At 73.7% G+C, this 56,273-nt stretch carries 52 protein-coding genes (2 of these 52 cut by a window edge); 30 read left to right on the top strand and 22 right to left on the bottom strand.

Annotated elements, in window-relative coordinates; translation table 11 throughout:
- Positions 1–1,154, top strand: partial view of a glutamine--fructose-6-phosphate transaminase (isomerizing) gene (gene glmS / locus ACPZVR_RS18300; RefSeq protein ID WP_436701115.1) — the 3' portion only. The gene continues 712 nt to the left of window position 1, outside the view; the window shows 1,154 of its 1,866 coding nt (coding positions 713–1,866); the start codon falls outside the window, past its left edge; it ends in the stop codon at positions 1,152–1,154.
- A gap of 45 nt (positions 1,155–1,199) precedes the next feature.
- Here the strand turns inward: glmS and ACPZVR_RS18295 are convergent, their stop codons facing one another.
- On the bottom strand, positions 1,200–2,717 hold the full coding sequence (locus ACPZVR_RS18295; RefSeq protein ID WP_436701114.1) for an endonuclease/exonuclease/phosphatase family protein: 1,518 nt from the start codon (positions 2,715–2,717) through the stop codon (positions 1,200–1,202).
- A 182-nt stretch (positions 2,718–2,899) separates the two neighbouring features.
- Between ACPZVR_RS18295 and ACPZVR_RS18290 the strand changes: the two genes are divergently transcribed.
- Complete coding sequence (locus ACPZVR_RS18290) at positions 2,900–4,633, top strand: DEAD/DEAH box helicase (protein WP_436701113.1); 1,734 nt, start codon at positions 2,900–2,902, stop codon at positions 4,631–4,633.
- Positions 4,634–4,649: 16 nt separating this feature from the next.
- Positions 4,650–5,252, top strand: a complete 603-nt coding sequence (locus ACPZVR_RS18285; RefSeq protein ID WP_436701112.1) for an aggregation-promoting factor C-terminal-like domain-containing protein — start codon at positions 4,650–4,652, stop codon at positions 5,250–5,252.
- Between the two features lie 179 nt (positions 5,253–5,431).
- On the opposite strand, the gene ACPZVR_RS18280 is transcribed toward ACPZVR_RS18285, so the two are convergent.
- On the bottom strand, positions 5,432–6,364 hold the full coding sequence (locus ACPZVR_RS18280; RefSeq protein ID WP_436701111.1) for an NAD(P)/FAD-dependent oxidoreductase: 933 nt from the start codon (positions 6,362–6,364) through the stop codon (positions 5,432–5,434).
- A gap of 28 nt (positions 6,365–6,392) precedes the next feature.
- On the opposite strand from ACPZVR_RS18280, the gene ACPZVR_RS18275 reads away from it, so the two are divergent.
- The 6 genes from ACPZVR_RS18275 to ACPZVR_RS18250 all read left to right on the top strand — a co-directional run bounded on the left by ACPZVR_RS18275 (position 6,393) and on the right by ACPZVR_RS18250 (position 12,876).
- A complete protein-coding gene (locus tag ACPZVR_RS18275; RefSeq protein ID WP_436701110.1) occupies positions 6,393–6,833 on the top strand; it encodes a MerR family transcriptional regulator in 441 nt (146 codons plus the stop codon).
- 37 nt (positions 6,834–6,870) lie between these two features.
- Positions 6,871–8,802, top strand: a complete 1,932-nt coding sequence (locus ACPZVR_RS18270; protein ID WP_436701109.1) for a penicillin-binding transpeptidase domain-containing protein — start codon at positions 6,871–6,873, stop codon at positions 8,800–8,802.
- A gap of 412 nt (positions 8,803–9,214) precedes the next feature.
- Complete coding sequence (locus ACPZVR_RS18265) at positions 9,215–10,684, top strand: NAD-dependent succinate-semialdehyde dehydrogenase (RefSeq protein WP_436701108.1); 1,470 nt, start codon at positions 9,215–9,217, stop codon at positions 10,682–10,684.
- Between the two features lie 45 nt (positions 10,685–10,729).
- On the top strand, positions 10,730–10,960 hold the full coding sequence (locus ACPZVR_RS18260) for a hypothetical protein (protein ID WP_436701107.1): 231 nt from the start codon (positions 10,730–10,732) through the stop codon (positions 10,958–10,960).
- Positions 10,957–11,397, top strand: coding sequence for a TA system VapC family ribonuclease toxin (locus ACPZVR_RS18255; protein WP_436701106.1), 441 nt, complete (start codon positions 10,957–10,959; stop codon positions 11,395–11,397). The genes ACPZVR_RS18260 and ACPZVR_RS18255 overlap by 4 nt, the downstream gene beginning before the upstream one ends.
- 132 nt (positions 11,398–11,529) lie before the next feature.
- Positions 11,530–12,876, top strand: coding sequence for an MFS transporter (locus ACPZVR_RS18250; RefSeq protein ID WP_436701105.1), 1,347 nt, complete (start codon positions 11,530–11,532; stop codon positions 12,874–12,876).
- Between the two features lie 40 nt (positions 12,877–12,916).
- On the opposite strand, the gene ACPZVR_RS18245 is transcribed toward ACPZVR_RS18250, so the two are convergent.
- Positions 12,917–14,167 carry a low temperature requirement protein A gene (locus ACPZVR_RS18245; RefSeq protein WP_436701104.1) on the bottom strand — a complete coding sequence of 417 codons (1,251 nt, stop codon included), beginning with the start codon at positions 14,165–14,167 and terminating at the stop codon, positions 12,917–12,919.
- A 150-nt stretch (positions 14,168–14,317) separates the two neighbouring features.
- On the opposite strand from ACPZVR_RS18245, the gene ACPZVR_RS18240 reads away from it, so the two are divergent.
- The gene (locus ACPZVR_RS18240) at positions 14,318–15,016 is read left to right on the top strand and encodes a hypothetical protein (protein ID WP_436701103.1); all 699 of its coding nucleotides are present in this window, start codon (positions 14,318–14,320) and stop codon (positions 15,014–15,016) included.
- Positions 15,017–15,033: 17 nt separating this feature from the next.
- On the opposite strand, the gene ACPZVR_RS18235 is transcribed toward ACPZVR_RS18240, so the two are convergent.
- The 4 genes from ACPZVR_RS18235 to ACPZVR_RS18220 all read right to left on the bottom strand — a co-directional run bounded on the left by ACPZVR_RS18235 (position 15,034) and on the right by ACPZVR_RS18220 (position 18,939).
- Positions 15,034–15,603, bottom strand: coding sequence for a TIGR03086 family metal-binding protein (locus tag ACPZVR_RS18235; RefSeq protein WP_436701102.1), 570 nt, complete (start codon positions 15,601–15,603; stop codon positions 15,034–15,036).
- Between the two features lie 8 nt (positions 15,604–15,611).
- Entirely contained in the window at positions 15,612–16,610 is a 999-nt protein-coding gene (locus ACPZVR_RS18230) for a sigma-70 family RNA polymerase sigma factor (protein WP_436701101.1), read from the bottom strand.
- A 161-nt stretch (positions 16,611–16,771) separates the two neighbouring features.
- Positions 16,772–18,349: a glycerol-3-phosphate dehydrogenase/oxidase gene (locus tag ACPZVR_RS18225; RefSeq protein WP_436701100.1), complete on the bottom strand. Its 1,578-nt coding sequence runs from the start codon at positions 18,347–18,349 to the stop codon at positions 16,772–16,774.
- Complete coding sequence (locus ACPZVR_RS18220) at positions 18,346–18,939, bottom strand: TetR/AcrR family transcriptional regulator (protein WP_436701099.1); 594 nt, start codon at positions 18,937–18,939, stop codon at positions 18,346–18,348. Before ACPZVR_RS18220 ends, ACPZVR_RS18225 begins: the two co-directional genes overlap by 4 nt.
- A gap of 17 nt (positions 18,940–18,956) precedes the next feature.
- Between ACPZVR_RS18220 and ACPZVR_RS18215 the strand changes: the two genes are divergently transcribed.
- The 4 genes from ACPZVR_RS18215 (at position 18,957) to ACPZVR_RS18200 (ending at position 22,817) form a co-directional block, all read left to right on the top strand.
- A complete protein-coding gene (locus ACPZVR_RS18215) occupies positions 18,957–20,567 on the top strand; it encodes an FAD-binding oxidoreductase (RefSeq protein ID WP_436701098.1) in 1,611 nt (536 codons plus the stop codon).
- On the top strand, positions 20,564–21,496 hold the full coding sequence (locus ACPZVR_RS18210; protein ID WP_436701097.1) for a diacylglycerol/lipid kinase family protein: 933 nt from the start codon (positions 20,564–20,566) through the stop codon (positions 21,494–21,496). Before ACPZVR_RS18215 ends, ACPZVR_RS18210 begins: the two co-directional genes overlap by 4 nt.
- A 113-nt stretch (positions 21,497–21,609) precedes the next feature.
- Complete coding sequence (locus tag ACPZVR_RS18205; RefSeq protein WP_436701096.1) at positions 21,610–22,335, top strand: GTP cyclohydrolase II; 726 nt, start codon at positions 21,610–21,612, stop codon at positions 22,333–22,335.
- A complete protein-coding gene (locus ACPZVR_RS18200; protein WP_436701095.1) occupies positions 22,332–22,817 on the top strand; it encodes a MarR family winged helix-turn-helix transcriptional regulator in 486 nt (161 codons plus the stop codon). The genes ACPZVR_RS18205 and ACPZVR_RS18200 overlap by 4 nt, the downstream gene beginning before the upstream one ends.
- Here ACPZVR_RS18200 and ACPZVR_RS18195 read toward each other — a convergent pair whose 3' ends face one another.
- Positions 22,818–23,507, bottom strand: a complete 690-nt coding sequence (locus tag ACPZVR_RS18195; RefSeq protein WP_436701094.1) for a pirin family protein — start codon at positions 23,505–23,507, stop codon at positions 22,818–22,820. It lies immediately after the preceding gene.
- 37 nt (positions 23,508–23,544) lie between these two features.
- On the opposite strand from ACPZVR_RS18195, the gene ACPZVR_RS18190 reads away from it, so the two are divergent.
- Positions 23,545–24,909, top strand: a complete 1,365-nt coding sequence (locus ACPZVR_RS18190; RefSeq protein ID WP_436701093.1) for a GH1 family beta-glucosidase — start codon at positions 23,545–23,547, stop codon at positions 24,907–24,909.
- A gap of 4 nt (positions 24,910–24,913) precedes the next feature.
- On the opposite strand, the gene ACPZVR_RS18185 is transcribed toward ACPZVR_RS18190, so the two are convergent.
- Genes ACPZVR_RS18185 through ACPZVR_RS18170 form a run of 4 tightly spaced genes read right to left on the bottom strand, consistent with a single transcriptional unit; the run spans position 24,914 to position 28,471 of the window.
- Positions 24,914–26,071, bottom strand: coding sequence for an ABC transporter permease (locus ACPZVR_RS18185; RefSeq protein WP_436701092.1), 1,158 nt, complete (start codon positions 26,069–26,071; stop codon positions 24,914–24,916).
- Positions 26,068–26,727, bottom strand: a complete 660-nt coding sequence (locus ACPZVR_RS18180) for an ABC transporter ATP-binding protein (RefSeq protein WP_436701091.1) — start codon at positions 26,725–26,727, stop codon at positions 26,068–26,070. Before ACPZVR_RS18180 ends, ACPZVR_RS18185 begins: the two co-directional genes overlap by 4 nt.
- The gene (locus ACPZVR_RS18175; protein WP_436701090.1) at positions 26,724–27,782 is read right to left on the bottom strand and encodes a peptidoglycan-binding protein; all 1,059 of its coding nucleotides are present in this window, start codon (positions 27,780–27,782) and stop codon (positions 26,724–26,726) included. The genes ACPZVR_RS18180 and ACPZVR_RS18175 overlap by 4 nt, the downstream gene beginning before the upstream one ends.
- Before the next feature lie 14 nt (positions 27,783–27,796).
- The gene (locus ACPZVR_RS18170) at positions 27,797–28,471 is read right to left on the bottom strand and encodes a hypothetical protein (RefSeq protein WP_436701089.1); all 675 of its coding nucleotides are present in this window, start codon (positions 28,469–28,471) and stop codon (positions 27,797–27,799) included.
- A 78-nt stretch (positions 28,472–28,549) separates the two neighbouring features.
- Between ACPZVR_RS18170 and ACPZVR_RS18165 the strand changes: the two genes are divergently transcribed.
- Both ACPZVR_RS18165 and ACPZVR_RS18160 read left to right on the top strand, forming a co-directional pair.
- Complete coding sequence (locus ACPZVR_RS18165; RefSeq protein WP_436701088.1) at positions 28,550–29,227, top strand: response regulator transcription factor; 678 nt, start codon at positions 28,550–28,552, stop codon at positions 29,225–29,227.
- A gap of 7 nt (positions 29,228–29,234) precedes the next feature.
- Positions 29,235–30,902, top strand: coding sequence for a sensor histidine kinase (locus ACPZVR_RS18160; RefSeq protein WP_436701087.1), 1,668 nt, complete (start codon positions 29,235–29,237; stop codon positions 30,900–30,902).
- Between the two features lie 42 nt (positions 30,903–30,944).
- Here ACPZVR_RS18160 and ACPZVR_RS18155 read toward each other — a convergent pair whose 3' ends face one another.
- Complete coding sequence (locus ACPZVR_RS18155; protein ID WP_436701086.1) at positions 30,945–32,489, bottom strand: hypothetical protein; 1,545 nt, start codon at positions 32,487–32,489, stop codon at positions 30,945–30,947.
- A 56-nt stretch (positions 32,490–32,545) separates the two neighbouring features.
- Here ACPZVR_RS18155 and ACPZVR_RS18150 point away from each other — a divergent pair, with 56 nt between their 5' ends.
- Together ACPZVR_RS18150 and ACPZVR_RS18145 are read left to right on the top strand one after the other, a co-directional pair.
- On the top strand, positions 32,546–33,511 hold the full coding sequence (locus ACPZVR_RS18150) for an NADPH:quinone oxidoreductase family protein (RefSeq protein ID WP_436701085.1): 966 nt from the start codon (positions 32,546–32,548) through the stop codon (positions 33,509–33,511).
- A 12-nt stretch (positions 33,512–33,523) separates the two neighbouring features.
- Entirely contained in the window at positions 33,524–34,717 is a 1,194-nt protein-coding gene (locus ACPZVR_RS18145) for a hypothetical protein (RefSeq protein ID WP_436701084.1), read from the top strand.
- Positions 34,718–34,810: 93 nt separating this feature from the next.
- Here ACPZVR_RS18145 and ACPZVR_RS18140 read toward each other — a convergent pair whose 3' ends face one another.
- From ACPZVR_RS18140 to ACPZVR_RS18120, 5 genes are all read right to left on the bottom strand, one after another.
- Positions 34,811–35,677, bottom strand: coding sequence for an alpha/beta hydrolase family protein (locus ACPZVR_RS18140; RefSeq protein WP_436701083.1), 867 nt, complete (start codon positions 35,675–35,677; stop codon positions 34,811–34,813).
- A 121-nt stretch (positions 35,678–35,798) separates the two neighbouring features.
- Complete coding sequence (locus tag ACPZVR_RS18135) at positions 35,799–36,251, bottom strand: methyltransferase family protein (RefSeq protein WP_436701082.1); 453 nt, start codon at positions 36,249–36,251, stop codon at positions 35,799–35,801.
- Positions 36,252–36,321: 70 nt separating this feature from the next.
- Complete coding sequence (locus ACPZVR_RS18130) at positions 36,322–36,837, bottom strand: CAP domain-containing protein (protein WP_436701081.1); 516 nt, start codon at positions 36,835–36,837, stop codon at positions 36,322–36,324.
- 33 nt (positions 36,838–36,870) lie between these two features.
- A complete protein-coding gene (locus ACPZVR_RS18125) occupies positions 36,871–37,419 on the bottom strand; it encodes a CAP domain-containing protein (RefSeq protein ID WP_436701080.1) in 549 nt (182 codons plus the stop codon).
- A gap of 98 nt (positions 37,420–37,517) precedes the next feature.
- Positions 37,518–38,033: a CAP domain-containing protein gene (locus ACPZVR_RS18120; protein WP_436701079.1), complete on the bottom strand. Its 516-nt coding sequence runs from the start codon at positions 38,031–38,033 to the stop codon at positions 37,518–37,520.
- Positions 38,034–38,213: 180 nt separating this feature from the next.
- On the opposite strand from ACPZVR_RS18120, the gene ACPZVR_RS18115 reads away from it, so the two are divergent.
- Together ACPZVR_RS18115 and ACPZVR_RS18110 are read left to right on the top strand one after the other, a co-directional pair.
- On the top strand, positions 38,214–40,205 hold the full coding sequence (locus ACPZVR_RS18115; protein ID WP_436701078.1) for a M13 family metallopeptidase: 1,992 nt from the start codon (positions 38,214–38,216) through the stop codon (positions 40,203–40,205).
- Entirely contained in the window at positions 40,202–40,516 is a 315-nt protein-coding gene (locus ACPZVR_RS18110; RefSeq protein WP_436701077.1) for a DUF2470 domain-containing protein, read from the top strand. Before ACPZVR_RS18115 ends, ACPZVR_RS18110 begins: the two co-directional genes overlap by 4 nt.
- A 304-nt stretch (positions 40,517–40,820) precedes the next feature.
- Here ACPZVR_RS18110 and vapC read toward each other — a convergent pair whose 3' ends face one another.
- Both vapC and ACPZVR_RS18100 read right to left on the bottom strand, forming a co-directional pair.
- Positions 40,821–41,222, bottom strand: a complete 402-nt coding sequence (gene vapC / locus ACPZVR_RS18105) for a type II toxin-antitoxin system VapC family toxin (RefSeq protein ID WP_436701076.1) — start codon at positions 41,220–41,222, stop codon at positions 40,821–40,823.
- Positions 41,216–41,428 carry a type II toxin-antitoxin system VapB family antitoxin gene (locus ACPZVR_RS18100; protein WP_436701075.1) on the bottom strand — a complete coding sequence of 71 codons (213 nt, stop codon included), beginning with the start codon at positions 41,426–41,428 and terminating at the stop codon, positions 41,216–41,218. The genes vapC and ACPZVR_RS18100 overlap by 7 nt, the downstream gene beginning before the upstream one ends.
- A gap of 160 nt (positions 41,429–41,588) precedes the next feature.
- Between ACPZVR_RS18100 and ACPZVR_RS18095 the strand changes: the two genes are divergently transcribed.
- The 6 genes from ACPZVR_RS18095 to ACPZVR_RS18070 all read left to right on the top strand — a co-directional run bounded on the left by ACPZVR_RS18095 (position 41,589) and on the right by ACPZVR_RS18070 (position 51,636).
- The gene (locus ACPZVR_RS18095) at positions 41,589–43,832 is read left to right on the top strand and encodes a RecQ family ATP-dependent DNA helicase (RefSeq protein ID WP_436701074.1); all 2,244 of its coding nucleotides are present in this window, start codon (positions 41,589–41,591) and stop codon (positions 43,830–43,832) included.
- A 67-nt stretch (positions 43,833–43,899) separates the two neighbouring features.
- The gene (locus ACPZVR_RS18090) at positions 43,900–44,364 is read left to right on the top strand and encodes a hypothetical protein (protein ID WP_436701073.1); all 465 of its coding nucleotides are present in this window, start codon (positions 43,900–43,902) and stop codon (positions 44,362–44,364) included.
- A 334-nt stretch (positions 44,365–44,698) separates the two neighbouring features.
- A complete protein-coding gene (locus ACPZVR_RS18085; protein WP_436701072.1) occupies positions 44,699–46,780 on the top strand; it encodes a hypothetical protein in 2,082 nt (693 codons plus the stop codon).
- Between the two features lie 127 nt (positions 46,781–46,907).
- Positions 46,908–48,119: a hypothetical protein gene (locus ACPZVR_RS18080; RefSeq protein WP_436701071.1), complete on the top strand. Its 1,212-nt coding sequence runs from the start codon at positions 46,908–46,910 to the stop codon at positions 48,117–48,119.
- A 35-nt stretch (positions 48,120–48,154) separates the two neighbouring features.
- A complete protein-coding gene (locus ACPZVR_RS18075) occupies positions 48,155–50,947 on the top strand; it encodes a DEAD/DEAH box helicase (protein ID WP_436701070.1) in 2,793 nt (930 codons plus the stop codon).
- Complete coding sequence (locus ACPZVR_RS18070; protein WP_436701069.1) at positions 50,947–51,636, top strand: SWIM zinc finger family protein; 690 nt, start codon at positions 50,947–50,949, stop codon at positions 51,634–51,636. The genes ACPZVR_RS18075 and ACPZVR_RS18070 overlap by 1 nt, the downstream gene beginning before the upstream one ends.
- A 46-nt stretch (positions 51,637–51,682) precedes the next feature.
- On the opposite strand, the gene ACPZVR_RS18065 is transcribed toward ACPZVR_RS18070, so the two are convergent.
- On the bottom strand, positions 51,683–52,276 hold the full coding sequence (locus ACPZVR_RS18065; protein ID WP_436701068.1) for a TetR/AcrR family transcriptional regulator: 594 nt from the start codon (positions 52,274–52,276) through the stop codon (positions 51,683–51,685).
- 68 nt (positions 52,277–52,344) lie between these two features.
- Between ACPZVR_RS18065 and ACPZVR_RS18060 the strand changes: the two genes are divergently transcribed.
- Positions 52,345–52,923, top strand: coding sequence for a 2TM domain-containing protein (locus ACPZVR_RS18060; protein ID WP_436701067.1), 579 nt, complete (start codon positions 52,345–52,347; stop codon positions 52,921–52,923).
- Here ACPZVR_RS18060 and ACPZVR_RS18055 read toward each other — a convergent pair.
- Entirely contained in the window at positions 52,881–53,612 is a 732-nt protein-coding gene (locus ACPZVR_RS18055) for a PaaX family transcriptional regulator C-terminal domain-containing protein (RefSeq protein WP_436701066.1), read from the bottom strand. The two genes, ACPZVR_RS18060 and ACPZVR_RS18055, sit on opposite strands and share 43 nt — an antisense overlap.
- Positions 53,613–53,667: 55 nt before the next feature.
- Here ACPZVR_RS18055 and ACPZVR_RS18050 point away from each other — a divergent pair, with 55 nt between their 5' ends.
- Positions 53,668–54,693, top strand: coding sequence for a crotonase/enoyl-CoA hydratase family protein (locus ACPZVR_RS18050; protein ID WP_436701065.1), 1,026 nt, complete (start codon positions 53,668–53,670; stop codon positions 54,691–54,693).
- A 5-nt stretch (positions 54,694–54,698) separates the two neighbouring features.
- Positions 54,699–56,273 carry the 5' portion of an acyl-CoA dehydrogenase family protein gene (locus ACPZVR_RS18045; protein WP_436701064.1) on the top strand. It continues 54 nt past the right edge of the window, so 1,575 of the gene's 1,629 nt are visible here — the first part of the coding sequence; the start codon lies at positions 54,699–54,701; its stop codon lies off the right edge, out of view.

Here is a 56,273-nt window from a genome sequence, read left to right as displayed (position 1 = left end):
ACCGCCGTGCCAAGGAGGTGGACATCGACCCGGCGGCGTACGACGCCGGCGAGCACGACTCCTTCATGCACAAGGAGCTCCTCGAGCAGCCCATCCGCGCGGAGGCCGTGCTCCGCGGCCGCCTCGACGACCGGTTCGGCACCGGGCACCTCGGCGGCCTGAACCTCGACGCCCGCGAGCTGCGCGCGATCCGCCGGGTCAAGATCCTGGGCTGCGGCTCGGCGTACTACGTCGGACAGATGGGGGCCTCCCTCCTCGAGGAGCTGGCGAGGGTCCCGGCCGACGCGGAGCCGGCGAGCGAGTTCCGCTACCGCAACCCGATCGTCGAGCCCGACACGCTGTACGTCGCGGTGAGCCAGTCGGGGGAGACCATCGACACCCTGCTGGCCGTCCAGGAGGTCCAGCGCAAGGGGGGCCGGGTGATCGGCCTGGTCAACGTCGTCGGCTCGGCCATCGCGCGCCAGGTGGACGGCGGGATCTACCTGCACGCCGGACCCGAGGTCGCCGTCGCGTCGACCAAGGCGCTGACGAACATGTTCCTCGCCTTCGCGATGCTCGCCGTCCAGCTCGGCCGGGTCCGCGACCTCTCCATCGCCGACGGCCGTCGGCTCATCGCCGGCCTCACCCGGATCCCCGAGCAGATCGACCAGGTGCTGGCGACCGAGGCCGAGCTCGCGGTCGTGGCGAAGCGGCTCGCGGAGGCGGAGAACCTGTTCTTCGTCGGCCGCGTGCGCGGCTTCCCCGTCGCGCGCGAGGGCGCGCAGAAGTTCAAGGAGATCAGCTACCGGCACGCGGAGGCCTACCAGACGAGCGAGCTCAAGCACGGCCCGCTCGCGCTCATCTCGCCGGAGGTGCCGACCGTCGCCGTCGTGCCGGACGACGAGCTCGTCGAGCGCAATGTCGCCGCCCTCCACGAGATCGCCGCGCGCGGCGGCCCGCTCGTCGTCGTCACCCATGCCGGCGTCGACCTCGGCGACCTGGACGGACCCGGCGGCAGGGTGGTCGGCCGGATCGACGTGCCGCGCAACGAGCGTGAGCTCGACCCGATCCTCCTCACGATCCCGCTGCAGCTGCTCGCCTACCACGCCGCCCTGGAGCTGGGCCACGACATCGACAAGCCGCGCAACCTCGCCAAGTCCGTCACCGTGGAGTGACGGCGCCGGCCCGGCGACCGGCCGGGTCGGCGGTCGGGTCGTCGGTCAGGGGATCTCGACCGTCACCCGCACGGGCGCGTGGTCGGAGAGCTGGAGGCCGCCGGCGAAGGGCTGCTCCATCTGCCAGCTGGTCACCCGTGCGTACGGCGGGACGAAGACCCGGTCGACGTGCCCGCCCCAGCGCAGGGAGATCGGCGGCGGCAGCGTCCAGTTGTTCCACGAGTTGACGTACGGCAGCGACTGGTAGGCCTCGGCCGCGTCGAAGGCGTCGTCGTAGCCGATCGAGTTGAGGAAGACGCGGGGGCCGTCGAGCGGCCGGTTGCGGTCCGAGTTGTAGTCGCCGGCCAGCAGCACCGGCAGTCCCGCGGCGTTCGGATCGGCGTTCAACGCTCCCCAGAACGCGGCCATCTGAGCCTGGCGATCCTGGTCGGAGGCGGGCGCCGCCGGGTTGGACAGGTGGATGCTGGCGAGGATCAGCGGGCGGGTCGTGACGGTGTCGATCACTCGGACCCAGCAGCCGCCGTGGCTGTATCCCGAGAAGCGCAGCCCGCGTGCGGTGTCGGCGACGACGTCGAACTTCTGGGACTTGACGATGAGCGACTGGTTGCGGGCGTTGGGCTGGTCGGGGAGGCCGACGCCGACCTGGCAGGCGCGCTCGTAGCCGGCCGCCGTGTCCAGCTCGTCGACCGCCGGGCTCGACTCCTGCAGCGCGACCGCGTCGGGCTGCACCCGCTCGATCAGCTGGCGGGCCGCGACCTTGCGGTCGTCCCACGGACGGTTCATGCACGCGGGGACGCTCGAGCTGCTGCACATGTTCCAGGTCATCATGTTCACGTGGATCCCGCCGCCGGTGAACCGGCTGGCGGGCTCGGTGAACTTGCAGCCCGCGACGCCCCACGCGCCGGTGCCCCGCGGCCCGCTCGCCCGGACCTGGAAGCAGTAGGTCTGGCTCGGGGCGAAGCCGCCGACGACGGTGGCCGCCGTGCCGGTGCCCGTCGCGGGCACGGTGACGACCTTCTTCTTCTTGTGCTTCTGGATGTCCTTCTCGCCCGGCACGTAGGCCAGCTCGTACGACGTCGCGCCCGGCACCTCGTTCCACCGGAACGTCAGTGCGACGGTGCCGCCCTGGGGCTGCTGCCGCTCGACCCACACCGGCTGGACCGGAGCCAGCTGCGGCGACGTACGGCAGACCTGCTTGGACCACTTGCCCTTGCGCTTGCCGTTGTAGGCGCGCACCTTCACGCAGTAGTCCACGCCCTGGGCGAGGCCGGTGATGACGTGCGACGTCTTCCCGGTCCGTGCCTTGCGTGCCTTGCCGCCGGGGGTCTTCCACTTCACCTTGTACGACGTCGCACGGGCGGCGCGCTTCCACTTCACCTTGAACGAGGCGGTCGTGCCGTCGACCCGCGGCTTCTTCAGCTTGACGCCCTTCACCTTCGCCGGCTTCGGCGCGGCGCTGGCGGGCTCGGCGACTCCGGCCACGAGGCCCGAGGTGCACAGGAGGACGGCGATCGCCGCGAGCAGCAGGTGCCGCACGCGGCGGTGGGTGGTGTCGGGCCTCATGAAGATCTTTCTCGTCGCGGAGCATGACCGTATGCCGAAGGTGAAAGCGGATGTGCCGGTTCGGGCATTACAGGCAGTCCTTACCAGACTGCGCGCCGTCGAACCCTCCACGTCGGCCGGGTGACCCAGCGCACCGCGACGAGGATCACGCCTCGCACGCTTGACGGCACTACCCTTGACGGGTGAGTGACCAGGTAGACGCCGAGGCCCAGCCGACCACCTTCGCCGACCTCGGTCTCGGTGACCGCATCCTCAAGGCCCTCCGGGACATCGGCTACGAGTCGCCCTCCGCGATCCAGGCCGAGACCATCCCGCACCTGCTGGAGGGCCGCGACGTCATGGGCCTCGCGCAGACCGGCACCGGCAAGACCGCCGCCTTCGCGCTGCCGATCCTCGACCGGCTCGACCTGGCGCAGAAGACGCCGCAGGCCCTGGTCCTGGCGCCCACCCGCGAGCTCGCGCTGCAGGTCTGCGAGGCGTTCGAGAAGTACGCCGCCAACCTGCGCGGTGTGCACGTGCTCCCCGTCTACGGCGGCCAGGGGTACGGCGTCCAGCTCTCGGCCCTGCGCCGCGGCGTGCACATCGTCGTCGGCACGCCCGGCCGGATCATGGACCACCTCGACAAGGGGACCCTCGACCTCACCGAGCTGCGCTTCCTCGTCCTCGACGAGGCCGACGAGATGCTCAACATGGGCTTCGCCGAGGACGTCGAGACGATCCTCGCCGACACCCCGGACGACAAGCAGGTCGCGCTGTTCTCGGCGACCATGCCCAAGCAGATCCGCACGCTGTCGCAGACCTACCTCAAGGACCCGGTCGAGATCGCCATCGAGCGCAAGACCCGGACCGCCGAGAACATCAAGCAGCGCTACCTGATGGTCAGCTACCCCCAGAAGGTCGACGCGCTGACGCGGATCCTCGAGGTGGAGAACTTCGAGGGCGCGATCGTCTTCGTACGCACCAAGAACGAGACCGAGACCCTCGCCGAGAAGCTGCGTGCCCGCGGCTACAGCGCCGCCGCGATCAACGGCGACATCGTGCAGGCCCAGCGCGAGCGCACCGTCAACCAGCTCAAGGACGGCAAGCTCGACATCCTCGTCGCCACCGACGTCGCCGCCCGCGGCATCGACGTGCCCCGGATCAGCCACGTGTTCAACTACGACATCCCGACCGACACCGAGGCCTACGTGCACCGGATCGGGCGCACCGGCCGGGCCGGGCGCAGCGGCGACGCCATCTCGTTCATCACCCCCCGCGAGCGCTACCTGCTCAAGCACATCGAGAAGGCGACCCGCTCCAGGCTGGAGCAGATGCAGCTGCCCAGCGTCGACGCGATCAACGAGTCGCGCCTGAGCCGCTTCGACGACCAGATCACCGCGGCGCTGGAGTCGCCGCGGATCTCCTTCTTCCGCGACGTCGTCAGCCACTACATCCGCGAGCACGACGTGCCGGAGGTCGACGTCGCCGCGGCGCTGGCGATCGCGATGCAGGGCGACACCCCGCTGCTGCTGGAGCCCGAGCCGGAGCCGGAGCGCCGTCCGCGCCGGGAGCGGCACGACGAGCGGCCGGACCGTGGCGACCGCAGGCGCGACCCGCGCGACCGCGACGGGGCCCGGGGCGGACGCGACCGCGCCCCGCGCTCGGGCGGCGCCTTCCAGGCCTACAAGATCCAGGTCGGCAAGCGGCACCGGGTCGAGCCGCGTCAGATCGTCGGCGCGCTCGCCAACGAGGGCGGCCTCGACCGCCGCGACTTCGGCAAGATCACCATCCGACCGGACTACTCGATCGTCGAGCTGCCCGCGCGGCTGACCGACGACCAGTGGGAGCGACTGAAGAGCACCCGGATCAGCGGCAAGCTGATCGAGCTGGCGAAGGACTACGGTCCGCCGAACCGCTCCCGCCGGCCGCGCGACTGACCTACCCTCGGACCGCATGGGGAGCTCACGGCGTGCGGCCGGGCCCGGTGTGGTCGCGCTGACCGCGGCGGTCGCCGTGCTGGCGGGCGCCTGCGGAGGTACGACGGCCCCGGCCGCCGAGCCCGGCCCCGCGCCGACGACCTCCCCGAGCGCGTCGAGCGCACCGGCGAGCGCGCCCACCGAGCCGGCGCCCGAGCTCTCGCGCTCCGGAGCCCGGGCCGACGTACCGAGTGCGGAGATCATGGCCCAGCTGGCCCGCCGGGCCGAGCGGATCGCGAAGCGGACGCCCCTCGCGCCGCTGCCCTCCGAGATCGACCCCGGCTCCAACCGGGCGCTCGGCTACCAGGAGATGATCGAGTTCGGCTTCCCCGCCGACCAGTGGCCCTACCTCGACGCGCTCTGGCAGCGCGAGTCCGGCTGGAACCACCTCGCCGAGAATCCCAGCTCCGGCGCCTACGGCATCCCGCAGTCGCTGCCCGCCACGAAGATGGCGGTGGTGGGCAGCGACTGGCGGACCAACCCGCAGACCCAGATCCGCTGGGGACTGGCCTACATCGCCGCGCGGTACGGCAACGCCCAGAAGGCCTGGGAGCACTCCGAACGCGTGGGTTGGTACTGAGCTATTTGGGCCGAGCGTGTCGCCTGTCGGGGCGCACCGCCCGGGCGCTCGCTGCGCTCGGCCCGCGGGCACGCCCCGACGCGCTGCGCGCGGGCGCCACGCTGCCGGCCACGCGGTCGAGTCCGAGACACCGCAGGCCGCCTGGCGGCAACGGGGCACGAGGACCGCTCGGCGGTCGCTCAGGCGATCCGGGCCAGCGCGGCGTCCTGCACGCAGGCGGCGGCGGCCATCATCCCGGCGGACGCGGCGACGAGCACCGAGGCCATGGGCATCGGCAGGCCGGGTCCCTGGGCCAGGTCGCCGGCGGCATAGACGCCCGGCAGGCTGGTCCGGCCGAAGGCGTCGACCACGACCGCGCCGACCTCCGACACCTCCAGGCCGAGCTGGTCGGCGAACGGTGCCGCCTGCTGCCAGTCGGTCTTCACGATCAGCCCGCCGAGCGCGAGCTCGGTCTCGCCGGCCAGGGTGACGACCAGTCCGTCCCCCTCCTTGCGTACGCCGGTCACGACCTCCGTCAGCACGGTCGCGCCGGTCCGGGCGAGGGCCGCCCCGGTCGCCTCGTCGAGGTCCGCGCCGTGGGTGAGCACGACCCGGTCCCGCGCGATCGGCAGCAGCATCGAGGCCATGGCGCCGACGTGAGGCGCGGCGCCGAGGATGCCGACCCGGGTGCCGGCGTACTCGTGGCCGTGGCAGAAGGGGCAGTGCGCGACGAGGTCGCCGAAGTTGTCGGCGACGCCGGGCACGTCGGGCAGCGTGTCCCGGACGCCGGTCGCGAGCAGGACCCGGCGCGCGTGGACGGCGGGCTCGCCGTCGATCTCGAGGACGAAGGCGCCGAGCTCGCCGGAGATCCGGGTGACGCCCGCGCCGGCCGTGTCGAGGAACCGCACGTCGTCGTACGCCTCGGCGTCCTTGCGGGCGGCCAGGCGCAGCTCGGCCGGCGGAGCGCCGTCGTGGCCGAGGAAGTTGTGCATGTGTCCGGTCGGGTCGTTGCGGTAGCGGTCGGTGCTGATGACGATCGTCGACTGGTGCATGCGACCGAGGGTCTGCGCGGCCTGGAGACCCGCGGATCCGGCGCCGATCACGGCGACGTCGTGGAGGTGTGAGTTGTCCATGTGCCCCAGGATGTGACTTCATGTTCACATGAAGTCAAGTCGCAACGACATCCGCTGGTCGGTCGGTGACCTCGCCGCCCGGTTCGAGCTCGAGACCCACGTGCTGCGGCACTGGGAGGACAAGGGCCTGCTGCGGCCGGAGCGGGACTCCGCCGGGCGGCGGGTCTACGGCGAGGACGACGCGTACCGCGTCGCGGTGATCCTCGCCAGCAAGGCCTCCGGCATGAGCCTGGAGCAGATCAGGACCCTCGTCGACGCCTCGGTCGACGGCCGCCGCGACGCGCTGCGGGCCCACCTCGAGGAGCTCGACCGGCGACAGGCCGAGCTGGAGCGCTCCCGGCACCTGACCCAGCACGCCCTCGAGTGCCGTGCTCACGACATCACCACCTGTCCCGGGTTCCAGGCGCACGTGGCCGACATCGTGGACGGGACGACGCGCGGCATCCGCTTCCTCGCCGGACACGGCTGACCTGATCGTGCCGGGGGCGGCTGGTAGAACCTAGGTCATGCGGCGGACCTCGGCAGCCCTCATCTCCCTGCTCCTGCTCGGCGGAGCGCTGAGCGCGTGCTCCGGGAGCGATGCGACGGCCGAGGCCGACGCCGCCGCGCGGAAGCTGGAGAAGGCGCTGGTCGCCGCGGCGGCGCCGGCGGAGGAGGGCGATCCGAACCCGTTCGCCGGTCTCGCCTTCAGCAGCGGGTCGCCCGACGAGGTGCTCGAGTCCTACCGTGCCCTGGTGGGCGGGATGGCCGGCATCACGCCCGCGGTCACGATCGGCGAGGTGTCGGAGAGCAAGGACCGCTACACCGCCCCGGTCGCCTGGTCCTGGCCCGTCGTCGACGGCGCGGACCCGTGGTCCTACGAGACCACGGCCGAGTTCCGCCCTGCGAGCACCCTCGACGAGGGCCCCACCCAGGTGGTCTTCGGCCCCGAGGTCGTCGCGCCCGACCTGGCCGACGGCGAGACGCTCGACGCCGTCACGCAGGCCACCGATCGCGGCGACATCACCGGGGCCGACGGGCAGGTCCTGGTCACCGAGCGGCAGGTGGTCCGGGTCGGGATCGACCGCTCGCGGGTCGACCCGGCGGCGGCGCAGTCCTCCGCCCGCGCCCTGGCCCAGCTGGTCGGGATCGACGTCAAGCCCTACGTGAAGGCGGTGGAGGGGGCGGGACCCCGCGCCTTCGTCGAGGCGATCACCTACCGCGCGGGCCAGGAGCCGGCCGGCTTCGCGGACGCCCTCGCGACCATCCCGGGCGCGCACACCGTGGACGGGGAACTGGCGCTCGCGCCCAGCCGCGACTTCGCCGCGCCGATCCTCGGCCGGGTCGGCCCGGTGACCGCCGAGATGGTGGAGAAGGAGCCGGAGAAGTACCGCAGCGGCGACATCGCCGGACTCTCCGGCCTGCAGGCGCGCTACGACGACCAGCTCCGCGGCAGCGTGGGCCGGGTCGTGTACGCCGTTCCCGCCGAGGAGGGCGCCGAGCGCCGCGAGCTCTACCGCCACGACGCCGAGCCCGGCCGCGCGCTGGCGATCACGCTCGACCCGGACCTGCAGACGCTCGCCGAGGCGACGCTGCCCGCGACCGGTCCCGCCGCCTCGCTGGTCGCCCTGCGTCCGAGCGACGGGGCGATCCTCGCCGCCGCCAACAACCCGGGCACCGGCGGCCAGAACCACGCCACATTCGGCCAGTTCGCGCCCGGGTCGACGTTCAAGATCGTCACCTCGCTGGCCCTGCTGCGGGCCGGACTGACCCCCGACAGCCCCGTCGAGTGCACCCCGACTACCACCGTCGACGGCAAGCAGTTCAAGAACTACTCCGACTACCCGGCGAGCTCCCTCGGCACCGTCGCGCTGCGCGAGGCGATCGCCCAGTCCTGCAACACCGCCCTCATCGGCGAGCGTGACGCGCTCGCCCCGGGGGATCTCGCCGCGGCCGCCGCCACGCTGGGGCTCGGCATCGACCACGATCTCGGCTTCCCGGCGTACTTCGGCGAGGTCCCCGCTCCCGCCAGCGACACCGAGGCCGCCGCGTCGCTGATCGGTCAGGGCAAGGTGCTTGCCTCGCCCATGGCGATGGCCACGGTCATCGCGTCCGTCCAGGCGGGCCACACCGTCGTCCCCCGCCTCGTCGACCAGGTCGACGTCGCGGTCCCCGCGGAGGCGACCCCGCTCGCCCCGGGCGAGGCCGACCAGCTGCGGGCGATGCTGCGCCAGGTCGTGACGGAGGGCAGCGGGCGCGGCCTGGCCGACCTCCCCGGCCCCCCGGTGCTCGCCAAGACCGGCACCGCCGAGTACGCCGACGGCGACGCCGTCCGCACCCATGCCTGGATGGTCGCGGCCCAGGGCGACCTCGCCGTGGCGGTGTTCGTGCAGACCGGCGAGTCCGGATCCCAGACCGCCGGCCCGATCCTCGAGGGCTTCCTCCGCGGCGCCCTGTAGCCCCGTGCTGCGGTCGATCCGGGCCCGGCGGAACCGCGTGGGTGCCCCGCAGACCGGCAACGTCAGGTGGGTTGCACCTGAGCCGGCCGCCCGCAGGTCGGCAGCGTGTCGCTCCGCGCGCAGCGCGTCGAGGGTGCCCGCGGTCCGAGCGCAGCGAGGATCGTGCGGTGCCCTCGACTGGGCGACACGCTCGGCCCATCCAAAACGGAGAGAGCCCCTCATTGCATGGGGTCAACGAGGGGCTCAGTCGTATCGGTGCTCCCTCCGAAGTACGACTGGTGCCACTCTAGCGTGCGGATGGTGAGGGACAAGACCCGAACCCCAGAATTCCTCCCCGAGTCGTCCGGCGCCGGGACCTCGGTCCCGGTCGCGCGGCCTCCCGGAGCGGGCCGCGGAGTGCCACAGTGGGCTCATGACCTTCCGTGACCGTCTCGCCCACCTGCTCCCGGAGTCGCGCCGCCAGCTGTACGTCGGGGGTGCGTGGCGTCCCGGAGCGGAGGGTGGGCGCATCGAGGTGCTCGACCCGGCCGACGGGTCGGTCCTCACCGACGTCGCGGACGGCACGCTCGACGACGCCCGGGCGGCGCTGGACGCGGCCGTGGCAGCGCAGGGCGCGTGGGCGGCGACGGCACCGCGCGAGCGGGGGGAGATCCTGCGCCGTGCGTTCGGGCTGGTGATCGAGCACGCCGACGACCTCGCGCTGGTGATGAGCCTGGAGATGGGCAAGCCGATCGCCGAGGCGAAGGGCGAGGTGACCTACGGGGCGGAGTTCCTGCGCTGGTTCTCGGAAGAGGCGGTGCGGATCCACGGCCGGTGGATGCAGAACCCGGCCGGCGGGAGTCGGCTGCTGACGGTCCGCAAGCCGGTCGGTCCGTGCCTGTTCATCACACCGTGGAACTTCCCGCTGGCGATGGGCACCCGCAAGATCGGCCCGGCGGTGGCGGCGGGCTGCACGATGGTGATCAAGCCGGCGTCGCAGACCCCGCTGACCATGCTGCTGCTGGCGGCCCTGCTCGCCGAGGCGGGCCTGCCGGCCGGCGTACTCAATGTGGTGACGACGTCCGACTCCGGCGGCCTCAGCCGGACCCTTCAGGCCGACCCGCGGCTGCGGAAGGTGAGCTTCACCGGCTCGACCGCCGTCGGCCGGTCGCTCGTCGAGCAGTCCGCCGGGCAGCTCCAGCGGGTGTCGATGGAGCTCGGCGGCAATGCGCCCTTCCTGGTCTTCGCCGACGCCGACCTGGACGCGGCCGTCGAGGGCGCGATGATCGCCAAGATGCGCAACATGGGCGAGGCCTGCACCTCCGCCAACCGGTTCCTCGTGGAGGCTCCGGTCGCCGACGACTTCGGCGCCCGGCTCGCCGAGCGGATGGGCGGGCTCAAGGTCGGCCGCGGGCAGGACGTGGGCGTCCAGGTCGGCCCGCTGATCGACGCGAAGGCGGTCGACTCCGTCGCCGCGCTCGTCGACGACGCGGTCGATCGCGGGGCCCGTCTGCTCACCGGCGGCCGGGTGCCCGGGGGCGACGGGTTCTTCTACCCGCCGACCGTGCTCGCCGGCGTGCCCGCCGACGCCGAGGCGGTACGCAACGAGATCTTCGGCCCGGTCGCGCCGATCACCACCTTCACCACGGAGGAGGAGGCGATCCGGCTGGCCAACTCGACCGAGTACGGTCTCGCCGCCTACGCGTACACCCGCGACCTCGCCCGCACCATCCGGCTCGCCGAGCGTCTCGAGACCGGCATGCTGGGCATCAACACCGGTCTGGTCTCCAACCCGGCCGCTCCCTTCGGCGGGGTCAAGGCGAGCGGGTTCGGCCGGGAAGGCGGGTTCGAGGGCATCGAGGAGTACCTCGACACGACGTACGTCGCCCTGCCGGCCGGCTGAGCTGTCCCGTGGGTCGACGGCGGCTGATGCCGTAGCTTCAGATGCATGCGCACCACCCTCGATGTCGACGATGACGTCCTCCAGGCCGTCAAGGAGCGGGCGCGCCGCGAGAAGCGCTCGGCCGGGGCGGTGCTCTCCGATCTCGCCCGGGCGGCGCTCACCGCGACGGAGGGGGACCCGCCGCGTGCTGACTGCGGATTCCGGCCGCTCCCGTCCCGTGGCACCGTCGTGACCAATGCCCTGATCGACGATCTGCGCGACGAGCTGGGCGTGTGACCGCTCAGGCCAGAGCTCTCCTGGACGTGAAGGTCCTGTTGGCTCTCTTCGACACCGATCATGCCGACCACCGTCGGGCCTGGGATTGGCTGCGGGACAACGTCGAGCACGGCTGGGCGTCGTGTCCGCTGACCGAGAACGGCTTCGTGCGCATCATCAGCCAGCCGCGCTACCCGCACCCGATCCCGCCCGGACAGGCCATCGCCCTGCTGGGCGAGGCGGCCGCAACCGACCTGCACGAGTTCTGGCCGGACGACGTCTCGGTCCTCGATCCGACGCGGATGACGCGCGACCGCGTGCACGGGCCACGCCAGCTCACCGACCTCTACCTCCTCTCGCTCGCCGTCGCCCACGAGGGCCGTCTGGTGACGTTCGACGACGCGGTACCGCTCTCGGCGGTGCCTGGGGCGACGGCGGATCATCTCGTCGTGCCGTGACCGGCAGTTGACCTGAAGTCCGGTCGAGGTTGTCTGCTGGGCGGGACCCGCCGGCCCGGCGGTGACCGGGGACGCCGACCGATGAATTCGGTGGCCGCTGTCGGTCCTCCCGTGCAGACTCCAAGGACCGCCATGACCGATCAGCTGACGCCCTACGTTCCCCTCCCGGAGGAGCCCAGCCCCGGGCTCCGCTCGCCGCGGCGCATCCCGCGCGCCCTCACGCCGTTCCGCCACGCGTCCTACCGCCGCCTCGGCTCGGCGTTGGTGCTGACGAGCTTCGGCGGCGGGGTGTGGATCGTGGCCCTGGTCTGGGAGGTGATCCGGATCGGCGGCGGCGCCAGCGCCCTGTCCGCCGTGACGACCGCGGGCGCGGTGGGCGTGGTGCTCCCGGCGCTGCTCGGCGGCGTGGTCGCCGACCGCGTTCCGCAGAAGCTGATCCTCGTCGTGACCACGTCGGTCGAGCTGGCCGGGATGACCCTGGTCGCGGTGCTGTCCTTCGCCGACCTGACCCGGTTGTGGCACCTGGCCGCGGTCGCGTTCGTCGCCGGCATGGCGATGGCGTTCTACTACCCCGCCTACTCCGCCTGGCTGCCGGCGCTCGTCCCCGAGGAGGACCTGCTGGCCGTCAACGGCTTCGAGGGGATGGTCCGGCCGACCATCGGCCAGGCGGCCGGTCCGGCCGTGGCCGGCGCGGTCGTCGGGGCCTCGACCTCCTCGGCCGCGATCGCGGTCGCCGCCGCGGCCTACCTCGGCGGCCTGCTGGTCCTGCTCCTGGTGCCGCTGACCGCCGTACGCCGCGACCTTCCGGCCGCGCCCGAGGGCCCGGGCGGCGGGCCGCTGCGCGCGGTCGCCACCGCGCTGGCCGACATGCGCGAGGGCTTCGTCTACATGGTGCGCACGCCGTGGCTGCTCGCGACGCTGCTCTTCGCCTCGATCATGGTGTTCGTCATGATGGGGCCGCTCGAGGTCCTGGTGCCCTTCCTCATCAAGGACGAGCTGGGGGGAGGTCCGGGCGACCACGCCGCCGTGATGGTCTGCTTCGGCATCGGCGGCGCCGTGGGCTCCCTGGTGACCGGTTCGCTGCCGATGCCGCGGCGCTATCTCACCTGGATGAACCTCATGTGGGGCGTCGGGTGTCTGCCTTTCCTGGTCGTCGGCTTCGCCACCGCGGTCTGGCAGGTCGCCGCGGCGGCCTTCCTGATCGGCGTGCTGTTCTCGGCCCCGATGGTGATCTGGGGGACGCTCCTGCAGCGCCGGGTCCCGCCCGAGCTGCTCGGTCGGGTCGCGTCGCTCGACTTCTTCGTCTCCATCAGCCTGATGCCGGTGTCGATGGCGGTCGCGGGCCCGGTCGCCGACCTGATCGGGCTCAAGGCGACCTTCGCCATCGCGGCCGTGGTGCCGGGCGTCGCCGCCGCCGTCGCCATCGTCGGGGCGCGGCTGCCCGCCGACGAGCTCGCCCACCCGCTGCGCGACGACTGACCGGCGCCGTCAGCGCGGCCGTACGCGCGCTCGGCGGCGGTCAGTCGCCGAGCGCGGCGAGGACCCGGCTGTGGTGCCGGTAGCCCACCGTCTCGTAGCCGACGACCGTCACCCACGGCGCCGCCGAGAGCACCAGCAGGCACCAGACCAGGCCCGCGCCGGCCGCTGCCATCAGCACCGACGCGGCGACGACCGCCGCCGTGGCGACCAGCAGCACGATGTGGAAGCTGTCGAAGGTGCGGGTCAGCACGCCGTACCCGGTCGCGAGCAGCACCGTGAAGAGCGCGACCGGCACCGCCACCGTGAGCACCGTGGCCACCAGGCCCAGGTGGGCGGCGTGCTCGAGGTAGTAGGCGCCGACGTGCAGGCCGGCGCCGATCGCGACGATGCTGCCGAACAGCGCCATGTGCCCGTAGCCGAAGGAGAAGGAGCGCTCGGGTCGCGCGTGCAGGATGTCGCCGGTCGGCACGACGAAGTAGGACCACCACACGCCGAAGGTCAGCGCCGTGCCGGAGAGCGCGAAGAGGCCGATGTCCCAGGTCAGGCCGCCCTCGGCGAGGGCGCTGATCGACGCCATCGTGCCGATCATCCCCTCGCCGAGGGCGATGATGACCATCAGGCCGTACCGCTCGGCCACGTGGTGCGGATGCCACGGGGTCCCGCCCCGGCGCCGCTCGGCGTACGCCGGGCCGCCGATCTCGATGAGGAACGGCACCGCCATCGCCGCGAAGGTCGTGCCCACCGGCAGGTCGACGAGGGCGAGGACGCACCACAGCACCTGGGCGGCCAGGATGGAGACGATATAGGTCTGGCACGCCGGGCGCCGGGCCGCGTCGTGCCGTCCCGCCCGCCACCACTGGAAGACCATCGCGACCCGCATCACGACGTAGCCCCACACCATCAGGTCGTTGTCGAGGGTGTCGCCGTGGTCGTAGACCGACGTGAACATCGGCTTCAGGCCGAGCGCGAACACCAGCACGCCGACCATCTGCAGCATGGTGGTCAGCCGGTAGATCCAGTCGTCGGTGTCGTAGGCGGACGCGAACCAGGTGAAGTTGATCCACGCCCAGGAGATGCCGAAGGTCGCGAAGCAGAAGGCCAGGATGCCGGCGCCGACATGATCCTCGGCGAGCGCGTGCGCGAGCTCGCTGGCCGCCGTGCCGAAGGCGACGACGAAGGTCAGGTCGAAGAGCAGCTCCAGCGGCGTCGCCACCCGGTGGTCCTCGTGCGGGTCGCGGCCGAGCATGCGGCGGGTGCGGTGCCGGACTGCCGGGCCGGTGCTCTCTGACATGAGCGGCAGTCTAAGGAAGACCTCGGCCGCCGCCCGGCTCCCTCGTCGACGTGCGGACGGGTCCGGGTTATCGATGCTCGTCCGCGGGTAAGGGGGCTGTCGGGCGTACGCTGCGGTCCCGCGGCGACATCGACGAGACGGGAGCCTCCCATGCGCAAGCGACTGACGGCACTCACGGCCATCGCGACCACCGTGCTCGGATGGGGGACGCTCGCTCCGGGCGCGTCGGCCGCGTCCGGCGGGGAGACGGTCACGTCATGGGCCGGCGGGCGGACCGTGGTCTGCGCGACCGCCCACGGCGACGGCACGTCGACCGTGTACGCCCACTGGGACGGGCGCAGGTACCCCAGCGCCGGCGGCGAGTTCCGGGAGTCCGGCGCCGGCGGTCTCGCTCACGTCTCCGACGACTTCTCCATCTCGGGATGGACCTACTCGCACAGCGCCAAGGGCACGGTCGGACCGACCATCTCGCTCCAGCGGCCGAGCAACGGCTGGGTCTATGTGCTGAGCGGGTCGCAGGTCGGGATCACGGTCGAGGCGATCGTGCCGGTCCGGACCCTGGCTGGCTGCGGCGGCGGCCGCGCCGCCGCGTCGGCGCCGCGGATCACCGAGACGGGAGCGTCGCGGGCGGCGAAGTGCGTGTCGAAGAAGGAGTTCCGTCGCATCGACAAGGGCATGCGACCGGGCGCGGTCAAGCGGACGGTCGGCTTCGGCGGCACGACGGTCACCGAGGCCGAGTTCAGTGCCGTGCGTCGCTATGCGCGCTGCCGTGGCGGCTCCGTCGTCGTCAACTTCAAGCAGGCCGGGGCCGGCAAGCCGCTGAAGGTCGACAGCCGCTTCAAGGGCTGACCGCGTCGGGAGCCGCGTCAGGGTCTCCGGCCCAGCAGGGCGAGGACATGGACGCCCGCCGGCGCCTCGATGTCGACCGGCAGGGGCGGCGCGAAGCGCTCGTCGCCGGCGAGCGCGATCCGCAGCGCGGAGGGGAGCAGCGCGGTGGCCAGCGGCTCGGGCAGCGGCTCGGCGTGGTCGGTCGCCTGGCGCACGTCCCAGCCGTGGACGGCGATCTCGAGCGCGGCGATCCGCGCGATCGCGTCGACGGGCAGCGGGTGACCGCCCACGTCGACGTACGGCTGGTCGGCGTTGAGCCAGGCGCCGAGGAGCCCGCAGGCCTTGACCTGGAGGGACCGCACCCGAGCCTCCAGCGGGGTGGGCGCGGCGCTGCTCAGCCCGACGGTGCCGTCGGCGGCCTCGGAGAACGCGTCGAGGGCGTCCTCCATGTGGGCCAGCAGGTCGGCGAGGCTCCAGCCGGCACAGGGGGTCGGTCGGTCGACGTCGGCGCAGGTGATGGTGCCGAGGGCGCCGCTGGTGTAGTCGAGGGCACGCTGCAGCAGGTCGAGACCCGCGACCATCCCGTCCGGCGCGGTGGCGGCGGACATCGCCGGCCTCAGGCGGGGACGTAGTCGGCGGGCAGCCGTTCGGGCAGCCCGAACCGGGCGAACAGCCGGGCGTCGAAGAACGCCGTGACGTGCTCGACCCGCAGCTCGGCCCCCGATCCGGTCAGCTGGAGCACCTGCAGGTGGAAGGGCTCGAAGTGTCCGTCGGGCTGGCGCATGTAGAGGCCGAAGGCCGGCTGGCCGTTGGCGACCGTCTCGAGCATCGGCATGTCGTTGCAGCCGCCGGGGCACTTGGTGCCGACGAGCTCGCCGATGGCCGCGGCGCCCTGGTAGTGGTTGAGGAAGGGCGGCATGTCCCAGGTCGCGTCGTACTTGAGGAGCTGGACGATCTGGTCGATGTCCTTGCGCCAGAACGCCTGCAGGTAGGCGTCGAGCAGGGTGCGCTGGGCCTGGTCGAGGTCGGGTTCGACGGTGTCGGGCGACAGGCCGCGCTCGGCGAGCTGGGCGTGCGCGCGCTGCAGGGCGGAGTTAACCGCCGCGGTCGTCGTGTCCAGCGCCTGCGCGGTCTCGGCGGCCGACCAGCGCAGGACGTCGCGCAGGATGAGGACCGCGCGCTGCCGGGCCGGCAGGTGCTGCAGCGCCGCGATGAACGCGAGCCGGATCGTGTCGCGCTCGGCGACCTCGACGGCCGCGTCGGGGATCGGCTCGAGCCACGGCACCTCGTGATCCTCGAGCAGCTCGTCGGACGGTGCGGAGTCCGCCGTCCCGAGCCCCGTCGGCAGCGGCCGCCGCGGCTTCGCCTCGAGGTTGGTGAGGCACACGTTGGTGGCGATCTTGTAGAGCCAGGTGCGCACCGAGCTGCGGCCCTGGAAGCTCGCCGAGGCCTTCCACGCCCGCAGGAAGGTCTCCTGGACCAGGTCCTCGGCCTCGTGCACCGAGCCGCTCATCCGGTAGCAGTGCGCCATCAGCTCGCGCTGGTAGCGCCCGGTGAGGATGTCGAAGTCGGCGAGCTCGTCACTCGCCTGTGCTGTCGTGTCGGTCTCGGTCACCGTGGTTCCCATCGCTGCCCCCGTGGTCTCGCCAGTCTGCCTGATGGGGTGACCGGGGTCGATGGGAAAACTCATCGCCGGTGGTGCAGGGACAACCGGTCGACCGGTTGTTCCTGCACCTGGCGGGCACTTCTGTCACCTGTCGGGCGTCGCAACGCCCGTCACGTGACAGTGTCGCCGGTCGACCGGCGATTCCCGCACTGCGTCAGCACGCGCTGCGCCACCGGTACGGCGCGCATCCGGTCGGCGGGCACGAGCCCGATCCGGGTGCGCCGGTCGAGCAGGTCGGCGACGTCGGCCGCGCCTTCGTGGGTGACGCCGAAGAACAGCTCGGCCGCCACGGTCGGGATGCCGTCGGCGATCGGGGCGAGCAGCTCGTCCTCGGTCCAGCCGCTCGCGTCGCGCGCGGCTGCGAGCGCGAGGCCGGCGTCGGCGCCGTAGCGGCGGACCAGCCGCGCAGCACCCGGGTGCGCCGCCTTCACGGCCCGGTCGGCGAGCTCGTCGCGGGACGCGGCGCCGGCCAGGGCGAGGGTGGCGGTGACGCAGGGCCCGGCGGCGAGGCGGGCGCGCGCGACGGCCGCGTCGACGGCGTCCTCGGCCATCCGGCGGTAGGTCGTGAGCTTGCCGCCGACGATGGTGACGACCCCGGCGGCCGAGGTGAGCACGGCGTGCTTGCGGGAGAGGTCCGCGGTGGAGTCGTCGCCGCTGTCGAGCAGCGGCCGCAGTCCGGCGAAGGCGCCGGCCACGTCGTCGCGGCGCAGGGGCCGCGCGAACGAGGCGGCGACGACGTCGAGCAGGAACCCGATCTCGACCTCGGTCGGCTCGGCCACGTCGGGCACCGGGCCGTCGACCGGCTCGTCGGTGAGGCCCACGTAGAACTGGCCGTCGGGCTGGGGGAGGACGAGCACGAACCGGTTGGTCTCGCCGGGGATGGGTGCGAAGACCGCGACGTCGAGGCCGGGCAGGGTCTCGGGCCGCAGCACCAGGTGGGTGCCGCGGGAGGGACGGAGCCGGACGTCGTCGACGAGGTCCCCGGCCCAGACCCCGGTCGCGTTGATCACCGCGCGGGTGGTGACGCGGGTCGTCTCTCCGGTCCGCTCGTCGCGCAGGCGCACCGCGTCGCCGGTCGCCGAGAGGACGCGCGCGTGGGTGCGGACGTGTGCGCCGTAGCCGGCCGCCGTGCGGGCGATGCTGGTGACCAGCCGGGCGTCGTCCTCGAGCTGACCGTCCCAGCCGAGGTAGGCGCCGCGCAGGCCGTCGGTGCGCAACGGCGGCGCGATCCGGCGGGTCTCGGCCGCGCTGAGCCGCCGGGGGCGGGGCAGGGTGTCCGCGCTCGTCCCGGCCGCCCGGCGCAGCAGGTCGCCGCCGACGAGGCCGGCACCGGCGAGGGTGCCCATCGGCCGGCTGACGCCGGCGGACAGCGGGACGATCGACGGCAGTGGCCGCACGAGATGGGGCGCGGTGGTCTCCATCAGGATGCCCCGCTCGACCGCGCTCTCGTGAGCGATCCCGACCTGGCCGGAGGCGAGGTAGCGCAGGCCGCCGTGCACGAGCTTGGAGGAGAAGCGCGACGTGCCGAAGGCCAGATCGTGGGCGTCGACGGCCAGCACGGAGAGTCCGCGGGAAACGGCGTCGAGGGCGGCGCCCGCCCCGGTGACGCCGAGACCGATCACGACGACGTCGACGTCCTCGGGGATGCCCGCGAGGCCGGGGGTGATCCGGGTGGGGGACGCGGTCATGGCGTGAGGCTCCGGGAGACGAGGGCGTGCAGCTCGTCGTCGAGTGCGGACTGGTCCACCGCGTCGTCGACCATGGTGTGGGCGGACAGCACGAAGCCGTGGGCGGCGAGGACCAGGCCGCGCGCGACGGCCTGGGGGTCGCCGTCGGCGATCACTCCGGCCCGCTGGCCGGCGGTGATCGCGGAGGCGAGCACCTGGAGGATCAGCTCCTGCGACCGGCCGCGGCGGGAGAGCAGGTAGGGGAGGATCAGCTCCGGATCGAGCTCGACGATCCGGGTGAAGAGCTCGTTCTCGCGCAGGGCGTGGACGGTCGCGACCATCGCGTCCGCGATGGCGTCGGGCGTCGGCGAGGCCGCCAGGTCGACCCGGTCGGCGACCAGCGTGCCCCACTCCCGCGTCATCAGGTCGCCCAGGAGCGCGGGCATGTCGGACCACGCACGGTAGATCGTCATCCGCGAGACCCCCGCCCGGCGAGCCACCTCGGTCAGGGTGGTCCGGCGCCAGCCGACGTCGAGGATGCACTCGCGCGCTGCGTCGAGGTACCCGTCCCGAGGGTTGTCGGATGGACTGTTGTGACGATGTGACGTCATGTGTAACACTGTAACACATGACGATCGAGCGCCCCTCCGCCCTCCAGCCCGAGATGCCGCCCACGCGCTGGGGCGACCCGGACCGCGCGTCCGAGCTGCCGGACGGCGTCCGCGATCTCGTCGGCCTGGTGTTCCCGATCCATGACACGCCCGCCCGGGGCGACGTCACCGTCCCCGCGCCGCGGCTGGCCGACGACCACGTGGCCGGCCTGCGCGCGATCGTCGGCGACGAGCACGTCGTCCTCGACGACGCACTGCGTCGCGGGCGGACGCGCGGCAAGTCGACCCCCGACCTGCTCCGCCAGCGCTCGGGGGACCTGGGTGACGCGCCCGACGTCGTCGTCCGGCCGGCGGGCCACGACGAGGTGGCGGCCGTGCTCGCCTACGCGGCCGAGCGACGCATCGGCGTCGTCCCCTTCGGGGGCGGCACCGCGGTGACCGGCGGTCTGGTCGCCGACCCGGCCGGTCTCGCCGGCGTGCTCTCCCTCGACCTGGGTCGGATGCGCGGCCTGCTCGCGCTCGACCCGGTCTCGTCGACCGCGACGCTGGAGCCCGGTCTCCGCGGGCCCGAGGCCGAGGCGCTGCTCGCCGCGCACGGCCTGATGCTCGGCCACTTCCCGCAGTCGTTCGAGTACGCCTCCATCGGCGGCTTCGCCGCGACCCGGTCGAGCGGTCAGTCGAGCGCGGGCTACGGGCGCTTCGACGCGATGGTCGTCGGCCTGCGGGTCGCGACCCCGGCCGGCGAGGTCCGCCTCGGCAGCGCGCCCGCCAACGCGTCCGGTCCCGACCTGCGCGAGCTCTTCCTGGGCTCGGAGGGCGCCCTCGGCGTCATCACCGAGGTCACCGTGCGCGTCCGCCCCCTGCCCGAGGTCAAGGAGTACGAGGGCTGGCGCTGGCCGAGCTTCGTCGACGGAGCCGACGCGATGCGCGTGCTCGCCCAGTCCGACCTGCTGCCGACGGTGATCCGGCTGTCCGACGAGAACGAGACCGCGATCAACCTCGCCGACCCGGCGAGCGTCGGAGCGACGGGCGACGAGAGCACCGCTGCGTCCGGGGGCTGCCTGATGGTCGTCGGCTACGAGGGCACCCCGGCGGCGGTGGCCGCCAAGCGAGCCGCCGTCACCGAGGCGCTGACCGCGCTCGGCGGCACCGCACTCGGCTCCGGGCCCGGCGAGGCCTGGGCGCACGGCCGCTTCAACGCGCCCTACCTGCGCGACAGCCTCCTGGACGTCGGCGTCCTCGTCGAGACCCTGGAGACGGCGACCTTCTGGAGCAACCGGGAGAACCTCTACGCCCGGGTCAAGGCCGCCCTCGAGGAGAGCCTCGGCGCGGGCACGATGGTGCTCTGCCACATCTCGCACGTCTACCCGACCGGTTGCTCGCTCTACTTCACCGTCGCCGCTCCCGGTGGCGAGGACCCGCTCGCCACCTGGCTCCCGGCCAAGGCCGCGGCCTGTGAGGCGATCGTCGCCGCCGGCGCCGCGATCACCCACCACCACGCGGTCGGCACCGACCACAAGCCCTATCTGCCGGCCGAGATCGGCGAGACCGGGGTGGCGGTGCTCCGCGCGGTGAAGCGGGCCGTCGACCCGGCCGGGATCCTCAACCCCGGGGTGCTGATCCCGTGAGCGCGGGGCCCCGGTCCTTCGCCTTCCTGGTCAACCCCGCCTCCGGCGGCGGCGCGGCGCCGAAGGTCGTCGTCCCGCTGGCCCGGGCACTGCGTGAGGCCGGCGCGACGGTCGAGGTCACCTACACGACCTCGGTGACGGAGACCCCGGCCCTCGTCGCCGCCGCTGTCGAGCGGGACGCGGTCGTCGTCTCCGTCGGTGGCGACGGGATGCTCTCGTCGGTCGCGGGCTCCGTCGCCGAGCGCGGGGGAGTGCTCGCCGTCGTCCCGGCCGGGCGGGGCAACGACTTCGCGCGGATGCTCGAGGTGCCCACCGAGACCGCGGCGCAGGCGCGCCTGCTGACGGAGGGCGCCCCTCGGCCGATCGACCTGCTCCGCGCCACGCGACCGGGACCGGCCGGCCCGGCGTCGTACGTCGTGGCGGGGTCGGTGTACGCCGGGGTCGATGCGCGGGCCGCCGCGATCGTCGACCGGTCGCACTGGCTGCCGTCGCGGCTGCAGTACCCCGTGGCCGCCGTGCGCGCCCTCGCGACCTACCGCCCCGTCGAGTGCACGCTCGACGTCGACGGCGTGCGCACGACCCACCAGGCGGCGACGGTCGTGATCGCGAACTCCCGCTACTACGGCAAGGGCATGGCGATCGCGCCCGGCGCGGCCGTCGACGACGGCCTGCTCGACGTGATCGTGATCGAGGCCGCGTCCCGGAGCGGGCTGATCCGCTCCCTCCCCCAGGTGTACGACGGCAGCCACGTCGCCCTCGACGAGGTGACCGTGCTGACCGGCCGTCGGGTCGGCCTCTCCGGACGCCACCGGGGCGGTGCGGCGGTGCCGGTGGGAGCCGACGGCGAGGCGCTCGGCACGCTCCCGGCGGACGCGGGGGACCCGCTCACCGTCGAGCTGCTGCCCGGTGCCGTGCGGATGCTGGTCTGAGCCTGCATTCGCCGACGCCGCCGCGCCACCGGTCGGCCCGCCGACCAGGAATAACCCGGCCGGAGCGCGCCTTGGGTCTCCATCATTTCAAGTTTGAAATAACGGAGCGACCCATGACGACCTGCCCTACCCGCGCCCGGCGGACGCACTCCGTCGGCGAGCCCGCCGAGGTGCCGGAGATCCCGCGCGTCGCCGACCTGCCGGCGGCCGTGCGGACCCGCGTGGTCGTGCCGCTGCGCTTCGCCGACGGCTACGAGACGTCCGCCGACGTCCTCACCTTCGACGGCCTGGTGGACGGCCGCGAGCACCTGCTGCTCGGTCTCGGCCCGTGGCGCGAGCGCCTCGCGGACGGGCCGCCCGACGGTGCCGCGCCGCTGGTGCGCCCGCACAGCGAGTGCCTGACCGGTGACGTCTTCGGCTCGCAGCGCTGCGACTGCGGTCCGCAGCTGCGCGAGGCCGTCGAGCGGATCGCCGCCGAGGGCGGCTTCCTGCTCTACCTGCGTCAGGAGGGACGGGGCATCGGCCTCTACGCCAAGCTCGACGCCTACGCCCTCCAGGACGCCGGCCTCGACACCTACGAGGCCAACGTGGCACTCGGGCGCGGCGAGGACGAGCGCGACTACCGGGCCGCCGCGCAGATGCTGCGCGCCGTGGGCGCCGAACGGATCCGGCTGCTCAGCAACAACCCCGACAAGGCGCGCCAGCTCGAGGCCTACGGCGTGACCGTCGCGGAGCGGGTCCCGACCGGGGTGCACCTGTCGCCCGCCAACGAGCGCTACCTGACGGTGAAGCGCGACCACACCGCCCACACCCTCGACCTGTCCGGTCGGCCCGCATGACCGGCACGACCGCCACCGCCGAACCGCGCTGGCTCGACGAGCAGGAGATGGCGGCCTGGCTGCCCCTGATCCGGGTCGTCCAGGAGCTGCCGCAGGCGATCGACCGGCGGCTGCGGGAGGAGGCCGGCATCACCCACACGTACTACGCGATGCTCGCCAACCTCGCCGCCGCCCCGGACCGGATGCTGACCATGGGCGAGCTGGCCCGGCTCACCGCGACCAGCCCGTCGCGGCTCACCCATGCGGTCGCCGTGCTCGAGCAGCGCGGCTGGGTCACCAAGGAGCACTGCCCGAGCGACCGGCGCAGCCAGTACGCCGTCCTCACCGACGCCGGTCAGGAACTGCTGGAGCGGATCGCCCCGGGCCACGTCGCCCAGGTGCGGGAGCTGGTCTTCGACCGGCTCACCCCGGACCAGGTGCGCAGCCTGGCCGACATCGCGACGGCGCTCGTCGCGCCCGGAGGCCCGCTCGGCGACGCCTGATCAGGCGAACGACCAGACCAGGATCTCGGTCGGCACCGCCGCGGTCACGTCGTACGACGTCCCGTCGGTCACGCACAGTGCGTCGCCCGCGGCCAGCGGCTCGGCCAGCGAGGAGCGGAGCAGCGCGCCGGTCGCCAGGAAGGCGTGCACGCGCGCGGCGGCCGGCAGGGTCAGCGACTCACCGGCCCCGAGCCGGGCCACCCCGAGCGTCGCCCCCGCCACCCGCACCGACAGCGGACCGCCGTCGCCGACCAGGCGGACCAGCCCCGCGCCGGGCGCGGCCTCGGAGGTGGCGCGCGCGTAGCGGGGAGGGGTGTCGGGGTCGTCGGGAGTGAGCCACACCTGGACGAACCTGGCCGGCCCGTCGGCGCCGGCCAGCTCGGAGTGACGCACGCCCGCGCCCGCCGACAGCACGCCGCAGTCGCCGGCATGGAGCGTCTCCTCGGCACCCGTGCCGTCGCGATGCACGACGGAGCCGGAGACCACCCAGGTGACGATCTCGAGGCCCGCATGCGGGTGCTCCTCGAAGCCGGTGCCGCGCCCGAGCACGTGGTCGTCGTGACACACCATCGGCCCGAAGGAGAGGCGCTCGGGGTCGAGGTGCGGGCCGAAGGAGAACCCGTGGTGGCTCAGCCGCCCGGGCTCTCGCTCGACGAACCGGGCGGTTCCCCTGCGGATCTCGACGCTCACGTGTCAGATTGTGCCGGTGTCATGGGAGGCTGGTCCGATGGGGGACAGGGTGGGGGATCTGGCGCGCCGACTTCCGGCCGACTTCCGGTTCGGCACCAGCACGGCGTCGTACCAGATCGAGGGCGCCGTGACCGAGGACGGCCGTGGCCCGTCGGTGTGGGACACCTTCTGCGCGGAGCCGGGGCGCATCGTCGACGGCTCCAGCGGCGCGGTCGCCTGCGACCACTACCACCGCTGGCCCGAGGACGTCGCGCTGATGCGCACACTGGGCGCATCCGGCTATCGCTTCTCGATCGCCTGGCCGCGGATCCAGCCCGCGGGCTCGGGTGCGGTCAACCAGGCGGGCCTCGACTTCTACGACCGACTCGTCGACGGCCTGCTCGAGGCCGGCATCAAGCCGATGGCGACGCTCTACCACTGGGACCTGCCCCAGGCCCTCGAGGACGACGGGGGCTGGCTCAACCGCGCGACGGTCGACCGGTTCGCCGACTACGCCGCGATCGTCGGCGAGCGTCTCGCCGACCGGGTCACCGACTGGGTGCCGGTCAACGAGCCCAACGTCGTCACCCTGATGGGGTACGCCGTGGCGATGCATGCGCCGGGCAAGGCGCTGATGTTCGAGGCGCTGCCCGTGGGGCACCACCTGCTCGTCGCCCACGGCCGGGCGGCGATCGCGCTGCGTGCGGCCGGCGCGACGAGCGTCGGCTGCGCCAACAACCACGCGCCGATCTGGCCGGCCAGCGACGACCCGGCCGACGTGGGTGCCGCGAAGCTCTTCGACATGCTGTGGAACGCCCACTACCTGGAGGGCATGCTCCTCGGGCGCTACGCCGACGACCTGATGATGCTGCTGGAGCCGCACGTGCGCGACGGCGACTTCGCGACCATGCGCCAGCCGCTCGACTTCTACGGCGTCAACTACTACAACCCGATGCGGATCGCGGCCGCCCATGAGACCGCCGAGCTCCCGTTCGAGTTCCGCGAGGTGCTCGGCTATCCGGTGACCGATTTCGGCTGGCCGGTCGTGCCGGACGCCCTGCGCGAGTGGCTGATCACGTTCCGGGCCCGGTTCCGCGCGGCCGTCCCGCCGATCGTGATCACCGAGTCCGGCTGCTCCTACGGTGCCGGGCCCGACGAGCACGGCGTCGTCGACGACCACCAGCGCGTCGACTACCACGCGCTGCACCTGACGGCGGTCGCCGAGGCGATCGAGCGCGGTGTCGACGTCCGCGGCTACTACGCCTGGTCGCTCATCGACAACTTCGAGTGGTCCGAGGGCTACACCCAGCGCTTCGGCCTCGTGCACGTCGACTACGAGACCCAGCGGCGCACGCCGAAGCGGTCGTTCAACTGGTACGCCGCGCTGGTCGCCGAGCACGCCCGACGGTCCGCCGAGGCCTGACCGGTCACGTCGCCAGGGCCTCGGTCGGAGGCAGCCGCGCGGCGCGCACGGCGGGATAGAGGCCGGCGAGGGCGCCGACGAGCACCGACCCGGCCAGTCCGCCGGCGAGCGCGGGCAGCGGCACGACGAGGGGCCATCCGCGCGTCGCCGCGAAGCCGACCGTGCCGACCACGCCTCCGACGACGCCGGTCGTGCCGCCGAGCACGGACAGCAGCACCGCCTCGGTGAGGAACTGGCGTCGTACGTCCTTGCGGCGGGCCCCCAGCGCGCGGCGCAGCCCGATCTCGCGGCGACGCTCCAGGACGCCGACGATCATCGTGTTCGCGACGCCGATGCCGCCGACCGCGAGCGCGACGCCGGCCAGGCCGAGGAACAGCGCGGAGAACGTGCCCTGGGCGGCTCGTTTGGCGGCGAGGGCGTCGCTCGGCCGGCTCACGCCCACCAGTCCGGGCAGGTCGGGACTGAGGGTGGCCGGCAACACGTCGCGCACCGCCTCGACCCGGCTCTCGGCCGCGCGCAGGTAGACGACGCTCGGGTGCCCGTCGAAGCCGAGCTCGCGCGCGGCGTCCCAGCCGACCAGCACGGACTGCTCGAGCTCCGGGGTCAGCGGCATCGGCGCGAGGATGCCGACGACGGTGAGCCGGGCGTCGCCGACCGTGATCTGCGGCGGCCGTGCGGGATCGAGACGGGTGATGCCCAGCCAGTGCGCCGCCTGGACGCCGAGGACGGCGGTCGGCAGCCGGGGGGCGGCCAGGAAGGCGCCGCTCGCCAGCCGGCCGCGGATCGTCCCGAGCAGGTCGCCGGTCGCGGCCAGGACCACGATGCCCGCGGTGTCGTTGGGGTCGGCGAGCGGGGTACGCCGGACACGGGCGTCGAGGCTCGCGACCGCGCTGGCCGCCTCGACCGGTCCGATCCGCCGCACCATCGCCGCGGCCTGCTCGGGGAGCTCGGGCGCGTCCTCGCTGGCCGCGGAGGGCTGGGCGACGAGGATGTCGGTGCCGAGCGCGGTGAGGCGGCGGTCCAGGTCGGCCTGCCCGCTCGCCGGGATACCGGTGACCAGCACCAGCGTCGCGATGCCCAGGGCGATCCCGATGGCGCTCATGACGGCGCGTCCGGGGCGCCCGCGGACGCCGCGCCAGGCCTCGTGCAGCGCGTCGGTCACGGCGTGATCCTCCCGTCGCGGATCTCGACCCGTCGGCTGAATGTGTCCGCCACGGTCGGGTCGTGGGTGATCAGGACGATGGTGGTGCCCTGGGCGTGCAGCTCCCGGAAGAGTGCGAGCACCTGCCGACCGGTGCCCTGGTCCAGGGCGCCGGTCGGCTCGTCGGCGAGCACCAGGGCCGGCCGGTTGACGAGAGCCCGGGCGATGCCGACCCGTTGCCGTTCGCCGCCGGAGAGCTGGTGCGGGAGGTGGTCGCGCCGGTGCCCGAGACCGACACGGTCGAGCGCCTCCTCGGCGCGGCTCCTGCGGTGACGGCGCGGGGTCCCGGCGTACCGCAGGCCCACGGCGACGTTCTCGACCGCCGTGAGCCGGTCGGTGAGGTGCGACTGCTGGAAGACGAAGCCCAGCCACCGGGACCTGAGCCGCGACAGGGCGTCGTCGCTCAGCGCGGTGGCGTCCTCGCCGGCGATGTGGATCCTCCCGTCGCTCGGACGGTCGAGCGTGCCCATCAGGTGCAACAGGGTCGACTTGCCGGAGCCCGACGGCCCGACGATCGCCAGGTCCTCGCCCGCGCCGATGGTCAGGTCGACGTCGCGCAGCGCGACCACGCCGCCGGCGTACTCCTTGCTCACGCCGGCCAGCTCGAGGACGCTCACTGCGCGACCACCACCGACGCACCGGTCTCGATGCCGTCGACCTCGACCTCGCCGTCGGCGACCATCCCGATCTCGACCGGGACGAGGGTGCCGTCGGGGCGCTCCAGCGCGTAGCCGCCCCCGGCGAGCGCGAGGAGCGCGGTGACCGGCACGTGCCGGACGTCGTGATGGGCGGCGGTGACGAGCACGGCGGTGACCGGACCCGACTCCGCCCCGGCGAGCGCGCCGCCCGTGCGGGGGCGGACGACCACCGGGACGGTCGCCGGGCTGCCGTCGTCGGACGACGTGGGCCGCCCGACGTGCTGCACCTCGGTGCGGACCACGGTGCCGTCGCCCAGGGTCACCCGGATCCTCCGGCCGGGCGCGACGTCCTGCGCGTCCGTCTCGAGCAGGTCGAGCGTCAGCACCTTGGCGGTCGTCGTGACCGTCATGACGGGTGCGGCGGCCGGGTCGCCGACCTGTGCGGCGAGGCCGTCCACCCGGACCGGGCCGGCGCTGACGACGACATTGCCGGGCCCGAGCACGCCGGTGGGCTCCTCGTCCCGGGCCGACTGCCAGGCGCGGACCGCGGAGACGAGGCTGCCGGAGTACGTCGCGTCCCGCGTCGTGCCGTCGTAGAAGCCGAGCGCCGCCAGGTTGCGGGCGACGAGGTCGACGTCGTTGCCGCGCTGGTACTGCACCGGAGGCGGCGGGGGACCGTCGTCGGCGGGCGGCTCGGGCGGTGCCGGCACCGCGAGCTCGCGGTAGAGCGGCAGCTCGCCGTAGAACAGGGTGACCGGCGCGTCGTCGACACGGTAGAGCTGCCGGCCGCGGGCCACGGTGACGCCGGCGCTGGGCAGCCAGGTGACGATGCCGTCCCCGGCGCCGGTCACGGTCCGCGGGGCGCCGTAGCCGAGCGTGCCGGTGAGCCGGACGCTCCGCCGCAGCGTGCCCTCCTGGACGGTGACGGTCGGCCGGGAGTCGGTGGGCTCGGCCGCCGGCGCGGCGTCACCGCCGGCGAGCAGTCGGTAGCCGGCGCCGCAGGTGGCCGCCACGACGAGCACGGCCACCAGCACGAGACGGCTCCTCCTCACTGTCCGAACGCCTCGATCAGGCAGTCGTCCTCGAGGCGCGCGCTGTCGTCGGGCACCGGGTGTCCCTCGGCGTAGGTCCAGTCGAGGCTGTCGTGGGTGAGCAGCTCCACGAACAGTCCGCCCTTCCGGAGACAGGCGACGTACGCCAGCGACTGCTGGTGGAAGTCCGGGTTGGTCGCCGCCTCGAGCTCGGGCGGCATGACCGGCAGCTTGGACAGGCACGCGGCGCTCGCCGCGGCCGGGACCGGCTCGAGCACCAGCGGGCCGACCGGGTTGCCGTTGCCGTCGTCGCCGGGGGCGGCGGCGACCGCGGCCCCTTCACGACCGGTGTTCTCCTTCGCGCCGTTATCGAGCAGGCACTGGTTGTAGGCGACCTGGAGCGCCGTACGCCGCTGCGGGCTGTCGTCGATGCGCAGCTGCGGCCGCCCCGCGGTCGGCCCGGAGTCGTCGGTGCCGGCGCCGGCGACGTCCCCGTCGGCGGAGCCGTCCGCGTCGTCGGCCCCTGCGCCGGCCGGCGCGGTCGGGCCCGATGCTCCGGAGGAGACCGGGGCGTCGTTCGGCCCGGCCGGCAGGCTGGCGACGCGGGGCTCGTCGCTCGGCGACGCGCAGCCGAGGAGGAGCAGCGCGAACAGTGCGGCGAGGACGGGGGACATCGATCGTCGGGTCGTCATGCGGCGACCCTGACGGGGGAGTGTTAGGGACCTGTCAGCGTCGTGTTGGCTGCTCGTCAGTCTCACTATCCTCGGGACGTGTCCAGGATCGTGGTCGCCGAGGACGACCCCAAGCAGGCCGAGCTCATCCGTCGCTACGCCGTGGCCGAGGGGCACGAGGTCACGGTGGTCGCGGACGGGCGGGCCGCTCTCGACGAGGTGCGCCGGCGTACCCCCGACCTGCTCGTGCTCGACGTGATGATGCCCCGGGTCGACGGCATGGACGTGTGCCGGATCCTGCGCGGATCGCCCGGCTCGGAGGCGGTGCCGATCCTGATGCTGACCGCGCGCCGGGGCGAGGACGACCTGCTGTTGGGGCTCGACCTGGGCGCCGACGACTACCTGACCAAGCCGTACTCCCCGCGGGAGCTGATGGCCCGCGCCCGCGCGCTGCTCCGGCGGTCCCGCCTCACCTCCGCCGCGGCCCCGCAGCCCGTCACCGTCGGCGCGCTGACGGTGTCGCCCGCGACGCACACGGTGACCTTCCACGGTCGCGACGTCGACGTGACCCCTGGTGAGTTCGCCCTGCTCGCGGCGCTCACGTCCCAGCCGGGCAGGGTCTTCACCCGCGACCAGCTGCTCCGGGCCGTCCACGGTCTCGACGGGTACGTCTCGCGCCGCAGCGTCGACGTCCACGTCGTCCAGCTCCGCAAGAAGCTCGAGGCCTCGTTGATCCGCACGGTGTACGGCGTCGGCTACTCCCTGGCCACGACGTGACGACGCGGTGAGGGTCCCGTGGCACCGGTCGCTGTTCGTGCGGCTGTTCCTCATCGGAGCGGTGATCGCGGTGGTGGCGGTCGTGGCCGCGACCTGGGCGACGGTGCGCTCGACGACGGTCGCGGTCCAGCAGGAGCAGCGGCAGTCGTTGCACGCCGACGCCACGACCTACGACGAGCTGGTCGGCTACGCCGCCGCCCACACCTCCTGGTCGGGGGCCGCCGCGCTGGTCGACCGGTTGGCGGCGGCGAGCGGCTCGTCGGTCACGGTGACCGACGAGACGGGGCGGGTGCTCGTCTCGTCGACCGGTGCCACGGCACCGAGGACGCCGGCCTCCGCGCGGGCGGAGATCGACCCGCTCGACGTCGACGTGGCGCTGCTCTCCTCCGCGTCGGCCCCCACCGGCCGGACGGCGCCGGAGCCGGTCGCGGCCCCGTGCGAGGAGCGGGCGGGCGGCACCGCCTGCGGACGCTTCGTCGTGCCGCCCGGGAGCGCGGTCGACCCGCGCGCCCTGGGACCGTACGCGCCGCCCTACGACCGCGCCGCGTGGTCCCGGTTGCAGCAGCGGGTGGACCGCTGCCTGGCCCGCGGCGGGCAGCGGCCGGTGCTCGCACTGGGGGCGGACTTCTCCGCCGTCGTCGGCGACCCGGACGGCCACGATCGCGTGGCCCGCTGCGTCGACAGGTCGCGGCGGGCCCTCCTGGCGCCGTACGTCGCTCCTCCGGCGCTGCTCTTCGTGGGGTCCGGGCCCGCGCAGCCCTCGGTGTTCTGGGACCTGTCCGGCGACTCGCAGCTGCGCATCGCGCTGCTCGCGGGCGCGGTCCTGCTGCTCACCCTGGTCCTGTCGGCGCTGCTCGCCGCCTATGTCGTGCGACCGCTCCGGGCGCTGGCCCTGGCGGCGGGCCGTGCGGGCTCCGGCGACCTGGCCGCGCGGGCACCCGCGCGGCGCAGCGACGAGGTGGGTGAGCTCGCCCGTGCCTTCAACGACATGGCGGCTCGGCGTGAGCAGCTCGAGTCCGCGCGGCGTCGACTGGTCTCCGACGTCTCGCACGAGCTGCGCACCCCGCTCGCCAACGTCCGGGGGTGGATCGAGGCGGCGCAGGACGGCCTCGCCCCGCTGGACGCCCAGCTGCTGTCGTCGGTGCACGAGGAGGCGCTGCACCTCGAGCGGCTCGTCGACGACCTGCACGACCTGTCCCTCGGCGACGCCGGCGAGCTCCGGCTCGCGCCCGCGCCGGTCGTGGCCCTGGACCTGCTCACCCAGGTCGCGGAGTCCTTCGCCTCGCCCCTCCTCACCGTCTCCTGCGCTCCGTCGGTGGTCGTCGAGGCCGACCCGGTCCGGCTGCGGCAGGCCGTGGTCAACCTCGTCGCCAACGCGCTGCGCCACACCCCGCCGACCGGCTCCGTCGTCCTGTCGGCGACGCCGCGGAGCATCACCGTCGCCGACACCGGCGAGGGCATCCCCGCGGAGGAGCTGCCCTGGGTGTTCGATCGCTTCCACCGGGTCGACCGGTCACGCACCCGGGCCACCGGCGGCACCGGTCTCGGGCTGGCCATCGTGCGCCAGATCATGGAGGCGCACCGCGGCACCGCGAGCATCGCCTCGGTGCCGGGCGAGGGCACCACGGTGACCCTGACCTTCCCTGCGCCTCCGGGGGCCGACCCCCGGTCGTGACGTCCGTCGTTCCGTGGGCTCGAGCCCCCACGACGAAGGACGTCAGGACGGGACGGCGGCGAGAGTGCCGCTCACCGAGCGGTGCAGCTCGGCCGCCCGGGCCGCCGCGGCGGCGCTGCGCTCGCCGTCGTCACGCACGGCCGCGGCCTGCCGGTCGATCTGCCGCGCCGTCTCCGCGACCGTGCTCGCGCGGCTCCGGTCGAGCCGGCGGCGCTGGAGCAGGGTGCCCACCACGAGGCCGGCGCCCGCGCACAGCACCAGCAGCCCGAGGAGGAGGAAGCCACCCGACACCACGCCCAGCAGACAGCCGACGGCGCCGAGCCCGAGCAGCCCGATCCCGGCGGGCAGCAGGCGGCGGTCGAGGGGATGGCGACGGTCGAACCCGGTCGCGACCCGCTGCTGCCAGTCGGCGCCGGCACCCTCGCGGTCGACGGTCAGCACCTCGCCGACGACCTCGACGGTCCGCGCGCCCGGTGGGGCCGCGGCGGCCTGCTGCACGAGCTCGTCGCCGATCGCGCCCAGCACGGGTGCCAGTACCCGCCGGGCGACGGCGTACCGGCCCTCGGAGACGGACGTCGCCAGGTCCCGCAGCAGCAGGCTGAGCACGTCTCCGGCGCTCGCGTTCCACGTCGCCGTGTCCGTCGCGATCCGCTCGTCGAGGAAGCCCATGTCGGCGCGGGCCGTGGCCATCCGGTCGAGGATCTCGGCCTCGCCCGGCGAGCCCTCGTCGACCAGGGAGCGCAGACAGTCGGCGATCGGGTCCTCGGGCTCTGGTCCCGTCCCCGAGGCCGGTTCGGACTCCGGCCCGGGTTCCGTACCGGTCCTGGTCCTCGCGGCGGGTACGCCCGAGGTGAGCACCCCGTGCAGCACCTCCAGGTGGGCGGCGGCCCGCTCGGCCGGCAGGGCGTGCCGGTCGCCCGTCGCGTGTCCCTCGAGCCAGGCCGCGACCTCGTCGGGACCGGCGCTGCCGGTGGCGGCGACCTGGCGGGCGAGCGCGTCGGTGAGGGCGTCCACGAACGGCTCCGGCAGCCGGCCGTCCGCGATCGCGAGCCAGACCTGCCGCTGTGCCTGGGTCACGACCAGGGCGTCCGGGAGCAGGCCGTCGGCGGGGGCCGGGGTCCAGCGGGGATCGCGGGTGAGGGCGCCGAGCAGGGTGAGGAAGAGGGCGGTGCGGCCCCGGTCGCGGACGGCGGCCTCGTCGAGCAGCGTCCGACCTCCGGCCTCGCCCCGCGCGCTCGCCGCGACGCCGCGCGCCGCCGCGGCCAGCCAGTACCCGGGGACGTCGGCCGGCTCCGCCGAGGCCCGCAGCGCCGCTCCTCCGGTGGCGACGACGGTCGCGACCACCTCGCGGGCGTAGCGCCGGCAGGCCGCCGCGTCGGCGTACTGCCCGAGCTCGGAGCGGATGTCCTCGTGCTCGACGAGCGCGACCAGGGCGCGGGTCAGCCGGTCGAGCTGGGCCTGCGTGTTGCCCTGATGGGCCCGCATCTGCTCGGCCAGCCGGTTGCGGGCGTGGCGCTCCGCGGCCAGCTGGGCCTCGGCCTCCTCGATCCGCTGGTCTTGCTTCCAGTCCCCCCATGTGCTGCTCACCTGCGGTCCCTGCCCGGCTCCCGGAGCGGGCAAACGCCCCGCGTACGCTCCGGACCATGCGCGCAGTCCAGGTCGTCACCACCAGCGGTCCCGCCGATGTCGTCGTCCGGGAGGTGGCCGACCCGACGCCCGGTCCCGACGACGTCCTGGTCGAGGTGCACAGCGTCGGGGTGTCCTTCCCCGACCTCCTCCTCAGCCGCGGCCAGTACCAGCTCCGCCCGGAGCCGCCGTTCACCCTGGGCGTCGACTACGCCGGCGTCGTGGTGTCCGGACCCGGCTTCGAGCCCGGCCAGCGCGTCGTCGGCGTCGGCGGGTACGGCGGCGCGGCCGAGCTGGTCGCCGGACCGCGATCGTCCACGTTCGCGCTGCCGGACGGCGTGGGCTTCGACGAGGCGGTCGCGCTGCCGATGAACTACCTCACGGCCCTCTTCGCCCTCGACGAGCGGGCCGGGCTGCGCCCGGACGAGACCGTGCTCGTCCACGGTGCGGCCGGCGGTGTCGGCACCGCCACCCTCCAGGTCGCGAAGGGCCTCGGCGCCCGGACCGTCGCCGTGGTCAGCACCGAGGAGAAGGCGGCGTACGCGCGGGCCGCGGGTGCCGACGAGACCGTCCTGTTCGACGGCTTCAAGGACGCCGTCCACAAGCTCACCGGCGGCCGGGGCGTCGACGTCGTCCTCGACGTGGTCGGCGGGGACGCCTTCACGGACTCGCTGCGGGTGCTGGCACCGCAGGGCCGCCTCCTCGTCGTCGGCTTCGCGGCCGGCGCGGGCATCCCCGAGGTCAAGGTCAACCGGCTGCTGCTCAACAACATCGACGTCCGCGGCGTCGGCTGGGGCGCCTACGCCTTCGCCCGGCCCGAGTACCTCCAGCAGCAGTGGTCGCAGCTGGTGCCGATGATCGAGTCCGGAGTCGTCAAGCCGCCCGTCGGCAAGGTCTACCCGATGGCCGAGTTCGGCCGGGCACTGTCCGACATGGACGCCCGCGCGGCGCTCGGCAAGCTCGTCGTGCGCCTGCGCGACTGACCGGACGGCGCGATGCGGCGACTCGTCGCCTACCTGTCCGGCTGGAGCCGCGGCGGCGCGGGGCGCGCGGCCGCGATCCTGGTCGTCGCCAACCTCGGCGCCGTGGCCCTCGCCTGGGCCGGATGGGCCCTGTTCCTGCTCCCCGCGTTCTACGACACCCGGGTGCTGCCGGCGATCGTGATGTGGGCCTTCGCGATCGTCGTCTCGATGACGCTCATGCTGACGCTCGGCTTCTGGGGCACGGTCGCGACCCGGGGCGTCGGACACGGCGAGCACCTGGCGGCGTTCACCCCGGGCACGGCGATCGGGCTGGGCCTGCTCCGGTGGGCCCTGCAGATCGTGATGATCGGCGGCGTCTTCGCCGCGGCGGTGGTCACCACCGTCGACATGCGCTGGTGGCACGTCGTCGGCACCGACGAGATCCGCGCGCTGCCGGACCGGGTGGCCGCGCTGCCGATCCCCGACGACTGGCAGCGGACGTCCGCCGAGAAGGGCGACGACGGCGGCAACCACCACCCGAACATGCGCCACTGGCTGACCTACGACGTGCCGGCGACGTACACCTTCGCCGACCTGAAGGCGTGGCTGTCCTCGCCGGCCTGGTCCGACTCGTCGCGGGGGCGGTCCTTCGGCGCCATCCGCGTCGTGCGCTGCGACGCGGAGCAGCAGGACTGCCGGGCGCAGGTGGTCCCGCCGGAGGGGGCGGAGCCGGAGTACTTCGTGTACGTACGGCGCAGCGACCCCTCGCCGTACGACCCCGACGTGGCCGAGGTCGACGTCCAGGTCGTCTACCGGCAGTACGTCGAGCCGGACTGGGAGGTCGGTGCCGACGTGGTGGCGCGGTCCCGTTCGATCCCGGTCCCCGAGGACTGGATCCGCTACGACGAGGACGCGTCCGACAGCGACAGCGGGGAGTCGTTCAGCCGCCACTTCGGCGTGCCCGAGACCTTCGCCCCGGCCGACCTCGAGGCGTGGCTCACCGGGCCGGCCTTCACCGCCCCGGATGCCGGGGCGCCGTTCGGCGCGATCACCCTGGACGAGTGCCGGACCTTCGACCGGGTGCGCCACCGCTGCGACGCGACCGTCGACGCCAGCTGGTACACCGACGCCTCCGCGATGGAGCGCGCGACGGAGTGGATCGAGGCGACGCTCGACACGACCGACCACACCGTGCGGGTCTCGTTGCGGCGCGTCGAGCGCCGCTGAGCCTGCTCACGGGCCTCCGCGGTGCCCGGCGGCGGTGCCCGGCGGCGGTGCGCGGCGGCGGCCGGCGAGGCGACGGGCCGGCGAGGCGACGGGTCAGACCGAGCCGCGGATCCACGCGGCGACGGTGTCCGCGAGGGGCAGCGGCCGCGCGTCCCCGTCGAGGAGCAGGTCGTAGCCGTGCCCGGACTCGGCCGGCTCGAACCGGCTGCCCGCGGGCGCCAGGTCGACGATCGCCTGCGCGCCGCTGACCTGGTCGTCGCCCTCGGCGTCCGCCATCGCGACGAGCACGGGCACCCGCAGGGCCCGGCCGCCGTCGACGACCTCGATGCCCTCCCAGTCGACCGGCCCGGAGAGGTCCACCGCCGCATCGACGCCGTCGTGGGTGGCCGCGGTCATCAGCGCGACGCTGCCGCCCATCGACGCGCCGACGACGACCACCCGGGAAGCCTGCAGCCGGGTCCGCGCCTCGCGCACCGCCACGCCGACGGCATCGACCTGCGCCGGGCCCGTCCGGTCGCCCGTGCACTCCGACTCGGCGTACCCGCACAGGTCGATGGCCAGCACCTGCAGCCCCGGCTCCGCGACCAGGTCGGCGGCGTACGGCAGCCATCCGCACAGGCCGTTCCCGTCGGTCTGGTGCAGGAGGACCGCCACCGTCGGCCCGGTCCCGGCCGTCACCGCGGCGATCCTGCCGACCTCCCGGTCCGCGAGCACCGCCGGCGTGAACCCCGCCTCCGCCACGTCGGCCGGCTGCGGTCCGCAGCGCGCGAGCGGTCCGTCGAGGACCTGCCACGGGGCCTCGGTCGCCGTCTCGCTCGTCGATGGGGTCGCCGACCCGGTGGTCGATTCGGTGGTCGATCCGGTGGTCGGCGCGCTGTCCGGCTCGTCGGTGCCCCCGCACCCGGCGAGCGCGACGGTCGCCGCGAGGAGCGTCGTCACTGCCCCGATGCGTGATCTCATCGGGTCATTGTGGGTCAGCGGGGGCGCCCGGGGGAGGGATCAGCGCCGGGCGCGCCGAGAGCCGAGGTGTCGTCGCACCGGGCCGCCCGGGAACGCAGTCACGGCGCGACGAGACCAGCGCTCAGCGAGGTGCGCGCGGGAGCCAGCGCGGCACCCGGGCCCGGTAGTCGGCGTAGGCCTCGCCGAAGTTGCGCTCCATCGCGGCCTCCTCCGCCGGGATCTGGAGCCGGTCGATGAGGGCGACGAACGCCGCGACAGGCAGCGGGGTGAGCCAGCCGCCGCGACGCACGGCGTGCGCGGTGAGCAGGCCGGCCATGCCGACGTACATCGGGTTCCGGGTGACGCCGAAGACCCCGCCCGTCACCAGGCTGGACGCCTGGGCGGGATCGAGCGGGTTCACCGTCGTGTGGTGCCGGCGGAATGCCGCCATGGCGCCGGCGTCCAGTCCGAGCGACGCGGCGGCGATCGCCGCGGCAGTGACCTTGCGCGGCCGGCCCACCGGCCGGTCGGGCGCCAGCAGGTGCTGGGCGACGCCGGCGGCCAGGGCGAACACGGGAGGCGGTACGACGGGCACCTGCCGAGCCTCTCAGGCGCACGGCGCCGGGGCAACGGTCGGCACAACACGCGGTCGGGACCCGGTGCGCTCAGCGGCGGACCAGGTCGATCGTCCACCACAGCTGGCGACCCACCGCGTGCACGCCCAGCCCGGCCAGCCGGAACCCGCACTCGAGCAGCACGGCGCGGTGCGGCGGGCTCGCGAGCCATCGCCTCAGGGCGCCGCGGGCACTCATCGGCCCCATGGCCACCACCTCGCCGACGCGGGACGCGTCGGCGTACCCCGCCGCGGCGATGCGCTCCCGCAGGCCCGCCTCGCCCGGTACCTGATGGGAGAGAGTGCGCTGGGAGGCCATCGCCACGGAGTGGGCGAGCGCCGTCGCGTGGAGGCCGTCCACCGCGCGCAGCGGCCGACAGCCGGCCTTGCGCCGGACGCGGTTGACCCGGCCGAGGAGTCGCACCTCGATCCGGGCCGTGTCCACCGCCGGTGGGGTGCCCGCGGCCGTGACCCGGCCGTCGGCCGACGGGTGAGCGGCGACCCACGGTGCCGGGAGGAGCGTCAGCAGGGTCGCCGCGACGGTCAGGAGCAGGGATGCCGCGCGCACGCAGAGCATCATGGCGGGGATCGGGCCGGTGCGTCAGCGGCGTCCGAAGTCCTGGGTCCACCACAGGCGGGGTCCCTGTCGGACCACGCCGACGCCGAGCTCGCGCAGACCGCAGTCCATGATGTTGGCCCGATGGCCAGGGCTCTCCATCCAGGCCCGCATCACCGCGCCGGGCGTCGCATAGCCGGTCGCGATGTTCTCGGCGAGGCGTCGCCAGTCGCGGTAGCCCGCCGCCGTGGCCCGTTGGCCGAGCGTGGGCTCGCCGGGCAGGTAGTGCGCCATGGTCCGCGCCGCCGCCATGGCGACGGTGTGGGCGCGGGCCGCCTGACGCAGCCTGCGGTGCGGCCGGACCGCAGGACATCCGGCCTCGGCCCGGTGGCGGTTCACGATGCGGAGCACCCGCTGCTCCAGGTCCGGGACGAGGACCAGGTCCTCCCCGTCCCCGGCGCTGCCGGGGGCGCCCGCTGCCACCGTCGCGGCCATGTCCGGCGCCGCCGCCCCCGCCGCGGCGGGGAGCGGGACCACGACGACGAGGGCACCGAGGAGCGCCGTCAGGGCGGATCGGGAGCAGCGGAGCGACATGCCTCCGATCGTCCTGTCCGGCGGCGCCGTGGCGCGTCGGTGCTCCGACTCGGGTCGCGTGGTCCCGAAGGGCTATCAAAAACCGGCGATCGTGCCGGTCAGCGGGTCCCGAAGTCCTGGGTCCACCACAGCTCGTCGTCCTGGAGTACGACGCCCACCCCGAGATCGCGCAACCGGCAGTTGAGGATGTTCTTGCGGTGGCTGGGGCTCTCCATCCAGGCGGTCATCACCGACTCCGGTGAGCTGAACCCGCGGGCGATGTTCTCCGCGACCAGCGTCCAGCCGCGGTAGCCCGCCCGGCTGATCCGCGTCGAGAACTTCGCCTCCCCGGGCAGCTGGTGGGACATCACGCCCGCCATGGCCATCGCCACCGTGTGCCGTCGGGCCGCCTTGCGCAGCTTCTTCGAGAACTTCAGCTCCCGACAGCCGTGCGCGGTGCGCTGGTCGTTGGTCAGCTGGAGGATCTGATCCTCCATGGCGCGTTGCACGAGCTTGCGAGCCGGCACGACCTCCAGCGAGGCCGGGCGCAGCTCGGTCGCCGGCGTCGTACCGGCACTCGCGCCGAAGGCGGCCGGCGCGAGAAGTGCCAGACCGAGCGCGAGACACACCACCATTCCGAGTAGGCGGATCATGGGGCCCCCATCGGTGCCGACCGGCCGGGGTCTGAGCGACGTCCCGGAAAGTCAGGACGTTGGTCCCGGGCCGGTGTCCCCCCGTGGTCGAGGTGCGGGAGCGGGGGGCTGCGTCGGGCTCGTGTGCGCGAACGCTTGGCCCCCCTCATCTAGGCTCGCTGCGTGAGCATCCTCGACGACGCCCGCCCGGGCATGGACCTCGACATCCGTCCCCAGGACGACCTCTTCGGTCACGTCAACGGGACCTGGCTGACCGAGACGGAGATCCCGTCGGACCGGTCGAGCTGGGGTCCCTTCGTCCAGCTCGCCGATCAGGCCGAGGAGGACGTGCGCGTGATCATCACCGAGCTCGCCGCGACGGCCGGGCCCGCCGGGGGCGCCGCCGACGCGGACGGTGGGGAGGGTGAGGACGCGCGCAAGATCGCCGACCTGTTCAACTCGTTCATGGACACCGACCGAGTCGAGGCCGCCGGGATCGCCCCGGCGCAGCCGCTCATCGACGCGGTCGCCGGCCTGCGCGACGTCCGCGACCTCGCGGCGTTCCTCGGCGAGTTCGAGCGCATCGGCGGCTACGGCCTGTTCGGCTCCTACGTCGACACCGACGACCGCAAGTCCGACCGCTACCTGTTCCACCTGGTCCAGGGCGGCCTCGGCCTGCCCGACGAGTCGTACTACCGCGAGGAGAAGTTCGCCGAGATCCGCGAGGCGTACGTCGGCTACCTCTCCCGCCTGCTCACCCTCGGCGGGCACGCCGACCCCGCCGGCGCCGCGCAGCGCATCCTCGCCCTCGACACCGAGCTCGCCCGGGGCCACTGGGAGCGCGCCGAGACGCGCGACGTCCAGAAGACCTACAACCTGGTGACCGGCGCGGAGCTCGCGGCGCTGTGCCCGGCGTTCGACTGGGACGCCTACGTCACCAACCTCGGCGGGCACCTCAGCGGCGAGCACGCCACCCTCGCCGAGGTCGTGGTCCGCCAGCCGTCGTACCTCGAGCACCTCTCCGGGGTGCTCGAGTCCACGCCGATCGAGACCTGGCGCGACTGGCTCCTCTCGCGCGTGCTGCGCTCCGCGGCGCCGTACCTCTCCGACGAGTTCGTCCAGACCAACTTCGACTTCTACGGGCGCACCCTGTCCGGCACGCCGGAGCTGCGGGCCCGCTGGAAGCGGGCGGTGTCCTTCGTCGAGGGCGCGATGGGCGAGGCCGTCGGCCGGGAGTACGTCGCGCGGCACTTCCCGCCGACCTCCAAGGCGATGATGGACGAGCTGGTCGCCAACCTGCTCGCCGCCTATCGCCAGTCGATCAGCCGGCTGGACTGGATGACCGACGAGACCAAGGAGCGGGCCTACGAGAAGCTCGCGACCTTCCGCCCCAAGATCGGCTACCCGGAGAAGTTCCGCGACTACAGCGCGCTCACCGTCGTCCCCGACGACCTGGTCGCGAACGCCCAGGCCGCGGCCGGCTTCGAGACCGACCGCCAGCTCGCGAAGATCGGCTCGCCCGTCGACCGCGACGAGTGGTTCATGCTGCCGCAGACCGTCAACGCCTACTACAACCCCGGCACCAACGAGATCTGCTTCCCGGCCGGCATCCTGCAGAAGCCGTTCTTCAGCCCCGACGCGCTCCCGGCGGAGAACTACGGCGGCATCGGTGCCGTGATCGGACACGAGGTCGGCCACGGCTTCGACGACCAGGGCGCCCAGTACGACGGCGAGGGCAACCTCAACGACTGGTGGACCGCCGAGGACAAGGCCGCCTTCGAGGTGAAGTCGAAGGCGCTCATCGCGCAGTACGACGGCTTCTCGCCGCGCAACCTGCCCGGCGAGCACGTCAACGGTGCGCTCACCGTCGGCGAGAACATCGGGGACCTCGGCGGGCTGACCATCGCCCACACGGCGTTCCTCATCGCCGAGGCGGCCGCCGGGCGCGAGCCGTCGGTCGACGACCGCATGCGGCTCTTCCTCAACTGGGCGTACGTCTGGCGGACCAAGCGGCGACTCGAGCAGGAGCAGCAGTACCTCACCATCGACCCGCACAGCCCGCCGGAGTTCCGCGCCAACATCGTGCGCAACCTCGACGAGTTCCACGAGGTCTTCGGCACCGCGCCCGGCGACGGCCTCTGGCTGGAGCCCGGGGACCGGGTCCGGATCTGGTGAGCGCCGTGCCCCATGCCTTCGACCCCGCCGTCGTCGACGCGGTGCTCGCCCACATGAACGGCGACCACCTCGACGACAACCTGCTCATCGTGCGTGCCCACGGCGTCCCCGAGGCCACGGCCGCCTCCATGAGCGACGTGGACGGCGAGGCCGGCACCTGGACCGTGATCGGGCCCGAGGGCCCGGTGGGGGAGCGTCGGATCCGGTGGCCGGGCGGACCGATCACGGAGCGGGCCGAGATCCGGCGCGAGGTGGTCGCGCTCTACGACGCCGCCTGCGCCGAGCTCGGCGTGGAGCCGCGTCCGCACTGAGCCGTCCCTACCTGGGATGTCTCTGCGGAGCGCATCGGGGGTGCCCGCGGGGCGAGCGCAGCGAGTCCCGTGCGGTGTCCGTTCGGGTGGTGTGCTCGGGTGGGTGGCCGGAAGCGTGGCGTCCTGCGCGGAGCGCATCGGGGGTGCCCGCGGGGCGAGCGCAGCGAGTCCCGTGCGGCGTCCCCGATCGGACGACACGCTCGGCCCAAACAAAACAGCGCAACCGCAGGCGTCTCGGGTCACCTGCGGTTGCGTGAGCGAGCCTAGGGGACGGTCGGGGCGGGTGTCAGCGGAATGGGAGAAATCAGAGCAGCGAGTGGTGCCGCAGCTCGGTGACGGCGGCGATGGCCTCGAAGTCGGCGTCCTTGTGGAGCAGGGGGACGTCGTGGCGGATCGCGATGGCGGCGATCAGGCAGTCCGCCTTCGAACGCACCGTGTGTCCGGTGCGGCGGGTGGCGCGGAAGATCGCGGCCGCGTCGTGGAAGTCGGTGTCCGCGTCGATCGGAAGGGTGTCCAGGCTCGCGATGAGCTTCTCGACCCGCCGAACCGAGACCTCGTCGGTCGGTCCCATCAGTAGTTCCATGTCGATCGGTGCGCAGGTCGCGGCCTCCTCGGCCACCAGGAGGTTCCGCAACTCCGTCGGCACCGCGTCGCGGGGGCGACGGAGGAAGTCGATCCAGACCGAGCTGTCGACCAGGGTCACCACGTCTCGACCGGGTCATTGCGAATCTCGTCGAGATCGCCGTCCCAGCCGGTGCCCGCCAACGCCAGGATCTCGTCGGGCGTCAGCTTGGCGGGACCGGCTGCCCGGCGCAGCGCCAGGTCGACCGCCTCGCGCTTGGTCTTCAGGCCGTACTTCTTCATGACACGGGCGATCAGCTCGTCATCGATGTCGATGTTGGTGCGTGTCATACACATAGGATACACCTCCTGGTCCGGATGGGGCCGACCCTAGAAGAGGAGCCCGACGACGGGCGGGGTGCCGGCCAGGGGCCTGTGGAAGACCCGGCTCGGTGGGTCACCTGTGGATGCGCGGACCGCCGTGTCGGGCGACGCTGGTAGACACGGGGACATGGACACCCGGGCCCCGACCGACGCCGCCGTCCGCGACCGTGCGGAGCAGCATCTGCGCGCCCTCGTAGGTCGCCCCGACGCGACGCTGTACGACGACCAGTGGGCCGCGATCGCCGCGCTGGTCGTCGACCGGCGCCGTGCCCTCGTCGTCCAGCGCACCGGCTGGGGCAAGTCCGCGGTCTACTTCGTGGCGACCCTGTTGCTGCGCGAGCAGGGCAGTGGCCCCACCGTCATCATCTCGCCGCTGCTGGCCCTGATGCGCAACCAGATCGCCGCCGCCGAGCGGGCCGGGATCCGCGCGGTCACGGTCAACTCGACCAACATGGAGCAGTGGGACGAGGTGCACCGCGCGATCGCCGCCGGGGAGGTCGACGTCCTGCTGGTGAGCCCCGAGCGGCTCAACAACCCCGGCTTCCGTGACGAGGTGCTGCCCCGGCTGGCGGCGACCTGCGGCCTGCTGGTCGTCGACGAGGCGCACTGCATCTCCGACTGGGGCCACGACTTCCGTCCCGACTACCGGCGGATCCGCACGCTGCTGCGCGAGCTGCCGGAGGGGATCCCGGTGCTCGCCACCACCGCCACCGCCAACCAGCGCGTCACCGACGACGTCGCCGAGCAACTGAACTCGGCCGAGCGTGTCTCCGGCGACGAGAAAGCCAACGAGTTCCCGGAGGTCGCCTCCCGCCACGCTGCCGGCCCGGTGAACTCGTCCGAGCGTGTCTCCGGCGGCGAGACCCTCGTGCTGCGCGGCACCCTCGACCGGGCGTCCCTGCGCCTCGGCGTGATCCGGCTGACGACGGCCGAGCAGCGGCTGGCGTGGCTGGCCGATCACCTGGCGGAGCAGCCGGGCAGCGGCATCGTCTACTGCCTGACGGTCGCCGCGACCCAGGAGGTCGCCGACTACCTCCGCTCCCGCGGGCACCACGTGGCGGCCTATTCCGGCCAGACCGAGCAGACCGAGCGGCTCGCGCTCGAGCAGGCGCTCATCGACGGCGAGGTCAAGGCGCTGGTGGCGACCAGCGCGCTCGGGATGGGCTTCGACGCCGCGCTGGGGTTCGTGGTCAACCTGGGTGCGCCCGACAGCCCGGTGGCCTACTACCAGCAGGTCGGCCGTGCCGGGCGCGGCACGGTGGACGACGCCACGGTCGTGCTGCTGCCCGCCACCGAGGACCGCGACATCTGGGCCTACTTCGCCTCCCTCGCCTTCCCGCGCGAGGAGGTGGTGCGCGAGACGCTCGCCGTGCTGGCCGAGGAGGGCCGCGCCCTGAGCACGGCCGCGCTCGAGCCCCGCGTCGAGCTGTCGCGCAACCGGCTCGAGACGATGCTCAAGGTGCTCGACGTCGACGGCGCCGTCCGCCGGGTCAAGGGCGGCTGGGAGGCGACCGGCGAGCCGTGGACCTACGACGCCGAGCGCTATGCCCGGGTGGCCGCGGCGCGCCGCGCGGAGCAGGACGCGATGCTCGGCTACCTCGCGAGCGACGAGTGCCGGATGCGCTACCTGCGGCGCCAGCTCGACGACCCCGAGGTGCTGGCGGATCCCTCCTGGACCTGTGGACGGTGCGACAACTGCGGCGGGCTCCGTCTCTCCGCGCAGGTGTCCGCCGCCGCGGTGGAGGAGGCCGCCGAGCGGATCGCGCGGCCGGGGGTGCCGATCGAGCCGCGCAAGCTGTGGCCGACCGGCCTCGCGGCGATCGGCGTCAGCCGCTCCGGTCGCATCAAGCAGCCCGCCGAGGAGGGCCGGGCGATCGCCCGGCTCACCGACCTCGGTCATGGAGCTGCGCTGCGGGGACTGTTCGCCGCGCCGGCGGACGCACCGGTGGGCACCGCCCAGGACGGCCCGGTGCCCGACCCGCTCGCGCGCGCGATGGTCGCGATGCTGCAGGACTGGCAACCCCGGGTCGACGCGATCGTCGTCACCGAGTCGGAGCGGCGGCCCCAGCTGGTCGCCGACCTGGCCGCCGGCCTCTCTCGGTTCCTGCGGGTGCCGATCGCCGGTCGGTGGGCGGTGGTCGATCCGTCGGTCGGACCCGACCGCGGCGCCACGAACTCCGCCCAGCGGGTCGCGGCCGTGAGCCGGCGCTGTGCGCTGCGGCTCGACGAGCCCGACGCGGTGCGCGACGCCCGGGTGCTGCTCGTCGACGACCGACTGGTCACCGGCTGGTCGCTCACCCTGGGTGCCGAGGCGCTCTACGACGCGGGAGCGGCAGGCGTCGTTCCGCTCGTGCTCGGCGTCGCGGGCTGACGCTGCGTTGGTCGAGTGAGACGGCGGGGTCGGGTCGTGGCGGTCCACCCCCGATAGAGTTCAAGGCGTGGGCGAGGAGCATCTGTTCGGCATCCGCCTGTACCCGGTGACCGTGAGGGCGGACGAGTCCGGGACTCGCGAGATCGGCAGTGTCCACGATGGTGAGTTCCTGGTCATGGAGGACAGCGACGGGACGACATCGGTGTGCGACGTGGCAACGGGCGACTGTTCCCCGCTCAACCGCGACCGGACGGCCACCGAGGGCTTCCTGGCGGCCTTCGCGGAGTATCTGAGTTCCGGGCCGCCTGCCCCGGCACCGGTGACGATGACGGCCGAGCAGGCCGCGGAGCGCCTTCGTGCTTTCCGGGAGGGGCAGATTCGTCCTCGCTCCCTCCCGCCCGGCAAGGGACTCTCGCACCGCACACGGCTGAGGAAGCTCCGAAAGCGGCTACGCGCGATCGACAGCACGGCGACCGAGTCGGACTCATGGTGGAGCGGCCTCATCGAAGAGGCGGAGAACGACCTGCTCTGAGGGGCGCCCGCTGCCGGAGCCTGTCGAAGCGGCGCTCGTCAAGCTCCCGACGAGCACGGTCGCCACCTTGACCGACACGGCCCTGGGCCTCCGCCGGCCCCAGCACGCCCAGCGGGTCGATGCCCGCGAAGCGGGCGGGATCCCGAACGGCGAGCGTCTCCGCCGGAGCGGTCCAGACCACCGGGCCGCGCGGGGTGAGGTTGGGGGGTAAATGGTCGCGAGCGCCTGTCGGGCGCCCCCGGGCGCCGATAGACCTCTCCGGTGTGGGTCTCCGACCCGCATCGCCGGGGGAGAGGACCGAGGGCGGCGAGCCGAATCTCACCGAGGAGGTGCGATGCGTACTCACCACCCGGCCCGACGCCCGTCACGCGCGCGACGGCCCCTCTCGATCGCCGCGACGCTGGCCACGACAGCCGCGGCCCTGACCATCACGGGCTCGCTCGGCGCTCCCGCCGTCGCCGACCCGGCTCCGGCAGCGTCCGGCACGCCGCCGCTGCAGACCTGCACCGCCGAGCAGGTGCGTGCTTCCGAGCGCCACTGGATGTTCGGCAGCAACGGCGGCATCGACTTCGGCGTCTCCGGGACGACCGCCACGGCGGTCCAGGTCCCGGGTACGACCGCCGAGGGCTCGACCGTCGTCACCGACACCACCGGTGACCTGCTCTTCTGGTCGAACGGGTCGACGATCTTCAACCGCGACAACCAGGCGATGCCGAATGGGACGGGTCTGCTGATCAACTCCTCGGCGACGCAGACGGTGGCGGCGTTCCCCTCCATCACCGACCCCGGAACGTACTTCGTGGTCACCACGAGGGGGGCGTCGGAGGTGGGCGGCTCGGGCCAGCTCTACTACAGCGAGGTCGACATGAGCCTCGATGGCGGCAAGGGCGCCGTGACGTCGGTCAAGAACGTCCCCCTCGGTGGGGCCGATGACGGCAGTGAGGCGCTGACCGCCGTGCCGAATGCCACCGGCGACGGCTTCTGGGTGCTCTCGACGAAGGCCAACGCCCCGGAGATCCTCGCCTTCGAGTTCGACGGTGACGGCCCCGTGTCGGGGGCGCCGGTCTCCAGTCCGCTGTCGACCGCCAACGGCAACCAGTACGGCACCCTCAACATCAGCAAGGACCTGAGCCAGGTCGTCCAGCTGACCGGCTCCAGCACGGGCCGCTCCCAGGTCCGGGTGCTCGACGTCGACGGGGCCACGGGTGTCCTCACCGAGAGGTTCAGCTGGGACCTGCCGACCGGTGCCGGCACCGGCAACAGCGGCTACTCCGCGGACTTCTCGCCGAGCGGTGACTACGTCTACGCCTCCAAGATCTTCAACGGCGGCCGGCTGTACCGCTACCGGATCGAGGGTGCCGCGTCCTCGGCCGACGTGGCCGCGACCGGGGAGAACCTCGGCACCATCGGCACCAACGGCGGCCAGGTACGCCGGGCGCCCGATGGCCGGATGTACGTCGCCAACCGTGGCGGCGGCACGCTGAGCGTCGTCAACAACCCCGACGCGGCCGTCCCCGGCTTCGACCTCGGCGGGTTCGCGCTCGCCGCGGGCTCGTCCAACGGCTGGGGCCTGCCGCAGACGGTGACCGGCTGTCCCAAGCCGCCGAACCCGCCGGTCGTGGAGGTCGAGGGCCCGGGCGAGGGCGAGGTCTACTTCGAGGGCCAGGAGGTGCCGGCGTCGTACTCCTGCACCTCGCCGGAGAACACGATCACGTCCTGTGAGGGCACGGTCCCGAACGGCGAGGACATCGACACCTCGACGCCGGGCGAGCACGAGTTCTCCGTGACGGGCACCGACGACAAGGGCCTGAGCACGACGACGAAGGTGACCTACAAGGTCGTCGCCACCGTCGGACTGTGCCGCGGCACGCCGCTGTCCCTGCTCAACCTGACCCCGGGGACGGCCAACCCGGCCACCAGCCCGTGCGCGACCGACAGCCGCACGGTGCTGCGCGTCAGCGAGCGCCTCACGACCAACCCGAGCCTGCTCGGCGGACTGCTCAACCCGCTGCTCCGCAACACGGTGAGCACGGGAGTGCTGACCGGCGCCACCACCCGCGGCGCCGGGTTGGCCGCCGCGAGCGCGACGGTCGACGACGCCCAGGTGAGCCTGCCCGGCCTGCTCACGCTGTCCGTGTCGGGCGTGCACAGCGAGGTCCGCTCCCAGCTGCGCAGCTGCACCGCCGCCGATGTCGCCGGCTCGTCGCACATCGCGAGCCTGACGCTCAACGGCAAGACGATCGTGGTCGGCGACAAACCGCTGACGATCCCTCTGGTCGTGGGCTCCCTGTCCCTGAACCAGCAGGTGCGCGCCGGCAACACGGTCACCCAGCGGGCGGTGTTCCTCGACCTGCCGGGCAACCTGCTGGACATCGCGATCGGCGAGTCGACCGCGGGCGTCGTCTGCGACGACTGAACCCGAGGGACGTCGCCCGACCGGGGCAGGGCGGGTCCCGCGGCCCGTGACCCGTCCCGACCGGCCCGGACCGAGCCCGGGGATCGCCTCCGCGATCCCCGGGCTCGGCTGATCTAGAGTCGCGAACATGACCGACGACGCTCCCGCGAACGGCACTCCCGAGCACCCCGCCGACGGACCGCCGCCGGCACCCCCTGCCGCCCCGGGCAGCGCCCCTGGCACCGCTCCCGGCACCGCGATGACGCCACCTCCCGGGGCGATCGTCACCGACCCCGATCCCGCCACGGACGACCGCGGCGCCGGCGACGCGCCCCCGCCGCCGACCGGCACCGGCCACCCGGACCCGTCCGGTCCGGACTTCCCCACCCGCGTGACGCGGGCCGGGACCGCCGGCGGGGTGGTCGCGCTGGGGACCGGACTTCTCGGTGCCGCGGTCGTGATCGCCGCGGTCCGGGCGCGCGGCGACGGCGAGCTCGACTGGTCGACCTACGGCGTGGGACTCGGCGCGACGGCGGTGCTGTTCGTCATCGCCGTCCTCGGCGCCCTCGCGGACCGTCGTGCCGGTGGTCGCGCGCGGCAGGAGGTCGTCACCTGGCCGGGCGTCGTCGGCATCGGCGCGACCGCGCTGATGATCGGGGTGGGGATCAACCGTGACGACGACTGGGTCGCCTACCTCATCGGCGGCACCATGGCCGTGCTCGGCGCGATCGGATACCTCGCCGCCCGGCGCGCCGCCTTCGTCGTCGTCGCCATCGCGGGCCTCGCCCTGGTCTACGGCGTCGCCTTCGACGGCGTGGTGTCCGACAGCGTCGGGGACGGTCATCCGCAGGTGACCGCCGCGGTGCTCGTGGCCGTCTTCGTCGTGGTCGTCACCCTCCTCGGCTGGGCCCTGCCGAGCCGCGCCGTCTCCGGGGTCGCCGTCGGCGCCTTCGGTCTCGTCGGCTTCCTCGGGATCCTCGCCTCCTTCGCGGTGATGCGCTTCTTCGCCGGGGTCCTCGGCGGCATGTCGACGATGCTCGATCGCGAGGGGGGCGGCGTGACCACCGTGCTGGGCGCGGGCGGCGGCTTCCCCGAGTCCGACGTGTGGTGGGTGGTCGTGCTCGGCGGCGTGCTCGCCGTGCTCTGGGCACTGGCGGCCGCGGTCTCCGACCACTCCGGCTTCTCCCTGCTCGCCATCGCGATGCTCGCCCTCGGCGCGCCGCTGGCGTCGGTGGCCCTCGCCGCCGAGCACCCGACGTGGTGGGCCGCGATCGCCGCCGCGGCCGGAGGGATCCTGCTGCTCGGCAGCGTCGCCCTCGCACGACTGCGCGGGCGTCGAACGGCCGGCCTCCAGGGATAGCGGCCGGGGTAGGGGCCCCGGGTTAGGTTCGCCCTGTGAGCTTCGTTCCCGTCAGCGGACCCGCGACCTTCCGGGCCGGTGCCCCGGCGACGATCGAGTTCACCGACGCCGACGGGGTCCGCCGGGTCGCGCTGCCCGTCAGTGCGGCGCTGCCGGTCCTGAGCAGGTCGCGCGCCGACGAGGATGCCCATCCCAGCGTCCAGCTGCTCAGCGGCGCCGCTCTGCTCGGCCTGCGACTGGTCGCCGCCGGCAAGGTCGCGCCCGACGAAGCCGGCCGGACGTGGCGCGTCGACGGCCTCGAGCCGCGTGACGAGGACGCGGTCGAGCGGCTCGCCGTCGCCCGCGCGTACGACGACCTGCCGGCCGCCGACGCCGCCGGGCTGGTCCGCGGGATGCTGGACGCGGTCGCCGACACCCTCCCGCGCGCGGCGCCGAGCGGGGGTCGCGTCCGCGCGGGGGAGACGCCGGTCGCCACCGGCGCTCCCGAGGACTTCGCCGACCGCGTCCGCCGGAGGCTGGCCGCGCGGCGCAAGGAGCGGCCGGACCGGGGCGCCGACGACACGGCGCTGCCCGAGCTGGTGCGTGTCTCCCTCCGGGTGGAGGCCGACGAGGAGGAGCTCCTCGCGGGGACCATCCGGGTCGTGCTCCAGGTCCACGACGAGCGCGATCCGCTGCACGTGCGTGACGCGGCGCTGCTGTGGACCGGTGGTCCCGCCGAGCACGGCTTCGGCAGTCGAGCACGGGTGCACGCCAGCATCGCGCTGCGCGCGGCGGCGGACGCGTGGCCGGTCCTCGACCGACTGCTCGCCCTCGCGGTGCCGGACCAGCTCACGCTCGACGGCGCGGAGATCCGGAGCCTGCTCGACCACGTCGGCGCACTGCGCGACGCCCGCGTCGACGTGCACTGGCCGCGCTCGCTCGGGCCCGACCTGACCACCCGCGCCGTCCTCGATCAGCGTCGCGACGGCGAGGAGCACAACCCGGAGCTGCCGCTGCAGGACAGCCCGTTCTCGGCCGACGGCCTGTTCTCCTTCTCCTGGCAGGTCTCGCTGCACGGCGAGGCGCTCACCCCGGCCGAGATGGCCGAGCTCGCCCAGGCGGCCGGTCCGGTGGTCAAGCTGCGCGGAGCCTGGACCGTGGTCGACCCGACGACCGCCGCGCGGGCCCGCAAGCGGCTGATCCGCCAGGCAACCGGTGGTCAGGCCCTGGCCGCCGCCCTCACCGGCGTCACCGAGCTGCCGGCGTCGCCCGGCGATCGGCGCGGCACGAGCACGGAGGTCGTCGTCGGCGCCCGGCTGCTGCAGGTGCGCGAGCAGCTCCTCGCGGCGGCGACCCGCGCGCCGCTCGCCGACCCGAAGGGCCTGACCGCGCCCCTGCGCGACTACCAGCGGCACGGGCTGACCTGGCTCGCCGACGTGACCGGTCTCGGCCTCGGCGCCTGTCTCGCCGACGACATGGGCCTCGGCAAGACGATCACTCTGATCGCCCTGCACCTCCACCGACTCGAGCAGGGCATCTCCCACGGGGGGCCGACCCTGGTCATCTGCCCGACCAGCCTCCTCGGCAACTGGGAGGCCGAGATCAGACGGTTCGCGCCCGGGCTGGCGGTCCGCCGCTTCCACGGGAGCGCGCGCTCTCTCGACGGCCTGCGCGGCGGCTTCGTGCTGACCACCTATGGCACGCTGCGCCGCGACATCGACACGTTCTCGCGGCTCACCTGGGACGTCGTGGTGGCCGACGAGGCCCAACACGTCAAGAACTCCCGTACGTCGACCGCGCGGGCGCTGCGTCGCCTGACGACCCGGGCGCGGGTGGCGCTCACCGGCACGCCGGTCGAGAACGACCTCACCGAGCTCTGGTCGATCCTCGACTGGTGCGTCCCGGGCCTCCTCGGCAGCCGCCAGGCGTTCCGGCGGGCCTGGGGGGTGCCGATCGAGTCGGGGGCGGAGCCGACGAAGGCCCGCCAGTTCGCCGATCTGATCGGACCGTTCCTGTTGCGGCGCCGCAAGTCGGACCCCGGGATCGCTCCGGAGCTCCCGCCGAAGACCGAGACCGACCACCTGCTGGGCCTGACCCGCGAGCAGGTCGTGCTCTACGAGGCCTTCGTCAAGGACACGATGGCGCGCATCGAGCGCGCCGACGTGGAGAACAGACGCGGCCTGGTGCTCGCCCTGCTGACCGGTCTGAAGCAGATCTGCAACCACCCGGCGCACTTCCTCAAGCAGTCCGGGGCGATCCGCCTCGCCGGCCGCTCGGAGAAGCTCGAGCTGCTCGAGGAGCTCGTGGCCACGGTCCTCGCCGAGGGTGGCGCCGTCCTCGTGTTCACCCAGTACGTCGCGATGGCCCGCCTCATCGAGCAGCACCTCACCGCGCTCGGCGTACCTCACCAGTTCCTGCACGGCGGCACCCCGGTCGCCCAGCGCGAGGTGATGGTGCGCAGGTTCCAGGGCACCGGCGACGCGCGCGGCCCCGGTGCCGCGGAGGGACCCGCCATCCCGGTGTTCCTGCTCTCGCTCAAGGCCGGCGGCACGGGCCTCAACCTGACCCGGGCCGATCACGTGATCCACTTCGACCGCTGGTGGAACCCGGCGGTGGAGGAGCAGGCGACCGACCGTGCCTACCGGATCGGCCAGACCCGTCCGGTGCAGGTGCACCGGATGGTCACCCGCGGCACCGTCGAGGAGCGGGTCGCCGAGCTCCTCGGCCGCAAGCGCCAGCTCGCCGACGCGGTCCTCGCCCGTGGCGACGCGGCTCTGACCGAGCTCAGCGACGAGGAGCTGCGCGACCTGGTCACCCTGCGCCGCGAGGCTCGGAGGTCCGCATCCTGATGCGGACCACCTTCAGCCGCCAGACCCGGCCCGTCCGCGGGATCCGCTCGTGGTGGGGCAAGGCCTGGCAGCGCGCGGTCGAGGAGGCGGCGTACTCCGACGCGGAGCTGCGGCCCGGCCGCGCCCATGCCCGCCGCGGCGACGTCGGCGCGATCACCGTCGAGCCGGGCGGCCTGCTCGCCGCCTGTCGCGACGGCGACGACGCCTGGACGGTCGAGATCGCGATCCCCGTCCTGGAGGAGGCCGCCCAGACGGCTCTGGTCGAGGCCGTGGCCGCCGAGTCGGGCCGGATCGCCGAGCTCCTCGCCGGCCATCTCCCGCACGACCTCGTCGAGCACGCCGAGGAGGTCGGCGTGGAGCTGCTGCCGTTCGGCGGCGAGCTGACCGCCACCTGCACCTGCGCCCACTACCTCGACCCGTGCCCGCACGCTCTCGCCGTCCTCATCCAGGCGGGCTGGCTGGTCGATGCCGACCCGCTGGTCCTGTTCGCCCTGCGGGGCGTCGACCGTGACGACCTCCTCGCCGACCTGCACGCCCGCACCGTCCTGCCGCCGGGATCCGCCCTGGACGCCCGGGTCTCGGGCGACCTGGCCGACGACGTCGAGCTCGTCGTGGACGCGGCGGTCCGGGCCGAGCGGCTGCTGCCGCTCTTCGAGGCGGGCGCGGACCTGCCCGGCGAGCTCGTCTGATCCGCGCCGAGCCCGGCCCAGCCGCGGCCCGCGGTCAGGCAGGCGGTCAGGAGAGCGGTCGAGCCAGCGCGTCGAGGTGGTCGTCGAGGGCCCGGGTGGCCGCCCGCCGTAGCCGCGGGTCGCGCATGGTGTGCAGGGCGAGTCCGTCGAGCAGTGCGTGGAGGGTGGTGGTCTCGCGGCCCAGGTGCCGGTCCGCGGCGACCTGGCCCGCGTCGCGCAGGTCGCTCAGGCAGCGCAGGCACAGCCCGCGGATCGCCTCCTGGGCGTCGTCGGCCAGCGCGGTCAGCTCCGCGTGCCGCGGACCCTCGGCGAGCAGGGCGAGATGGACCTGCATCTCGACGCTGCGCTCGTCGTCGAGCGGGAGCAGCTCGCGCAGCGCGGCGACCGCCCGGCGGCGCGGATCGCGCACCCGGCCGTGCCGGGCGACCCGCGCGGTGGCGCGCTCGTGGGCCAGGCGCATGGCGAAGGCCAACAGCTCGGCCTTGGTCGGGAAGCTGTGGCGCAGCGAGCCGAGGACGAGACCCGCCTCGGCGGCGACGGTCCGCAGGGAGACGGCGCCGACGCCCTCGCGGAGCACCAGCCGCCACACCGCCTCACCGATCAGCTGCCGCCGCTCGTCGTGGTCGATCGTGCGCGGCATGCCGCGATGCTAGCACGGTCGTGCTACGGTCTCGGTTCTGGCATGATCGTGCTACGAAAGGACCGACCGTGTTCGTCGCCGGCTTCATCGCCGCCTCCGAGATCGGGTTGTGGGTGCTGTTGGGCCTCGGCCTGGCGCTGCGCTACGTCCTGCGCATGCGCCGGGCGAGCACCGTCACCCTCGCGCTGATCCCGCTGCTCGACCTCGCGCTCGTCGTGGCGGTCGCGGTCGACCTGCACCGGGGCACCGAGGCGGGGGTGACCCACGGCCTGGCCGGGATCTACCTCGGGTTCTCCGTCGCCTTCGGGCCGGCGCTCGTGCGGTGGGCCGACGTCCGGTTCGCCCATCGCTTCGCCGGCGGCCCGGCGCCGGTCAAGCCGCCCAAGCACGGGCCCGAGCGGATGGCCGCTCTGTGGCGAGAGTGGTTCCGCGTGGTCAACGCGGCCGTCATCGCCTCGGTCGTCCTGGTCGGGCTGGTGCTGCTCATCGCGGACGGCGACCAGGATCCCGTCCTGCTGGGATGGGTCGGGCGTGCCTGGGTGGTGGTCGGCCTCTGGTTCCTCTTCGGGCCGCTCTGGGAGCTGCCCACCTCGCGGCGGAGCGATCAGCGCGACGAGGACATGGCGAGCGCGCGCAGCTCGTCCTGATAGGCGGCGTAGGCGGTCCGCATGGCGGCCGCCGGCCAGTCCGCCGGCAGCAGGGCGGCCGGCAGCAGCGGATCGGCGGCGAGGTGGCGCACGAGGTGGGCGGCGACCGCCAGTCGCGGTGCGGGTGAGGTGGTCCGCGCCAGGTGGCGCAGCAGGTGCCGCCCCTCCCGGGCCCAGGAGTCCAGGTCCCACAGGCGGGCGGCGAGGGCGGCGGGATCCTCGTCGGGAGTGACCGTGAACGTGGCGAGCACCGCCTCGTCGGCGTACTCCCGGGGTCGCCGCAGGTTCGCCGGCCGGGTCCACACGCCCTCGCGCAGCTCCGCCAGGCGGTACGACGCCAGCCGGTCGCGCAGTGCCGCGCGCTCGGCGCCGGTGCGCCCCGTGACCACGACGACGGCCATCTCCCAGGTGCCCTCCCAGACCGTCTCGGCGTCGAGGACGGCCTCGTCCTGCCGGCGCTGCCGGGCGGCGAGGCGCCCGCCGAGGACGTACTGCCGCGGGTCGCCCGCAGCGCGCTCCAGGTCGCCCGCGGCGACGGCCCGGGTGAGCGCGACCCGGGCGGTGGCAGCCGGGATCCCGAAGTGCTCGCCCGCGCGGACCAGCTCGGCGGCCGACATCGGGTCGGGGTGCGAACCGAGCAGGAGGCTCAACATCGCCGAGCGTGCCGACAGCGGGGCGATCTCCTCCATGCCGGTCATGCTACACATCTAGACACGGTTGTGGAACAATGCGTAATATCAAGGAATGGCCGACGAAGCTCCGTGGCGCCGCGCCGCGACCGAGGGTGCGGACTCGCCCTACCGCGCCGCCCCGGCGGTCGACGCCGCGCCGTCCTACCGGACCCTCACCTACGAGGTCGACGGCCGGGTGGCCCGGCTGACGTTCGACCGGCCGGAGCAGGGGAACTCCATCACGCCCGACACGCCCGTCGAGCTCGCCGACGCCGTCGAGCGCGCCGACCTCGACCCCCGGGTGCACGTCATCGTGCTGAGCGGTCGCGGCAAGGGATTCTGCGGCGGCTACGACCTCGCCGCCTCGGCCGAGGGCCTGATGGACGGCCGGATGGCCGGTGCCGCCTCGCGGGCCGGCACGGTCCTCGATCCGAGCGTCCAGATGCTCAACCACGACCCGGCCGGGACCTGGGACCCGATGGTCGACTACGCGATGATGAGCCGGTTCACGCGGGGCTTCGCGAGCCTCCTGCATGCGGACAAGCCCACCGTGGCCAAGATCCACGGCTTCTGCGTCGCCGGTGGCACCGACATCGCGCTGCACTGCGACCAGATCGTGATCGCGGCCGACGCCAAGATCGGCTACCCGCCCACCCGGGTGTGGGGCGTGCCCTCCGCGGGGCTGTGGGCCCACCGCCTCGGTGACCAGCGCGCCAAGCGGCTCCTCCTCACCGGAGACACCCTCACCGGCCGCGAGGCGGCCGAGTGGGGCCTCGCCGTGGAGGCGCCCGATCCCGAGGAGCTCGACGAGCGGACCGAACGGCTGGTGCAGCGCATCGCCGCGATGCCGCTCAACCAGCTGATGATGGTCAAGCTCGCCCTCAACTCCGCGCTGCTCGCCCAGGGCGTCGAGAACAGCCGGATGATCAGCACCGTCTTCGACGGCATCTCCCGGCACACGCGCGAGGGCTACTCCTTCCAGCAGCGCGCGGCCGCGGCCGGTTTCCGGCAGGCGGTGCGCGAGCGCGACGGCGCGCCGTACGACGACGCCGGGCCCGCCACCAGCAACGTCAGCAACGCCACCGACAGCAAGGGATGACGCCGATGTCCACCACCCATGAGGTCTTCAACCAGGTCCCGCCGCTCACCGGCCACGACACCTCCTCCGACCCGGCCCTGCTCGAGGGCATCGAACGCGAGGGCGCCGGCTGGGCGCTGCCCGAGATCCGGGAGATCGGCCGCCTGGCCGGCACCGAGGAGGCCCGGGACTGGGGTCGCCTCGCCGAGCGGGTGCCGCCGCGGCTGCACACCCACGACCGCTATGGCCGACGCGTCGACGAGGTGGAGTACGTGCCGGCGTACCACCGGCTCGTGGAGACCGCGGTGACCCACGGCATCCACGCGGCCCCCTGGGCCGACGACCGGCCGGGCGCCCACGTCGCGCGCGCGGCCAAGTTCTACTCCTGGAACGTCGATGCCGGCCACGGCTGCCCCATCTCGATGACCTACGCCGTCGTCCCGGCCCTGCGCGCCAACCCGGAGCTCGCCGCGCGGTTCGAGCCGCTGCTCACCAACCGCGAGTACGACTTCGGCCTGCGCGATCCCGAGACCAAGCGCGGACTCATCGCCGGCATGTCGATGACCGAGAAGCAGGGCGGCTCCGACGTCCGCGCGAACACCACGACGGCGACGCCGCAGCCCGACGGCAGCTACCGGATCGTCGGCCACAAGTGGTTCACGTCGGCGCCGATGTCGGACCTGTTCCTCACCCTCGCCCAGGCGCCGGGCGGCCTGTCCTGCTTCCTCCTCCCGCGGGTCCTGCCGGGCGGCGAGGCGAACCCGATCCGCTTCCTGCGGCTCAAGGACAAGCTCGGCAACCGGTCCAACGCCTCGTCCGAGATCGAGTACGACAACGCCGTCGGCTGGCTCGTCGGCGAGGAGGGCCGCGGGGTCAAGACGATCGTCGAGATGGTCAACATGACCCGCCTCGACTGCGTCATCGGCTCGGCGTCGGGCATGCGGTCCGCGCTGGTGCAGGCCGCCCACCACGCCCGGCACCGCTCGGCGTTCGGCAAGCTGCTCATCGACCAGCCGCTGATGCGCAACGTGCTCGCCGATCTCGCCGTCGAGTCCGAGGCCGCCACCACCGCGATGATGCGGCTGGCCGGTGCCAACGACCGCGCGATCCAGGGCGACGCGGGCGAGGGCGCACTGCGCCGGCTCGCCCTCGCGGCCACGAAGTACTACGTCTGCAAGCGCGGCCCCGTCGTCGCCAACGAGGCCCTGGAATGCCTCGGCGGCAACGGCTACATCGAGGACTTCGACCTCGCCCGGATCTATCGCGAGATGCCGCTGATGTCGATCTGGGAGGGCTCGGGCAATGTCGCCGCCCTCGACGCGCTGCGCGCGATCGGCCGCGAGCCGGAGTCGCTGGACGCCTTCTTCGCCGAGGCGGAGCTCGCCGTCGGCAGCGACGCTCGGTACGACGACGCGCTCTCCTCGCTCAAGAAGGAGCTCACCCAGTTCGACGACATCGAGCTGCGCGCCCGCCGGCTGGTGGAGCAGATCGCGGTGGTCTTCCAGGCCGGGCTGCTGATCCGGCACGCCCCGTCGGCCGTCGCCGACGCGTTCTGCGCCACCCGACTGGCCCGTGACTGGGGCAGCGCCTTCGGCACCCTG

Source organism: Nocardioides segetis, from assembly GCF_051390595.1.
Classification (GTDB): domain Bacteria; phylum Actinomycetota; class Actinomycetes; order Propionibacteriales; family Nocardioidaceae; genus Nocardioides.
The sequence above is the reverse complement of the archived record's forward strand: the minus strand, read 5'-3'. Positions and strand labels throughout refer to the sequence as shown.

Coding starts and splice junctions, on each gene's coding strand:
- ACPZVR_RS18295 (WP_436701114.1), bottom strand. CDS start 2,717: ATGAGGCCCGACACCACCCACCGCCGCGTGCGGCACCTGCTGCTCGCG.
- ACPZVR_RS18285 (WP_436701112.1), top strand. CDS start 4,650: ATGGGGAGCTCACGGCGTGCGGCCGGGCCCGGTGTGGTCGCGCTGACC.
- ACPZVR_RS18280 (WP_436701111.1), bottom strand. CDS start 6,364: ATGGACAACTCACACCTCCACGACGTCGCCGTGATCGGCGCCGGATCC.
- ACPZVR_RS18275 (WP_436701110.1), top strand. CDS start 6,393: ATGAAGTCAAGTCGCAACGACATCCGCTGGTCGGTCGGTGACCTCGCC.
- ACPZVR_RS18270 (WP_436701109.1), top strand. CDS start 6,871: ATGCGGCGGACCTCGGCAGCCCTCATCTCCCTGCTCCTGCTCGGCGGA.
- ACPZVR_RS18265 (WP_436701108.1), top strand. CDS start 9,215: ATGACCTTCCGTGACCGTCTCGCCCACCTGCTCCCGGAGTCGCGCCGC.
- ACPZVR_RS18260 (WP_436701107.1), top strand. CDS start 10,730: ATGCGCACCACCCTCGATGTCGACGATGACGTCCTCCAGGCCGTCAAG.
- ACPZVR_RS18250 (WP_436701105.1), top strand. CDS start 11,530: ATGACCGATCAGCTGACGCCCTACGTTCCCCTCCCGGAGGAGCCCAGC.
- ACPZVR_RS18245 (WP_436701104.1), bottom strand. CDS start 14,167: ATGTCAGAGAGCACCGGCCCGGCAGTCCGGCACCGCACCCGCCGCATG.
- ACPZVR_RS18240 (WP_436701103.1), top strand. CDS start 14,318: ATGCGCAAGCGACTGACGGCACTCACGGCCATCGCGACCACCGTGCTC.
- ACPZVR_RS18235 (WP_436701102.1), bottom strand. CDS start 15,603: ATGTCCGCCGCCACCGCGCCGGACGGGATGGTCGCGGGTCTCGACCTG.
- ACPZVR_RS18225 (WP_436701100.1), bottom strand. CDS start 18,349: ATGACCGCGTCCCCCACCCGGATCACCCCCGGCCTCGCGGGCATCCCC.
- ACPZVR_RS18220 (WP_436701099.1), bottom strand. CDS start 18,939: ATGACGTCACATCGTCACAACAGTCCATCCGACAACCCTCGGGACGGG.
- ACPZVR_RS18215 (WP_436701098.1), top strand. CDS start 18,957: ATGACGATCGAGCGCCCCTCCGCCCTCCAGCCCGAGATGCCGCCCACG.
- ACPZVR_RS18205 (WP_436701096.1), top strand. CDS start 21,610: ATGACGACCTGCCCTACCCGCGCCCGGCGGACGCACTCCGTCGGCGAG.
- ACPZVR_RS18200 (WP_436701095.1), top strand. CDS start 22,332: ATGACCGGCACGACCGCCACCGCCGAACCGCGCTGGCTCGACGAGCAG.
- ACPZVR_RS18190 (WP_436701093.1), top strand. CDS start 23,545: ATGGGGGACAGGGTGGGGGATCTGGCGCGCCGACTTCCGGCCGACTTC.
- ACPZVR_RS18170 (WP_436701089.1), bottom strand. CDS start 28,471: ATGACGACCCGACGATCGATGTCCCCCGTCCTCGCCGCACTGTTCGCG.
- ACPZVR_RS18150 (WP_436701085.1), top strand. CDS start 32,546: ATGCGCGCAGTCCAGGTCGTCACCACCAGCGGTCCCGCCGATGTCGTC.
- ACPZVR_RS18145 (WP_436701084.1), top strand. CDS start 33,524: ATGCGGCGACTCGTCGCCTACCTGTCCGGCTGGAGCCGCGGCGGCGCG.
- ACPZVR_RS18140 (WP_436701083.1), bottom strand. CDS start 35,677: ATGAGATCACGCATCGGGGCAGTGACGACGCTCCTCGCGGCGACCGTC.
- ACPZVR_RS18125 (WP_436701080.1), bottom strand. CDS start 37,419: ATGTCGCTCCGCTGCTCCCGATCCGCCCTGACGGCGCTCCTCGGTGCC.
- ACPZVR_RS18120 (WP_436701079.1), bottom strand. CDS start 38,033: ATGGTGGTGTGTCTCGCGCTCGGTCTGGCACTTCTCGCGCCGGCCGCC.
- ACPZVR_RS18100 (WP_436701075.1), bottom strand. CDS start 41,428: ATGACACGCACCAACATCGACATCGATGACGAGCTGATCGCCCGTGTC.
- ACPZVR_RS18095 (WP_436701074.1), top strand. CDS start 41,589: ATGGACACCCGGGCCCCGACCGACGCCGCCGTCCGCGACCGTGCGGAG.
- ACPZVR_RS18085 (WP_436701072.1), top strand. CDS start 44,699: ATGCGTACTCACCACCCGGCCCGACGCCCGTCACGCGCGCGACGGCCC.
- ACPZVR_RS18080 (WP_436701071.1), top strand. CDS start 46,908: ATGACCGACGACGCTCCCGCGAACGGCACTCCCGAGCACCCCGCCGAC.
- ACPZVR_RS18070 (WP_436701069.1), top strand. CDS start 50,947: ATGCGGACCACCTTCAGCCGCCAGACCCGGCCCGTCCGCGGGATCCGC.
- ACPZVR_RS18065 (WP_436701068.1), bottom strand. CDS start 52,276: ATGCCGCGCACGATCGACCACGACGAGCGGCGGCAGCTGATCGGTGAG.
- ACPZVR_RS18055 (WP_436701066.1), bottom strand. CDS start 53,612: ATGGAGGAGATCGCCCCGCTGTCGGCACGCTCGGCGATGTTGAGCCTC.
- ACPZVR_RS18050 (WP_436701065.1), top strand. CDS start 53,668: ATGGCCGACGAAGCTCCGTGGCGCCGCGCCGCGACCGAGGGTGCGGAC.